The sequence below is a fragment of the Rathayibacter sp. VKM Ac-2927 genome, from assembly GCF_022815525.1.
Classification (GTDB): Bacteria; Actinomycetota; Actinomycetes; order Actinomycetales; family Microbacteriaceae; genus Rathayibacter; species Rathayibacter festucae.
In genome coordinates this window covers 112862-168459 of record NZ_JALGRT010000005.1, presented here as the reverse complement: position 1 = coordinate 168459, position 55598 = coordinate 112862, and the positions used below count along the sequence as shown (strand labels likewise).

Sequence of the window (55598 nt, the reverse complement as noted above, 5' to 3'; positions counted from 1 at the left end):
GATCGGTGACGCGACGGTGAACGATCCCCGCCGCAACCTCCTCGGCTTCCCCTACCCCGATCCGGTCACCGTCGGCCGCCTGTTCACCTCCTGGCACCTGGACTGGATCGGCCTCGCCGCCGCCGGCACCGTGGCCTTCTGGTATCTGCGCACCCTCACCCAGCTGCGCGGCATCGGACGCACCTGGCCTCTCCGGCGCACGATCGCCTGGTGCGCCGGCGCTCTCGTGCTGCTCTGGGCGACGAACGGTGGACCCGGCGTCTATGCGCAAGTGCACCTCAGCACCCTCCTCGGACAGCACCTGCTTCTCACCGCCGTCGTCCCCGCGCTGCTCGTCGCCGGGAGACCGATCGATCTTCACCGCGCGAACCGCGCTGCACACCTGCCGCCGTCCACCCCCGCCCGCGCTTCACGCCGGCCCGGGGTCCTGGGGCAGGTGCTGCGGCGGCCCAGCGTCGCCGTGGTCCTGTTCCTCGCGAACCTCGCCGCGTACTACGGCACCGACTGGCTGCAATGGTCACTGTTCTTCTACCAGGGGCGCGCCGCGATCATCGCCACAAGCATCACCACCGGACTGCTGCTCGCCACCGCCCTCTCCCATCGCCCCGGCCGCACCAGCGACGCCATCGAGCAGCTGCTCACCCTGCTCGCCACCGTGGCCGGATTCCTCATCCTCGGCTGGACGTTGCGCGACACCGGCAGCATCCTCGCTCCGTCGTGGTGGATCGCGATGCTCTACCCCGACGACGCCGTCCTCGCCGATCAGGGCCGCGCGGGTGCAGTCGCCCTCATCGCCGCCACCGTCACAGCCCTAACCACCAGCGCACTCCTCAACCTCGCTCGACGACCCCGACGCACGACGGAGGCCTCCGCATGACCCGCCACCACCACACCCCGCGCCGCAGGGTCCACCGCTTCGCGGTCTCCGCGGTCGCCCTCAGCGTCCTGCTGGCCGTCTTCACTCCCGCTCCGGCGATGGCGGCGGAGTATCCGAGCTGGGAGGACGTCGAAGCGGCCCGCTCCAGCGAGACCAGTAAGCAGGCGCAGATCGGGGAGATCACGGCGCTGCTCACCGAACTCCGCGACAACGCCGACACCGCGCGCAGCACTCAGGACGCGCGCGTCGCCGACTACGAGAAGGCGCAGGCGACTCTGGACGAAGCCACCTACCGAGCCGACGAGCTCCAGACCGCCGCGGATGAGGCGACCGCCCTCGCGGAGCAGTCCAGGAAGCAGGCTGGCCAGCTCGCGTCCACCCTCTCCCGCGCCGGCGGCACGAATCTCACTCTTGCGCTCCTGACCAGTCCCGACAGCGGCAGCCTGCTCGATCAGCTCGCATCGATGACCAAGCTGACGGAGAAGACCGACGCGATCTACACGACCGCGCGCACCGACTCCAACACCGCCACCGCCCTCACCGCTCAGGCCGACATTGCCCGCGACGCTCTCGCAGGCCTCGCGGCCGCCGCGGACGCCGCTCTCGCCGACGCGATCGCCGCGCGCGAGGATGCCGACACGCGAGTGCAGGAACAGCAGGACTACGAGAGCACCCTCCGCAGCCAACTCGCCGTTCTCACCGAGAACCGCGCCGCGACCGAAGCCGATTACCAGACAGGTGAGGACGCGCGCCGCGCCGCGGAAGCTGCCCGCGTAGCTGAGGAAGCCGTCCGCATCGCTGCCCAGGCCGAAGCCGCCCGGATCGCCGAAGCTGCCCGCGCCGCTGCGCCAGCCAGCAGCGCTCCGGCCGGAGGCACTGCGCCCGCAGGTGGCGGGGCGCCGGTCGCCGGCCCTTCTTCCCAGGGGTGGGTGAAGCCCGTTTCCGGCCGCATCAGCAGCCCCTTCGGACCCCGCCCGCAACAGCCCGTCGCCGGCGTGAACCCCTTCCACTACGCGACCGACATCGTCGCCAGCTGCGGGACCCCCGTCGCCGCCGCTTCCAGCGGCACCGTCTCTTACTCGGGCGCGTTCGGCAGCTACGGCAACTGGGTACTCCTGGATCACGGCAACGGGATCCAGACCGGCTACGCCCACAACTCCACCCTCCTCGTCGACGCGGGACAGACCGTCACCGCGGGCCAGATCATCGCCCTCGTCGGCACCACCGGAGCGTCCACCGGCTGCCACTCCCATTACGAAACCCGAACCGGCGGCGCACGCGTCGATCCTGAACCGTTCATGCGAGCCCGCGGCGTCACCCTCGGATGATCGACTCCTGCGCCAGCGCGGCCCACAGACGTTCACTGATGTCGCCCTTACCGCGACGTTAGTGATCGCGGCTGCAGTGCCTGGTCCGTATTCGGGTTACCGACCGGGCACTGCAGCCGTGTTCCCCTGACCATTGCTCATCTGAAAGAATCTGCGCATGGATGCAGACAGCGGGTGCGGGCGGCACGTCGAAAGCCCATACGTCGAGCTGGCGGTCGAGGTGTTCTCGATGCTGGCCCATGCCACCCGGGTACGGATCGTGCTCGCCCTCGCCGACGGCGAACTCGCGGTGAACGACCTTGCCGAGCGGGTCGGGAAATCGCCCGCGGCGGTCTCGCAGCATCTCGCGAAGCTGCGGCTGGCGCGGGTGGTCTCGACCCGTCAGGAGGGGACGCGCGTGTTCTACCGCATGACGAACGAGCACGCCAGCCAGCTCGTGGCGGACGCGATCTTCCAGGCCGAGCACCAGCTCGGCGGCACTCCCGCCCACCACCACGGGGAGGCGGCCGATGCGGACCGCACTGCGTAGCCGGGGAGTGCAGGCGGCGCTGCTCTCGGCAGTTTTGTTCGGCACGGGAACCCCCGCGGCGAAGCTCCTGCTCGACTCCGTCAGCCCCTGGCTGCTCGCCGGGCTGCTCTACTGCGGCTCGGGAATCGGGCTCGGCCTGCTGCGTCTGGTCCGCCGCTCCCCGCGCGTGCGCCTCGAGCGGGGCGAGTACGCACCGCTCGGCGGCGCGATCCTGTTCGGCGGGATCCTCGGCCCCGTCCTGCTGCTCGTCGGCCTCGTGAACACGCCCGCCTCGGGAGCGTCGCTGCTGCTGAACGCGAAAGGAGTCGCGACCGCGCTGCTGGCCTGGTTTGTGTTCCGCGAGAACGTCGACCGGCGCATCGCCGTCGGCATGCTCGCCATCGTCGCGGGCGCCGTCGTGCTCACCGTGCCCGCGGGGATCGCGTTCGGCAGCCCCTGGCCGGCGCTGGCGATCCTCGGCGCCTGCCTGTGCTGGGGCATCGACAACAACCTCACGCGGAAGGTCGCCCTCACCGACGCGACCTGGCTCGCCGCGGTCAAGGGCGGCGTCGCCGGTCCGGTGAACCTCGTCCTTGCCTTCGCCCTCGGGGCGCAGCTGCCCGCCCTCGGCAATCTCGCGGCCGCGATGACCGTCGGCTTCTTCGCCTACGGGGCGAGCCTCGTGCTCTTCATCGTCGCCCTCCGGCACGTGGGCACCGCCCGGGCGGGCGCCTACTACTCCGTCGCCCCATTCTTCGGCGCCGTCCTCGCCGTCGTCCTCGGCGAGCCGGTGACCGCACCGCTGCTCGTCGCCGCCGCGCTGATGGCGATCGGGATCGGGCTGCACCTCACCGAGCGCCACGAGCACTAGCACACCCACGAGCCGCTCACCCACGACCACTGGCACACCCACGACGACCGGGACGAGCACCACCGACACGAACACGACGAGCCCGTCCCCGCCGGCACCCGGCACCGGCACGTCCACACCCATGACGCGATCACGAACAGCCACGAGCACTACCCGGACAGCCACCACCGCCACGAGCACTGAGAGAATCGGCCGATCGCCACCTCGCGCCGACAACGTCCGACCCCTCCACGAGGCCGTCGCCGCCCGGATCCAAGCCGAACTCCTCACCTAGCCGCGTCAGGCCGCCGCGAGGGCGATGGCGGGCCTGCTCCTCGATGGCGACTCTGGACCGTTCTGGCGAAGCGGGGTGACGGGATCGTTTGGCCGGGTCGGGGTGGGGTTATAGGTGGTCTGGTCGCGGAAGATCGCCCAGATGACGTTGATGCGGCGCCGGGCGAGAGCGATCAGCGCCTGCTTGTGCGACTTCCCCTCCTGGCGTTTCCGTTCGTAGAACGAGCGCGAGACCGGGCAGTTCCTCGACGCGATGAACGCCGCCTGGAAGCAGGCGTTCAATAGCCGCCGGTCGTATCGCCGTGGCCGGTGATGGTTGCCGGAGATCTTCCCGGAGTCACGCGGCACCGGGGCGAGGCCGGCGAAGCTGGCCAGCCGGTCGGGCGTCTCGAACGCGGCGAGGTCGGTACCGGTTGCGGCAAGGAAATCCGCGGCGAGCCTGCGCCCGAACCCCGGAATCGACACCAGCAGATCCGCGGACCTGCTGTCCTGCAAAGCAGCTTCGATCTCCCCGTCGAGCTCGGCGACCTCGTCGCGTATGCGGAGCAGATCACGCGCGGACCGGCTCACCAGCCGAGCCGCTGCCCCCTCCCCCACGACGACCGATGTCTGCTCGCGCGCGGCTTCCACCGCCGTCTTCGCGACCGCCGCGGATTTCCAGCAGCCCTGCCCCTTCAACCACGCCGCCAGCCGGCTCTCCCCCATGCGCCGGATCGCACCGGGGGTCGCGTACCGGGTGAGCAGCACCAGAGGTACCCTGGTCGTCGCGTAGTTGAATGCCCCCTCGAGCGACGGAAAGTAGTGGACCAGGATGGCGCGCAGGCGGTTCACGGCGCGGGTGCGATCGTGCACCAGGTCCTCCCGTCGCGCCGAGAGCAGGCGCAGCTCCGCGGTGACCTCGTCGGGCTGGCGCATCAGCGTCACGTCTCGCCGGGTCCGCGCCTGGTCGGCGATGACGACCGCGTCCTTCGCGTCCGTCTTCGCCTCGCCGCGATAGGCGCCCGAGGCGTGGTGCACGACTCGGCCCGAGATGTAGAACAGCGGCTGCGCATGCGAGTGCAGGAGCATCTGCAGCAGCCCTGTCCCGCCGTGGTTGAGGTCCGTTGCCCAGGCGACGTCGATGCCGCCTGGCAGGGAGGCGACGTCGCCCATCAGGGTCAGGATCGCCGTTTCTCGGTTCTTGAACCGTTGGGAGAGCAGCTTGGTTCCGTTGGCGTCGATGACGACGCAGTGGTGTTCGGTCTTGCCGGCGTCGATACCGGCCCAGAGTTGGGGCACGCAGCGTCCTTCCGTTCAGGGGTGCGGTGCGCCGTGAACGACCTTGCCGGCATGTCCTTAGGAGGCGATCTGGTCGCGTTTCTCAATGAGCGGTCCTGCCGTTGCGAGGTCCCGGGCGGCTAATCCCGGCGTGCCATCAGACGGCTGAAGGCGGTCAGCCATACCCGAGACCCCTGGCGCGTTCCGGAGCCTACAACTGCACCGAATCCACGGAAATAACGGTAAGGAAGGCGGTTCTCCGCCTTGGCAACCGGAGGGCGCAGTGCAACCAGCTTGTTCAATGGGGGCAGGGATGACGGGTCTGCAGCCCGTGGTCCTCAGATCGTGGATGGTCTCGCTCTAGTGCAACCTGTCGGCTCTTGTGGCCTGGCTTCCTGCGGGCGCGCGGGCCATCCACGATCTCTTGGCGGCGTGGCTCGAGAGAGGCCTGGATGCGTTCTGGAAGCTGGTTTGCCCTCCGCCAAACCCATTGAATGGACTGAGCTGGAGGGCACGACATGTCGACGACGATCATTGGTATCGACCCGCACAAAGAGAGCTGGACAGCGGTAGCTGTCGGCCCTCGCGGTGAACGGATCGGCGCCGTGCGGGCGCCGGTGACGAGCGCCGGCTACCGGCAACTCCGGCGGTTCGCGGCCCGTTTCCCCGAGCCTGTCTGGGCGATTGAGGGCGCCTATGGTCTCGGAGCACCACTGGCGGCGATGCTGACCGAGGACGGAGTCACCGCATGGGACGTCCCCGCGAAACTCGCCGCACGAGTGCGGGTCCTCTCCACCGGCCACAGCCGGAAGAGTGACGAGGACGACGCCCTCTCGGTCGCGGTCGCCGCCACGACGTCCAGCAAGCTGCGAACCGTGCAGGTCGACGCGGCCTCCACGGAGCTGAAGCTGCTCACCGAGCATCGCGACGACCTCGTGCGCACCCGTACCCAGACCATCAACCGGCTCCACGCCATCATGACGCTGCTCGTCGTCGGAGGAGCGCCTCGCAGGCTGACCGCAGACATAGCGGCTGCCCTGCTGCGTCGGGTCCGCTCGACCGAGAGCATGACCACGACACGCCGGCTCATCGCGGTCGACCTCGTCGCGGAGATCCGCCGTCTCGACAAGCGGATCTCCACCGCGACTGGACACATCCTCGAGCGGGTCAATGCGACGGAGTCCACCCTCACCGTTGTTCCCGGGATCGGGCAGCTCACCGCGGGGAAAATCCTCGCCCGCACCGGCCCCATCACCCGATTCGCTACCGAGGCCCACTTCGCCGCCTACGCCGGCGCCGCACCTCGCGAGGTATCTTCAGGCGACGTCGTGCGACACCGCCTCTCCCGAAGCGGCGACCGGCAACTGAACTACGCCCTCCACGTGATCGCGCTCACCCAAGTCAGCATGAAAACCAGCCCCGGCCGAGTCTTCTACGAGCGCAAACGCGCCGAGGGCAAGGGCAGCAAGGAAGCGCTCCGCGCCCTGAAACGGCGCCTGGCAACGGTCGTGTTCCGCGTCCTCGTCGCCGACCACCTACGCGCAGCGGTGGGTCCGGCGGGACAACCAGGAACGACGCTTCAATCCAGCGCGGCCGGCTCACATCCCAACGCCGACTCTTCGGATAAGTCACTCACCGAACCCACCTCAACAGAGCCTATCCACGTCGCCGCTTGACCAGAGAGGCGCCCGCAGGGCGCTAGGGGAGAGAGTTTCGGCGCGAAATAAGGGAGCGCAGCGACCGCGTGTCGAAAGTCTCGGAAGAGCCGGTGGCGCAGCCACTTGAACGGAGCCCGGAGGTGGCTACGAGGGAGCGAAGCGGACGAGCCGCCGAAGGCTTCCCGGCAAAGAAACGTGAGCCCATCGGGTGAACATCAGCGGCCGGCACCGCCGGCTGGACGCTTAGGCGGCGCTCCGTCGCCGCTGCGCGAGTGCAGCTCGCGCCCCCGGAACGAGATGGCGGGGAGTGTGAGGGGGGTCACCCCTCACGGGCCGGCCCTCCCCCGTTCAGCTCGCCACCGCCTCCGCACTGGCTGCGACGTCGGCGGCAGCGTGCTGAACGACTGGGCGATCGGCTATTGGGACGGTGATCCGATTCGTAGTGTCGGACTCGTGAATCCGTCTCGACACCGTCCTGCCATCGGAGCTCCGGCTACCCGGGCGCTCGAGGAGGCAGCCGTGCATGACTGGCCGGACGCGCCCTCTCCTTCGGGAACTGTTCCTATCGCGTCGGAACCGTCGCCGATAATCGGCGCGCAGTCGGCCATGACAAGCTGTCCGCAAGGGGTGAGCTACATCGTGTCGACGGGGCTGTCTACCTGGATGGCCGCAGGGGCGGGCGTCTGGTCGGCCGGGGGTTCTCGATGAGGCTGCTCGCGATCGGAGGAGCACAGAAGCGAGTAGGCGTGCCCGCGAACAAGCGCCGCTAAACCAGGATGAATGGCTCCCACTTCTCGCAACGCCTCAAGAAGCTCCAGCAGAGCGTCCTGGGGGTCTGCGCGCTCCGTCGAGTAGGAGGAGACTTGAGGCTTGGCCGTTGCCGCACGATCGCGCATGTCCGCGCCCTTCGCTCATCCGTTTAGGAGGACAGCAGCAGGATCAGGGTCGCTAGTCTCACGGTAGAGGTTGCGACTTTGTGTCCGCCGCCCCCAGATCAGGGCGCACGGGAAACGACCCTCCGGATGCACCAACAAGGAGCATCGGCTCCAACCAATCTCGGCACCTGACTACGCGGGCGCTCAGAGTGCAAACCTGTCACACTGAGGCATTTCCCGCCCCTGACACCCGGCGAACCCTTCACCATAAGGAGCTCTCCAGGATGGGCGTTCTGCGCTACGACCACCGCACCTTCGAGTTCGAGGACCGTCTCCTCGTCCACCTCCAGATCGTCGTCGGCCTGAAGCTGCGCCGAGCGGAGTGCTTCTACCTCTCATGGCTGCCCGGTCACGGGTCCGGAATCGGCCGTCAGGCGATCTGGATCACAACAGGTGTAGCCCTGCACTTCGACTACTCCGGCACCCGGCTCCCTTCCGTGAACCGCGACTGGATCGAGCACCTTGTCGCGAGCTCCCACAGCGGTATGGGCTTGAACCTTTCGGACGAGGCAAACCGTGAACCCGCTGCCATGCGATGAGGACAGGTCGCACCTCGGCGGCATCTATATCTCCCACGTCCGAAACGCCGGCGTAGGGAAGCATCTGCGATCAGCTCCCGTCGCTGTCAGCAGCTGGGCTGTCGTCCTGACTGGATCACCTCTGAACTCCGGCGGGCGGGGGGCCCGCGGTGAGCGAACCCGATGACCTTTCGACCCTGCTCTCCTCGCTCCTGGAGCTGTTGCCGTTCGACGACGCGGCCGCCGCGTCGCTGGGCTCTCCGTTCGATATCGAAACGCTGGCCGCGACGAGTGACCTCGGCGCCTCCCTGGATGAGACGCAGCTCGATCTCGGCGAGGGCCCGAGCTGGCAGGCCTTCCACAGCCACCGCCCCATCGCCGTACCCTTCGTCGACGGCGACGCTGCTGCTGGCTGGCCGTTTTACGCCTCCGCGCTGGCCGGCGTCGGCATCCGCTCCGTGCTCGCCCTCCCCTTGTCATTCGGCCCCCTCCACATCGGGGCTATCACACTGTTCAGCGCCACCTCGGCGCAGGCGAGCACGGAGAGCCTGCAGCTCGCCAAGAGCATCGCGACTCTCTTGGGCAGAACAGTTATCGCCCGAGCCCTCGCCGACGCACACGCCGGCACGGCCTCGCGAGATCCCTCCCTCTCCCGCCGGGAAGTGCACCAGGCCACCGGCATGATCATCAGCCAGACCAAGACCACACCCGCCGACGCACTGCTCCTTCTCCGCGCCCACGCCTTCCGAACTTCACGCACAGTCAGAGCCGTCGCTGCCGACATCGTCGCCTGCCGCCTCGATCTCTCCCCCGGCCCCTCCCACTCCCCCGACCCCGATCATTGAAAGCAGGACCCCAATGCCCGCCTTTGCACGCACTGAACTGCTTCTCGAGACTCTGACCGTCGTCGCCGACACCCTCGTCGACGACTTCGATGTGGTCGAGTTCCTTCACGACCTCGTCGACCGATGCGCGGCGATCTTCGACGCCGTCGACGTAGGTCTCGTCCTCGCCGACTCCCACGGCGACCTCGTTGTCATGGCCTCCACCAGCGAACGCCTCCACCTGATCGAGGTCCTCCAGCTCTCCGCCGGCGACGGCCCCTGCGTCGACTCCTACGAATCCGGCAGCGTCGTCACCGCCGGCGACCTGGAAAACATCACGCTTCGATGGCCCGCGTTCGCTCTCGCCGCACAGGACTCCGGTTACCAGTCGGTGCATGCCGTGCCTCTTAGGTTGCGGCAGAAGACGATCGGGTCGCTGAACTTCTTCAGCGACAGCCCGGGCATATTCGAGGTGAAGGACGTCCTCGTCGCCCAGACAATCGCCGATGTCGCCACCATCGGTCTCGTTCAGGAGCAGGCGATCAGAGAGGCCTCCCTCGCCCGCGCACAGCTACAGCACGCCCTCGACGCCCGCATCGTCATCGAGCAAGCCAAGGGCATCATCGCGCACAGCCGCAACGTCGACATGGAGAGCGCCTGGCGGCTGCTGCGCCAGTACGCCCGCTCCCACGAATCCCGCGTTTCCGACATCGCCGAAGCCGTCGTTGAGGGCCTCGTCGTCCTCTGACCGCGATGAGTGGTTCCTCGACCAACTCAGAATCGAGTCAGGTGGTCCTGCACGGTACGAGCGGCGAGAGCAAGCCGTCCGCGACGACGCTCCGCTCATCTCTACCTGCCGGCGGATGCGACCTGTCTCGACGCGCCCCATCCGCACTACTCGCGGGAATACGGCGCGGAGGAAGCGGCGTCATGAACATCTGCCAGTCGGCAACGATCGGCCACCGCGTCGCGTTTGCGGATCGACGGCTACTCCGACAGCTCGCGGTCGAGGCGATCGAGGAGTGCTTCGAGGGACATCTCGAACTCCTCGTCGCTACGGTCTTCGCTGAGCAGAACACGTAGTCGACGTACTTCGGGAGCGATGTCCAGCGAGACGTTGCCGTCGCCCTGCGGGATGTCTGCGTCGCCTTCATCGAGGGGCTCCTCCGCCGGCCCGGCCTCGGCCCCGTGAACGACTGACTGCAGAAGCAGCTGGCCGAGCAGGAAACTACTGAACGCGCGGTACGCGCCAACAGCCTGCTCGTCGGTGAATCCGCCGATGGTCAGCGCCTCGAGGAAGGTGTTGACGACCTCGATGCTCCGCAACGGCGGCCTCAGCCACGGCGCGGCCGGATGCCGAGTCGCGACCAGCGGGAATGCTCGAGGGTGGTCGGTGGCGATACGCCGCACCTCGTGCGCGACCGTTTGAAGGAACTCCTGCCAGTGCTGGCCCTTCGCCTCGACGAGGCGCTCGGTGAGGTCTCGCATCAGCATCGCGATGACGCCCTCGAGCAGATCCTCCTTGCCGTGCACATACCGGTACAACGACATTGCCTCGACGCCCAGCTCTTGACCTAGCGACCGCATCGACAGACCTTGAGCGCCAAGGCGATCGATCTGATCGAGAGCAGTCGTCACGATCAGTTCCCGGCTCAGCTTCCCTCCACCCGGGCTCGCTTGGCCTTCTTTACTCGAGTCCGCCACGGAGAACACCTTCCTGAAGTACCCGATCGCCCCACTAGCAGGACGACCGTGTGAAACGCAAGCACCACACACATCTTCAGTTTAGCCCAGTTTACGCCGTAATATTTTTTGGTAGCTTACGTTGTAAGCAGGTTTTGCGGCTGTCGCGCCCTCGCGTGCTCATGCTTGATGAGAGGTAGTTTTGGCCAACCACAACACGAACTCCAGCACGACGGCTCGGGCCGTCACCACCGACAACGACATCGCGAAGGAGTCGCTGATCGGCACCGAGCGCGGCGGCCGCGACTCGAACATCTCCTGGGGCTCCGTGGTCGCAGGCGTCATCACCTTCCTTGCCGTCACGATCCTGCTCTCCCTCGTCACGGCCGGCATAGGCCTCGGCGGATCCGGTCTCGGCGCCGGCATCTGGAGCATCATCGCGCTCGCACTTGCCCTCATCGCCGGAGGCTTCGTCGCTGGCGCGCTGGCACTTCGCAGCGGCCTGCTGCACGGCTTCCTCACCTGGGCCACCTCCCTCGTTGTCGCTCTCGCCCTAGTCGTCGGGCTGGGCGCAGGGGTTCTCGGTGCCGCGGGCGGAATCGTCGGCGGCGTCGTGTCCTCCGCCTCGCAGGCTGCGTCGGGAACCGACCTCAACCAGGTCGCGGACGATGCCGAAGGCGCTGTCAGTGAGGAAGACGTGCAGGACGCCCAGGATCAGGCCGGCCAAGCCCTCGACAACGCGCAACAGGTCGCTGATGACGCCGCGGAAACCGCACAGACCGCGTCCTGGTACGCCTTCGTCGGACTCCTGCTGGGCGCGATCCTCGCCGCTTTCGGTGGAACCCTGGGCGTTCGCAGCGTTCTCTCGCGCCGTGACCGCACCACCGTCGCCGCGAAGAGCACCCGCTAACACCCCTCCTCCCGGGAGCAGTTCTCGAGGGATGCCCCCGTTGGCCGGTCACCAGGAAAGAGGCTCTGATGCACGACGCCGTCCACGCCGCAACCGTTGACGAACTCGTTCGAGCGGTCGAAGAACTGCGAGTGGCCGAAACTATCGCCTCCCGGCAGCAGGTTCGAGGAATCGGACTCCGGGGGATGGAACGGGCGGCCGTCGTCTACATCGAAGAGTTTGGCCAGGCTGAGCAGAGCGCGACACCCACCGGGCTCTCCCGCTACCTGGGGATCAGCACAGCAGCTGTCACGCACGTACTCGACAGACTCACCAATGCCGGGCTGATTCGGCGCGAACGCTCCGACACCGATCGACGCCAGGTCACCCTTCACCTAGCCGTCGAGCACGGAGACCCGCGCCTGAGCGATCCACTCAGCACGCCACTGCACAGCATCGCCACGTCTCTTGAAGCCGGTGAGCGGCGAATCATCCTCCGCTTTCTCATCGAACTTCGCGGGCTACTCCCCCGACCTCACTGACCTCATACCCGCAACTAATTGTCACTCTCCATCCCGAGCCGGCTAATTCCCGGATGAAAGCGAGCACATCATGATTGATAGCAGCAGCATCAACGACCTGATCGGCGCCGACGTGCGCGGCACCGACGACAGCAAGATCGGTACCGTCGGCCAAATCTACGTCGCCGACGACTCGCAGACCCCGACCTGGGTGACCATCCGCACCGGTCTGTTCGGCTCCGGCGAGTCGTTCGCCCCGCTCGAAGATGCGACCTTCGAGGGCGGCGTCCTGCGCGTCGGCTACGAGAAGGCCTTCGTCAAGGACGCGCCCCGCGTCGACGACGACGGCGCCCTGAGTGCCGACGAGGAGCAGACGCTCTACAGCTACTACGGCCGCGGCGACTCCTACGCCACTCCGACAGAGGCGCCCCTGTACGACCAGGACGCTGACCGCACCGCGGACACCGACCGCACTCAGAACACCGCCGGCACCGAGGGCTATGACACCTCCGGCCCGACGACCGATGACGCGATGACGCGCTCCGAGGAGCGCCTGCGCGTGGGCACCGAGAAGGTCGAAGCCGGGCGCGCGCGCCTGCGCAAGCACATCGTCACCGAGCAGGTCACCAAGACCGTCCCGGTCAGCCATGACGAGGTCCGCGTCACCCGCGAGGCGATCACCGACGCCAACGTCGGCGACGCCCTCTCCGGCCCGGAGCTCAGCGAAGAGGAGCACGAAGTGATCCTCACCGGTGAGCGCGTCGTCACCGCGAAGGAGACCGTGCCCGTCGAGCGCGTCAGCCTCGGCACCGAGACCGTCACCGAGCAGCAGCAGGTCACCGAGGACGTCTCCCACGAGGAGATCGAGCTCGTCGACCCCACCACGACGACGTCCGACGAGAGCATCGTCGACCGCGACACCCGCTCCTAGTCGCCACCGGCGGCGGCCCGGCACCCCACCGGGCCGCCGCCACCACCCGCACCGCCCCCAGACACCTTCCACACTCGTCCGCCCGCGGACTCGCGCCTGAAAGGCCCACCTATGGACTTCCCCGCCGCTCTGCAGAACGGACTGGCCGCGGTCATCGCGTTCGTCCCGCTCGCGCTGCTGTTCCTGCTCATCCTCATCGTCGGCCTGATCGTCGCCAAGCTCATCGAGAAGGGCCTCTCGCGCCTGCTCACCAAGGTCGGCTTCGACCGCGCCGTCGAGCGCGGCGGCATCAAGAAGGCGCTCGCGAACTCGACGCTGGACGCGTCCGACATCGTGTCGAAGATCATCTACTACACGCTCGTGCTCTTCGTGCTGCAGTTCGCGTTCGGGGTCTTCGGCCCCAACCCGGTCAGCGACCTGCTGCAGGGCATCATCGGCTTCCTGCCGAAGATCATCGTGGCGATCATCATCGTCGTCCTCGCCGCCGCGATCGCCGCGGGCGCCAAGGGCCTGATCCAGAACACCCTGGGCGGCCTCTCCTACGGCAAGGTGCTAGGGAACATCGTCGCGGTGTTCATCCTCTTCCTCGGGGTCACCGCGGCCCTGAACCAGATCGAGGTCGCGACGACGGTCACCACGCCGATCCTGATCGCGGTCCTCGCGATCATCGCGGGCGTGATCATCGTCGGCGCCGGCGGCGGCCTGATCAAGCCGATGCAGCAGCGCTGGGAGGCGATCCTCACGAAGGCCGAGGAGGAGGCGCCGAAGATCCAGCAGGAGGCGCAGAACGCCCCCTCCGTCACCGAGCAGGCGAAGCGCGCCGCCGACCAGGCGAAGCAGGCCGCCCCGGCGACCACCGCGCGCCGCCCCCGCTAACCCCCCTCGACACGGCTGGCCCCGCTCCTCGAGTGGGGCCAGTCGTGTTTAGACACCACCTCGCCTCACTGGCGGGAACACTCCTCCCATCGGAGAACCATGCACACACCTCCCAGCCCTGAGTGCTCCTCGTGAGCACGACGCCCCCCGAACCTTCCGCGGACGTGATCCTCCACGAGGAACGCCTCGACGTCTCCACCGAGCGGTACGCGACCGAACGCGTCACCATCGAGCGCATCATCGTGACCGAGCAACGCACCATCACCGTCGAGGTCCGACACGAGGAAATCCGCATCACCCGGGAAGCGGTCAACGACGAGCCCGTCTTCTCCGCTGACGCCTCGACGCCCCCGGATCCTCTCGTCGTGATTCTGCACGAAGAACAGATCAACCTGACCAAGGCAGTTGTTCCCGTCGAACGTGTCACCGTACAGATACACACCGTCGCCCAGCACCAGCACGTCACCGAGACCCTCGGCCACGAGGTCATCGACATCAACCGCACGCCGACGCATACCGACCGGTTCTCCTCGCCGGACGCCACCACACCAGAAGGGTTCCCCGCATGAACGACGAGCACTCCACCAGCGATACCCCCGCGGAGCACACCACGCAGGCGTCGGCGCCTGTCGAAGTCACCGCGACCAGCGAGACGAGTTGGATGATCCTCGCCGGCAACGGGAACATGCTCCTCGGGCACGCGACCCATGACGGCGACACGTACACCGCGTATGACGCGCAGGAACTCCGCATCGGCCAGTACCCCACGCGCGAAGACGCCGTCAACGCCGTCACCACCGGCACCCTCTAACCCTCCACGCAGAAGGACGACCCTCATGAGCACCACAGACGGCCTCGGCACCGACGGCACCATCCCCAACTCCCCCGACGGCCTCGCCGTCGGCTACGACCCCGACGGCTCCCACTTCAACCCCGAAGAAGACGCCACCACCACACCAGACAGCGACGCCGGCGACACCGATGTCGACGCTCTACCCGACGGGTCCGGCACGGACGCTGACAGCTCAGTCGAGGACGACGACGACACCGACACCGCGTCCGGCGGCGACGCCGACTAGCCCGCTCACGCGTAAGAAGAAGGGGACTCATCACCATCGAGAGGGAAACTGGGTCCCCTTCAAGCGACCAGACTCGTTCCCCTCATCCCATCGACCCGCAACGGCAGACCACCATCCACCTCCGAGCCTCGCGATCCGTGCCCACTGCGGCGGTCGACTCCAGGGTGTCGAGATGACGACACCGGGCCCGCGCGAGCTCCTGGGTGTCTGGGTCGAGTTCGAGGGCGCCGACGTGAACGTGATGTTCGAGCTGGGGGACCGTCTGCCGATGGAGCAGCCCGACGGTTGGTTTTCCTACGGCCTGCGCATCAGCAATGCGCGCGGCACGTTCGTGAAGTACTTTATCGCCCGGGTCACCCATGACCAAGCCACCGCGTACACCTTCGAGTTCGAGAGAGGCACGCACACCTACTACGACCCCAACCGGATCGAGTTTCGAGGCACCGTACTCCTCGCCCACTTCCCCAACTCAACCCTCGACCTCCCCCCGGGCGGATCGATCGCGGGGTTCGCGGTCATCGACGGCAACGACATCGCCGAAAACATCCGCACCTACGTCCTCGCATGACGGTGACCCGACCCTAGTAGCAGCGGCGTGCGACCACCCCGGGAACAGGCCTGCTCACTGCACGCGCGATCGTGGTGCTGAATCGTCCTACGGGAGGCCGTTTGTCAATGGCACTGCGGCGCTTCAGTGATCGGCGTACTCTCGCGGCAGCCTCGAATAGCGCCCTGCACCAGACCCGTGCCGCCCGCCCTGGAAGGTCGGGCTTACCCCCACCTCCACACCCACGGGTCTCGTCATCGGAGAAGCCTGTCATGGCCCTCGACCCCACCAGCCGCGCGCTCACCGACCTCATCGCGGCCCTCGCAGAACCCGGCGCCATCCATACCGGACTGGCTCAACACATCAGCGATCTCGCCGCCGACGTGCTCCACCATCACGAGCACCGCGTGAGGTTCCCCACGCTCGGATTCCCTTTCGCCGCCGTCAACGGTGTCAGCACTTCCCCGGACGAGTCACCAACAGCGAACCTCTGACAACGCACCAACCTGCGTGTAGTTGACGCTCAGCAGGAGCTCGTCCACTACACGGCGCAGAGCATCAGCACTGAGATCCGACTTCGCAGTCGTCTGAGGCCGTCTTGCGAGTCACTGCTCGCGGCACGGTGCGCGCAGATCCCTCGTGCGTAGCGTCGAGCGCCACCTCGTCGGCTGAGACCACCCGTGTTCGTGGGCCTTCTGCCGTGAGGGCAATGTGCCTATTGCCGCGTCCTGTCAGGCTCAGCGCACTCCGACGGCTTCGAGTCGTTCTGGGTTGTACCGAACGCTATACAGATCTCACTCAACCACGAAGGGGAGCTCATGTCCGACGTCAATTCGGGAGCGACGCGTCGACAGGTCGTGAAGGGCGCGGCCTGGGCCATGCCGGTCGTCGCTGTCGCGGTCGCGACGCCATCCGTCGCTGCGTCCACCGGTAGGACGATCACCTTCTCTCCGTCGGAGTATGTGAACCCGTCCGGCTTGGGCTACATCGCCTTGACCGGCTCCGTGTCCGCGAGCTCGACGGGCGCTTACCCGGCGCTGCTGTTGCTGACCTACAGCGATGGCTTCGCCGGACCCAACTCAGTCCCCGTTGCCGAAGACGGCACCTTTGTGGTGTCTGGTGTGACCTGCCCATCCGCGGTGCGCACCGGGACAGTCCTTGCGTCCGCCGACGGCTACACCAGTGGCGCCGCCAGCATCAGCGTCACCAACCCGCAGCCGCGCTCCGGCTCCATCAACTTCAATCCTGTGCAATACCGCGGAACCCGTAGCAGCGACCTCGTCCTCTTCCCGGCGATCACTGGAACCGTCGCCGTAACCGGCGGACCCCTGCCCGACACGGTCATCCTCAGCTTCTCCACCCCCTCACCGAACCGGGTCGATTTGCGCCGCGACGAAGGACCCACAGTCCCGATCGACCCCATCACCGGAAAGTTCACTGTCACCGGGGTCTACAACGCGATCGTCGGCGGCGACAACCCCTTCGGATTCATGTACGCCGGCGTCGACCACCCGGACATCACCTACGGCCTCGCCACTGCGGAACTCGACGGCTGACACGAAGACTCCGTGTTGGAGGGGGGCCATCACTAGGCCAGCCTTGACCGCACCCCTGAGGGAAGAAGCTAGTGGGGATCGTGCTCCGACTCATCGTGTTCCTCGATGACACCCCTTCGCCTGACGGATTGATCTGCGCCTTCCACGGCAACCGTCACAAACTCGCCACCGACATGGAGACCTGACAGTTCCTCCCCGTCGATCTCGACGCAGGGTCTTTCGCTCTGATAGCCGTCGCCCGCATCCGACAGCTGGAGTTCGAACGCATCGAAGACGAATCTGCGGAACAACTTCGCCGGCTCACCCTCGACCTCGACCAACCAGCCGACGCATCACTGATCCGGTAGCACCGCTACCGGTGCTGGCTTCACCTCAAAGAGACAGAGAAGAGCATGACTGCGGTAGAGCTTGCAAAGCAGCTGGTTGAACAGGCGGCCGGCCCGCTCTCCGATGCGGTCATGCGCAGTATCGGCCGCGACCTGGCGACGGTGAGCTTCGTCAGCGTACGCACTGATGTCGTCCGCCACATCGGCCGACGTCAACGAGAAGTGCGAGAGAGTATCCAGACCACCGGCGTGAACGTCTGGTTGCTTGATGAAAGCACCGCCATCGGACTCGCCCGCTCCGGCGTCCTGCTGTGCTCTACCAGCGGAATCTTCGTGCCCGCTACGGCCGCGGACCTCGCCTCCCACCGCACAGAAACCCAGCTGAAGGACTACCTCGCCCTCTCCCAACAGCTGATCACCGAGACGGCAGCACGCGAAAACTAGCGACTACTCAGACGGCGACGCACCTCAGCGCGGGCAGCCGCCGCGACCGCCGCATCAGGATCCCTCTGCAACAGGTTCAAGAGTACGGGTGACAGGCTCGGATCGCCGGCCAAATACCACCGAGCAAGATCACTCCCCTCCCGAGCCACCGACCCCGCATCCACGGACATCAGCCCCGTGGACGCAGGTGAAACGTCAGTTCGCTCGATCCGCAGATTCAGGTAGACGGGCAGTGGATGAGGATCAGAACGATCAACAGGCCGAACGTTGAACGACAACGCAGCATGTCGCCCGTTCCACAGGATCCAGTCGCTGTGGTAACCCGAGGTCGGCGACACCGGGCAACCGCGACCAGTCCACGTCATCCACGAAGCATCAACGCCCTGTCGACGCAGGCCCCTCGCCTTGAAACGAGCGACAAGATCCTGAGCCGCCGGATACACGTTCTCGGCCGACCCGAAGAAGAACAGGGACAGCGCCGGATCGACCCCGACAGATCGGGCATCCCAGGACGCATCAGACGCCCACCGCCACCGGCCGCCCTGCAACCCACGGACCCATGCCGCCGCTCCCAGCCCCTCTGCGAGCGACTCCACGTCACGCAGAAGCACACGATCAGTCGCCGCCATGGCTATGTCGACTACCCCGTCCAGAACCTCGCGCCACATCACACCCCAGTGAGCCACCACACCACGAAGCCGTCAACCCATGCACCCGAGATCGAAAATTGTCGTGACACAGCGGAATGCCGACGTCCGGAGGCATCACCTGCGTCTAGGCTCTCGTCGGTTCATCGGAGATGATGCGCCTCGACGAAGAAGGTGCCCGTGGACAACAGAACTGCGCAGGAACACGTTCACGATGCTTACGACCAGGCGGGTGAGTTCGGACGCGGTCGTCTGGTGTCGACGTTCACCATCCGCCACCGGCGAGGGCTCGACGCCGCCTTCATCCTCGACGGCGCCACCACCGACTTCCAGATCGGGATGGGCGCGGCATCCGAGGACTTCACCACCGTGCTAACCATCGGGCTGGACTCCACTAACGGGCGCCTCCGAGCCGTCTCCAACTGGACCGTCAACGGGTGCGACCTCCGCATCCCCACCCGAATCCTTCACCGCTCGCAGACGGTGATCGTCGTAGAAGCGGCCCCCCTCCCCCTCGATGGGCGGCCCGCGTCGCTCAAGTGCTGGTCTTTCCTGCGCCAGCAGTCCCTCGACCACTACTCCGACGTTATCGGACTCGTCTCCCCCGACCTCGCGGCGCTTCCGGCGGTCAGACTCACCACCCACCCACGACGATTCACGTCTCCACCAGCACCCTGATACCTCGACGCTCGCCGGTACGGCCCGGGCGTGAAAGCCAGGCCAGACAGAGCCTCGTGGTCCGGGCGTACCCCGGAACAGCGTCAAGCAACCCGGTCGAAGCGCACGCAGGAAGGTTCCTTTCGCCCCCTTCTGAGACTTGGCGCTGCGGCTCCTGTACTTCAACTGGACAGGTAGACGTCGGAGGCGGCAAATCAGGTCCGCGTGACGAGATGCGCGGCAAGTGGGACGCGGCATGGAAACCGTCGAAGTTCGACGAGCACCTCGCGCTCGCAGAGCTACACCCAAGCTCGGCCGCACCGCACCGGCTCACCATCGCAGAGACCCAGTCCAGTGGTCAGCCCGCGCCGACTTACGCCGCCGTTCGAGAGATCGTGCTTACCGTCGATCCCGTGCTCGTCATTCTCCCGTAGAGGTCACCAGTGTCATGCGGCGCGCAATCGCTCCTCTTCTTGAGATGAGGTCGGGATCGTCCGGTTCAGTGCGTGCGGTCTCGGAACCAGCGAGTCAACTCGCGTAGAGCCGGGAGCGTGAGGCTGGAGTCGGTATCGGTATCGAGGTCCTCAAAGGTGCGCCGGTATCCCGGGATGTCGTCTATCTCAGCCCGTCCTACGGTGGGATAGCCCATCGTCCAGGAGGGGAGCAGTCGACCGGTGAGCTGTTCGGACAGGAGGGTACGGACATCGTGGTGGCGGGGGTCAGCGGCGATGACGCTCATGCGCTCCTCGAGGACGCCGGTCGGGCCTTCAAGGAGCTGCAGGAAGCGGCCGTCGCGGTAGAGGAGCATTCCGGTCAATCCGAGGCGCTCGTTGTTGGTGCGGCTCTGCGCGAGAAGGCCGGCAAGGTCGACGTCCTGGAAGCCGGTCGCGCTGCGGCTGGAGTAGACAATCGAACGCAGAGCCTGGTCCCTGGAAGCGTCATCGGGGATCGAAGGAGGTGAAAGTTCCACCTTCTTACTCGATCATGATGTCGAAGAGCCCGCATCCCCCTTCCAGTGGTTCCATCTCCCTGGTAGCCGACGCGTCGATCACGACGTGGAGGGGTCGGCCGGCGGCTCCGGCAACAAGCGCAAGCCTCGGTTGCTGTTCGCTTCCTCCATCAGCGCACGCACCCAGGCCGCGTTGATGGTGACCTCGGCGGTGTTGCGGATGGTGAAGGTCAAAGGGGTGGAGGGGTGGGTCCAGAGCGTGAGCCGACCCCGCCCGAGGGTTGCGTCAGCGGGAATGTGGAATCCGAAGCCTTCTCCTCGGCGCAGCTTCGCGAGAATGACGACCTGTAGATGCGCCAGAGCACGGTCGCCGAAGGTGAAGGAAACGGGCGGGGATCCGTGGTGCAGCGTGCCCAAGAGGAGCGATGGTCCTTCCATGTCGGAGAAGCCACGATCCGGTGATCGAGCCTGCACAGCAGGCTAGGAACGACCACCGATATCCCCCGCGCAGACCGCTGACACACGCATGCTCGGACCCGTGCACGCGGAACCGGCTACGCGCCAGCCCCTGACGAAAGAGCGGGTTCCGGCGCACAGTGATCAGATGAAGCAGATCCACTACGCGAGCGCCTCCTTCCAAGTCGGAGACACGGTCGCTGACGCTCTTCTCTCATACGCGAAGGATCTCGCTGTCTGGGGCCGCACCGACAGCGTCGTCTTCCCCGTGCTTACCGAGAACGGCGACAGTACGACCGTCAGCTTGCTCCTGACACCATCCAGTCAACTGTTCATGACCGACACCACCGGCTCAGAAGAGGCTCCTGAGGAGGACGCGGTTGTCGCTGACATGCATCGGCGCCGCGACTGGTTGCATGCGACCCCTGTCGTCGGTGAGGACATCCGCGGCGGCGATGACCTCGTCTGGCTCGAGTTCCCCGACGCCGACACTCTTCCTTCCCTGGAGACCGCTCCGAGCGCCGCCTCCGCCGCCCGCACCGCACTCGCAGCAAACTCTCCCGCTGCCGGACCGCTCGACACTTCCGACGACCGTCCGCTCTCAATGGAGAACGGGATGGTCTTTACCGTCGTTTATGTCAGCACTCTCCTGGACACTCTCACCGACGCGGAGGTTCGAGAGCTTCTCGAGACCAGTCGCGCTCACAACACGGATTACGCCGTCTCCGGGATGCTCGTGTTCCGCGGCCGCAACGTCATGCAGCTACTCGAAGGCGACGAGACGACCGTCCGAGCGCTCTACGAACGCATCAGCGCAGACCCTCGCCACGAACACGTCGTCACCGTGTGGACAAGCATCCACGAGCAACGACGCTTCCCGGACTGGTCGATGGGCTTCGACGAACTCGACACCCCTTACGACGCGAGCACCACGACCAGCTCCTGGCCAGAACCGAACCTCACCGCTCTACCGGCAGCAACACCTGCAGAGCATCCAAGCAATGGACCAGACAACTACCTCGGCCGCCGCGCCCAAGCCCTCCGGCGTGCACTCGTCAGCGGGGACCGATTCGTCGCCAGCCTCGCGATCATCCTCCACGGCCACCGGCCGGAAAACGTCCTCAATACGGACACAGACACCATCATCCGACGCCGATGCGCTGAATGCCGGCCCTCTGCCGCGCCGGAGATCGACAGCTACCCTTGCTCAACCGCAAAGAATGCTATTTGGGCCCTCGAAGCAATCTAAGTTCATCAGCCCGACCGACGCCCCGACTGAATCCGGCCGGCAGCCGTTCCTCCGGAATCTTTGACCAGATTCTCGAAGAGAAGGTGTCCGGCGCCACCCGCACCGACCGACCCGCCCTCGCGGACTGCATCCGCTACGTCCGAGACGGCGACCGCGTCCGAGTCGCGTCGATGGACCGCCTCGCGCGCTCGTTGCGAGATCTCCGCGACGTCGTCGACGAGATCGTCGCGAAGGGCGCCTCCGTCGAGTTCATCAAGGAGCAGCAGACCTACGGACCCGGCGGAGACGACGCGCTCGGACAGCTGATGCTGCACCTGCTCGGCGCGTTCGCCGAGTTCGAGCGCTCCCTCATCCGAGAGCGGCAAGCCGAGGGTATCCGCATCGCGAAGGCCGCGGGGAAGTACACGGGCCGGCAACGCCGGCTCGACGCCGAACAGGTCGCTGTAGCTCGAGTGGACATCGCCGCCGGCGTCCCGAAGGCAGCCGTGGCACGCAAGCTCGGCGTCGACCGCGCCACCCTCTACCGAGCGCTGGCACTCCCCCAGCCTGACGAGCGCGCCGCGACCGAGATCTAGACCGGCGTCAGAACGCCTGCTTGTCAAACCCCTCCGGAGCCGTGTTCATCGGGTCTGCCCATTGGAGGCCGGCGGCGGCCGCGTGGGCCAAGCTCTCGAGGCCGGTGCCGAAGTAGCAGTACCCGTGGGTCGTCTCGATCTGCTGGTTCGGCGGCATCACCACGAGTCGCCAGTTGAAGAGCATCTTCCAGACCTCGACCGTGAAGGTTTCCGTCTCCTGCAGCCGGAAGCCGTTCTCCGTCCGCACGATCCTCTCCCCCGCGACGTCCACCTCTGAGCGCAGCTGCTGCTCGAGGTCGTTGAGAGCCTCGTCTCGGGTGCGCAGCATCGCCGTCTGATCCACCGTTCCAGTGTCCCGATAGCCGCCCCGGCACCGGGTATTTCATCGGGCGGGTCTTACGGGACACTGCCGCCCGCGCCGAAGCGCGGCGCATCCCGCTCGGTGAACTGATGCGGTGAGCGCCTCTCTACCGGACGCTCGAACTGAAAAGAAGGATGCCTGCATGACGCTGCGAACCGAGCTTGCGACCGAGCGAGAGTGGGCCGATGTGCGAACTGCGTTCGGACCTCGCGCCGAGAAGCCCGACTCCTGCTGGTGTCAGAGGTTCCGTCATCATGACCGCGCGACGAACGAGGACGCACTTCGCGCAGAGCTGCGCGATTCGTCTGTCCCGATCGGTGTGCTCGCTTATGCGGACGATCGGCCCGTCGGCTGGACCCGGGTCGTTCCCCGCCACACGCTCCCTGGCATCACCGGGAACACCGCGCTGACCCGCATTCTCGAGGAAGACCCTGCCGCCTGGTGGGTAACCTGCGTCAACCTCCGGAGAGAGGCCCGCGGCCGCGGTGTGGGTACCGCCCTCCTCCTCGCTGCCATCGAGCACGCTCGCGCCAACGGCGCATCTTTCCTTGACGGGCACCCCGTCGACGTCACCATGTCCACCACACGGCCCTCGCCCTCCGCGCTCTTCACCGGAACCGTGTCCACCTTCACCGCCGCTGGCTTCCACGAGATCGGACGCACCTCTCCCAGCCGACCGATCATGCGCACCAACCTCGGCTGACCAGTACCGCTGACCCGTCCCCCTCCGGGACGCCGCCTCACTGGCCCATCAGCTTGTGATCGGGTCCACCGCGGCTTCGGCAATACCGGTGGCGGCGAGGGCGGTCAGGAGCTCGACGACGGCCTGGGAGTCCTCATTGGCGTCGATAGCGGTGACTTTGCCCCAGCGCAGGGTGACGATGTGGACGCCGTGCTGGCGATAGGGGGTGCCGTCGGGAAAGGTCGCAGCGCCGGTCCAGCGGATGAACACGACCGTGCTCCACGGCCAGCCCTCCACCCACATGTCCGTCACGGTGAGGCGCAGTCCGGGGACGAGCCGGCCGAGGCGGTCGAGCCACAGCGCGAGGGCGGCCTTCGAGTGCCGCTGCCCACCAAGGGCGTGATCGCCGCCGAAGCGGTGGCTGATGTCGTCGGAGCAGGACGCCAGTAGCTCGGCGTGGCCGTGGGTGTTGATGAGGTCGAAGTTCCGGGCGGCGAGCCGCTTCACGAGCGCGTGGTACATGACGAGATGTCCTGTTCTGTCGAGGGTGACGGTCTGTCGAGAGGGGGCAGCGGGCTACGCGGCGAGGGCGGCGAGGAGTACGAGCAGGGCGGGCAGGACCGGGACGCCGAAGACGGCGCCGACTTGGCCGATGGACCCGATGGAGAGCACGGACCCGATGGAGCCGACGGAGAACAGCGACCCGATCGAGAGCGCGGAGGCGAAGGAGACGGCGCTAAAGAACGAGGCCGCGCTAAAAGCAGAGCCGAAGGACGCGGCGGAGGTAGCGCTGGCCGCGCTGGCTGCGGAGGCAATCGAGTCGCGGGAGGCGGCGGAGGCGAGCGAGCGGATGCTGCCGCGGGAGGCCTGCAAACGAGCAGAGGTGAGGTCGGTCATAGGGTGTCCTTCCATGGTTGACGGTGTCAAGCGGTCTTAGCATGATCTGTCGGGTTGACGGTGTCAAGCGCTGTGGCAGACTCGACTCGTGACCACTGAAACACCCTCCCCCGATACCCGCGCCCGCCTCGTCTCCGCCGCCCGGGTCGAATTGGTCGAGCAAGGCCTAGCCCGCGTGAGCCTGCGCGCTATCGCGCGGCGGGCGGAGGTGTCCCACGCTGCGCCGAAGTACTTCTTCGGCGATCGGGCAGGGCTGCTGACCGCCGTCGCCGTGGAGGGGTTCGCGGACCTGGCCGCTCGGCTCCGCGAAGCGGAGGAGGCCGGTGGTCTACTGCTCGGTCAACTGGGGCGCGTCTACGTGCGGTTCGGGCTGGAGAACCCGGCGCTGTTCGAGCTTATGTTCCGCCCGAGTGAACTCCATCCGGAGGACTCCGCCCTGCGTGACGCTCAGGCGGAAAGCATCGCCCTCCTCGCCTCGGCGACCGGCTCCGACGACGTAGGGGAACCGGCGCCAGAGGGGACACCGCCGCCGATGGCGCTGGTGAGCTGGGCGTTCGCACACGGCCTGGTCGCCCTGGTCCGCGAAGGCGCATTGCAGAGCGCGGCGGGCGGGCGGGATGCAGCCGCCCTCGCCGATGACCTCATCGACCTGTTCGACCGCGCCTTCCACTGAGAAAAGATCGGCACGGGCGGCCTGTGCGCGCCTGCACCGGCAATCAAGCGATCCCTCGACAGGCCATTCATGGGTCCCGGTAGACGATCCCTGAACGGGAGGCCCGCAGAGGCGTCGACGTGAGCGCCCTGCGAATTCCAGACGCCGGCGGCTCAGGGTGCGCTGTCGACGACGGTGGTCGTGACGGCGGTGTACTGCTCCGCGGTTCCGGCGGGGATCGCGCCTTGGTCGGAGGAGGTGAGGGTCCGCTCTCCGATGAAGAGTCCTGTCGTGGGGTCGATGACGATCTCGGGGACGTTCACGTCGGCGTCGAGGCTGAAGGCGATGCCGGTCCGGCCGTCGAGAACGGCGCTCCTGTCGGCGATGCGGATTCCGGGGATCATCGCCAGAGCGCGGTAGAGCGTGGAGCGCTCTGCTCCGGCCAGCATGCCGGACCGTAGAAGCTCCGCCGCGCCCGAGAGCACACCCGCATCGGTCCCGTCGCCCCACGGGAGTCGGCGCAGCGCGGCCAGCGCCTCCCTAGGATCGGTCGGCAGCGGCTCCTCGGTGACCTCGCCGCCGAGTTCGGCGGCGTGCGCGAAGTCACCCTCGGGATCCTTCGTGGTCTGCACGACTCCGCTCTGCGCGGTCGAAGCCCAGTCGCGCTCGGCCGCCGTTCGCGACGCCTCGCCGTAGAACGCGGTGGCCGGCTCAGCAGTGACCCGCTGCACCCAGTCGGTGTCGGCGTCGGCGGGGATGAATACCTCGGTGATGCTTGGGGCGAGGTAGGCGGTGTAGTCGCCGTCGGCGTCGACCTCGTACGCGAGGTAGGCGGCCTCCGTCGTGATCTTGAGATATTGACCAGCACCGACGATCGGATCCTCCACGGTGATGGTCGCATCGGCCGCAGTCCGCAACGCCTCAGACGCCTCCGCACTGCCCGCCCCCGGGTCGAGAACGACGACCCCGAGAACGAGGGCGGCGGCGAGAGGAACGGCGACGAGCCCAGTGATCAGCGCGCCTCGCGCCCGAGCCGGCCCGGGTGCGGTGCTCTGCTCGACCGTCTCGACGAGGAGGCGGCGGAGAGCCGTGGTCTGGTCCTGTCCGGGGGATGTCATCGTCGTCCACTCGTTCCTGTCGGGCTGGTCGTGCTAATCGCGCTCGTCGTGGTCGTGGGGAGGGAGGGCGCTCGGAGGCGAGCGGCGAGAGCCTTCTTCGCGCGGTGCAGGCGCGACTTGATGGTCCCCGGGGGCACGCCAAGCGCTTCTCCGGCCTCGACCTCGCTCAAGCCCTCGATGACGCAGAGGGTGATCACGTCGCGATGGTGCGACGCCAGGTCTCGAAGGGCGGCGACCGCGGGGCCCTCGTCGAGCAGCTCATCCGGGCTGGCGACCCCAGCCGACCGGGGAACCCGCTCGAGGAGGGCTCGGTACCGGCGAGCCGACCGGGAGACATTCCGCGAGGAGTGCGTCGCGGTCACCAGTAACCATGGCAGCAGCGACCCCTTCACGAAGCGCACGCTCGCGCGCTTCCGCCACGCCTCGAGAAACGTGATCCCCACCACATCCTGGGCGTCATCGACACTCGGCACCAGTGCGAGGCTGTGACGGAAGACGCGGGACTGATGCCGATCGAAGACACGCGCGAACGCTTCGCCGTCTCCCGATCGGGCAGCGCGCCACTCATCGGCGTCGCTTGCGGGGATGCTCATACCTGAAGTGTCCGGAACCGCCAGGAAGGTTCCACTCCATCGAAAGTGACCCACAAAATGATTCTCTACCGGTGTTCTAGCAGCTCAGCGGTGCTGCACCCAGATATTCGGCTTGACGTAGATCCCCTTGTCCGCGTCGCGGTCTACGCACAGCCTCGAGAGGCCGTCGGGGATCACGTTCTCCCCTGACGCCGGCAGGACCATCCCGGTCCACTCTTCCCACTGGGCGACGCTGCCGGTCATCACCTGCGACCAAGGAGCGACGTCGAGGACCGTCGCGCCCATACGGACGTGCGTGCGCAGCCAGGTCCACCGGCAGCCCGTCCTCCCTGGGCCACGCCGCGTAGATGTCGATCGGGGTCAGCGGGTAGTGCGGCTTCGTCGTCGGGCGCAGCGGCACGATCACGTGGTCGCAGCCGGCGGTGACACTGAGGTCGCAGAACGCGCCGAGTAGCGTCCCGGCGAGCGCGAGCGACCCGGAGCGGTTGAAACAAATTCGGAGTGGGCGGCGAGAACGGGCACAGCGTCTCGGACCGCGGCCGCATTCCTGCGGCGGTTCAGGAAGCGTACGACGACGCCCACTAGGGCGGCGTCACCGTTGACGCTTGGATGAGCGGCGCCACGGATAGCCCCCGGCGGGCCGCGAAACGGAGAGCGCGCCGGGGGCTACTGGCGGTCCCTCAGCCACCCGGGGCGAGTGGCGGGGGTCCGCCGCGGCGAAGCCGGGCACTCCCAGCCCCACGGTAGAGCGGTTCGCGCGTTGGGGGCAGTCCCAGTCCGGTGTCACAGTGGCGCCATGGCCACTCCCCGCCAGCGGCTCGTGCTGCCTTCCGTCGTGCGTTGCGGAGCAGGTAGGCGGTACAGCGGGTGATGTGTGAGTTGATCGACTAACAGGGCGCTCGGGATGCGGCGTGAGGCGAGAGCGCGGGGCAGGGTGTTTGTCACGGCCTGCACACGACGGGCTGGAGTAGCTGAATCGGAAGCATCGGCGAGAGGACAGGGACTATGAGTACCTACACCCGCAGCACGAACACGACGAAGACCGCGCGACGAGGACTCGGAGCACTCGCCGCGGCAGCAGCTCTCGCGCTCGGCGCGACTCTCGTGCCCGCAGCGGCAGCATCCGCGGACGACTTCTACACCGACGACGAACTGCAGAAGATCTGCAACAACGCACCAACCAGTCAGACCAAGGGCTCGGAGGGCGACTGCACGTTCGAGGTGCAGAGCGAGGGCGAGCAGCACGTCGAGTGGCTGCGGTACGGCGAGCCGGTCAGCAACTGCAACGCCGGCACGACCACGGGCATCAAGTCGACGATCGGTAATGTCCGCTCGTTCTCCGAAACGTGGAAGGCCGGAGGTGGTGTCGGACTGGAGCTGTGGGAGGTGTTGAAGATCGAGGGAGGCGGTGAGTACTCGCAGACCCGCACCGTCACCAACGAGCGCCGGGACGAGATCACCGCGAACCCTGGCCGCAAGGCCGCGGTCACCCTGGGTACCGGATTCGTTGACCAGACTGGTCGTATCCGCGTGGACATCAACGTATACGAGACCAACAACGACGGCAGCGTCCTGGTGGGTACCGAACCGCACTACATCGACAACGTCACCCGCACCGTCCCTAACGGTTACACCGAGAAGGGCCAGGACGAGGTCGGCTGCGACGAGGACTTCCGCGTCCCCGCCTGATCCAGTCGGCACCGACAACGGTGTGCTCGCCGAGCGATATCGGCGAGCACACCGTTCTCAGTCAAATGGTTCCGACGGCAGCGGTGGCGCCTCGAGCGCACGACGGCTTCGGGTCCGCGGAACGCGCGGGACGATGACTCCCTTAACGAACGCCATGGTCACCAGCGCGGTCCGGTTCGGGGCCTTCCACGCCTTCATCAATCGCGATAAATGCCACCCCACGGCCTGCTTGCTGTAGCTTGTGGCTTTCGCGATGCCCTCGTTCGAGAGCCCGTAGGCCGTGAGAGTCAGCATCCGCTCCTCGGCTTCCTCGAGCTCCGAATCCACGACGACGAGCTCCACCGGACCGGGCGGTCTCGATACGTCCCCCGCGTCATGCGCCGCCATCTGAAGGGACGGGCCTGCCGTTGGCGGGGACAGGTGCCCGGTCCACGCCTCGATCCAGCACGACCCCAGTTCGTGAGCGACATGCGTCGCCCGCGCCATCGCAAGCACCGCACACCGCGCATCGATCCTCGTCGAGGTCTGCAACACCAGCGAGAACACCCGCAGCGCAGGAACCGCGCCGCGCAACGCGACGCCCAGACGCACCTCCGGGTCGGCGGCGGAACGCGCCGCGACACCGCGAAGCTTCTCCAAACACTCGACGGAGAGCAGCTCCCCCAATTCCACCGCACGCAACGCAGCAGGCAGCACGAGAGGCACGATCTCCCGGTAGCGCCGCTGCAACCACGCCCAATGTTCGCCAGGAACATGATCGGCGACAGCAGACAGCAGCAGAGACGAGAACTCGTCCACCCGCTCATGCAGCCCCAACCCCAACGGCTCAAACGCGGCAACGGCGAACCCGCCACTCTCAGATGCCACGACGCCGATCTCCCCACCTCAAGCGCGCCAACGACGTCGCCACCCGCAGGCTAACGGCCCCCGCAGACCAAACCGTTCTCGAGTGGCGAATGTACTCGTCAGCACGCTTGCAAGCGCCGGCACGGCTCCTTGGACCTGAGCTGGTTCTTCGCGTAATGAACGGCATCCTCGTTGTTGTTCACTTCGACGGAGGTGCTGGCTTCCCGATCCGGTCGATTGCTTCGGTGGCAGTGGCTGTCGGAAGGGGAAGGGTGATGGTGGCGATGGTTCCCTGGGGGTGTCGATTGTGAAGGGCGAGGTGACCGCCGAGGTCGCGGATCCGGAGTGCGTGTGAGGCGAGCCCGATGTGGCCGGCTTCGATGTGGGTCTTGCTGTTGGTGGTCGTGAGGCCGCAGCCGTTGTCGCTGACGGTGAGAGTGACTTCGTGAGTGGTGCCGACGAGGTCGAGGATGATGTGGGTGGCTTGGGCGTGTTTGTCGGCGTTGGCGAGTAGTTCTCTGGCTGCTGCGTAGAGCACGTAGGCGAGGTCGTCCTCGAGGTGTGGAAGTGCGGTGATTGTCACTGTTGTGAGGGGGCGTCCGGGGCGTCGGGTGAGTTCGAGGATTGCCGTTTCGAGACCTAGTTGGGCGAGTACCTGGGGGTGCAGGGTCGCGACTGCTCCGCGCAGTTGCTGGGTGGTCGTGCTGAGGAGGCGGGCGGCGGCGGCGAGCTGCGCCTGGTCGGCTGCGTTCGGCTGGAGGCTTTCGAGTAGGCGGCGGGCGGCGATGACGTCCTGGAGGGGGCCGTCGTGGAGGTCGTCCGCGAGGCGCGCAGCGTGCTGTTGCTCGGCGGAGATCATCCGTGCGGTGAGGCTTTCTTGGAGGGACCTGGTCTCGGCGTCGGCGAGGGCTCGGCGGGCGAGGACGAGGGCGAGCCCGGTGGTGGTGAGGGTCATCCAGATCAGGAGGAGGAAGTGGAGCCAGACGATGCCTGTCACGGTGGGTCCGCCGTTGACGGCCAGGTTTTGGTGCCAGACGACCGCGTAGCTGCCAGCGATGAGGGTGCCGACTACTGCTGTCAGCGCGGGCCGGTAGTAGAAGACGGTGAAGATCGGGTACAGGTAGAAGACGGGGGTGATGTACGAGGTGACGCCATCGGAGCTGACCGCCATCACGGCGAGCAGCCCCAAGTCTGTGAGCACGCTCGCGGGCCCCGCCCACCGAGGGATGGGGCGACGGTACGACCACCACACGCTGAGAAGCGCCCAAGCTCCGAAACCCATGACGAGCAACGGGTATCGGGCGTCGGGGGCATCAGGATCATGAACGACCACGCCGAGCACGCTCAAGGGCACCACCAACAGCGCTCGAAGCATCGAAGTGACCCGGTGCACGGACGCGGTGGTCGCTATATCGGCGGTGAAGAGAGGTCGGATCCGGGCGGTCACTGCAGGATCCCTCGCCGCATGGCTTCGGCGACGGCTGCTCCGCGGTCGTTGACGCCGAGCTTCTCGTAAAGCCGCTGCAGGTACGTCTTCACGGTCGAAGGAGCCAAATGCATGGTCAGCGCGATCGAGGGGGCCGATTTCCCCGCAGCGATCGCCGTGAGGATCTGCTGCTCACGGGGGCTTAGATCGATTGTGGGGGCGCTGCTGCGGCGGTGCCGCACTTGCTCCATCAGCGCGGGAACGAACTCGTCAGGAAGAACATCAACGCCGTCTGCTGCTGTATGGATCGCTGCGACGATCGTCGCGCGATCGGCGTCCTTGGAGAGAAAGCCTGCCGCGCCTCTCTCGACACAGCGGAACATGATGGCCGGTTCGGTGTAGGCGGAGAGCACGAGGACGCGAGTCGGGATCCCCCGGCGTCGTACCGTCTCTGCGACGGCGGCTCCGTCCAAACCCGGCATCCGGAAGTCGGAGAGCGCCACGGCGGGCCGATGCACCGCGATCATCTCGACCAGCCCGGGCCCGTCGTCGGCCTCGGCGACAACATCGATTCCGCCCGAGGACGTCAGTAGGTGTACCAGTCCTGCGCGTACGACCGGATGGTCATCTCCCACCACCACTGTGATCACGCAGTCTCCCACCGCCACGGCAAAGATCCCGTTCCCGCCGGGACCACTCTGCTCATCACGGACCAGGACGGCAAGGCGCACACGGACCTGTCCTCCGATCGGTCGACCGTCCCTGTCGTCCCCGGGGTGACGTCGATCCGCGGACAGACACCGCGACGCATCGTTTCTAAGGTGAGCCGCGCACCCAGATACTCCGGGACGCTCACACCCGAGCTGATCCGTGCACTGATACCTCAGCGAGGAGACCCGATGAAACCGAATGTCAGCCGTCGATCAGTGGTCACAGCCGCCTGGACGACACCTGTCATCGTCGCGGCAATCAGTGCTCCCGCCGCATCAGCGTCCGCGACGCTCAAGCAGTTATCGGTGCGCTCTGCAGGCCCAGAGTTGTACTCCCAGGGGACCCGCATCTCCTTCTACATCTTCTGGGTCACGAACCTGGGCGACGCGACCATCCCCGCCGGAACACTGACGGTGTCACTGAAAGAAGGCCCCGATTTCTGGTTCTCCGGGTTCAGCGGCCTCGCCGGCACGTGGGACTACGGCCCCCTCACCGACGACACCCTCTCGTTCGTCTACTACTTGGACGTCCCACCGGGTACCGCCGGAAACGAGGACGACGAAACCTACCCGCTGCTGATGTATCTGGAGAGCAGCCTCCCGGAGGACACTCAGCCGCCCGCTTCTGCCACCTTCGTCGTCACGGCGCCCGGCTACGAACCGTCAGTCCTGACCTTGCTCGTCCCCTACTGACTTGTGCCGTCGGCATCGACCCCTCCAACACGCGCTGACTCCTCGACAACCACAACAGGAAGCTCCCGATGATCACCCTTCGCAAACCTGCTACACCCTCTTCGTCTGCCCCTTCTCGCCTCTCACTCATCGTCCTGACCGCAGCACTCACGCTGGGAGCGGTCGTCGCGCCAACAGCATCAGCGCAGGCCGCGCCTCGAATCGTCGTCGTCTCCGGCGACATCACCACCGATACGATCTGGAGCAGAGCCGACGCGGACGTCTACCTCGTGGACTCTCGCCCCACAGTCGCCGCCGATGCGCAGCTCACCATCACCGAGGGCGTCGTCGTGAAATTCATGCCCTACGCCGGCCTGGAAGTCGAGGGATCTCTCGTCTCGGCCGGTACCGCTGACGCGCCGGTGGTCCTCACGGCCGCGTCCGACGACACGGTCGGCCCTGCCATCGACACTGCCTCCGCCCCGCCTCGCTCGGACTACTGGAACGGTATCGGCACAGGTTTCGGCGGTATCTCCCTCGCCCTCGACCACACCGACATCCGCTACGCAGGCATCGACGCCGTCAGCGAACTCCGACTCACGAACTCCTCTGTCACCGGCACCACCGTCGGCGTCATCGCGCGCGGTCATGGCGACGCCACTGTCACCGACTCATCCATCGACGGCGACCTCCAAATTCACCGCTTCGGATGGCAGCAGCCGGCGGCCCCGACCTCAGCGACGATCACCGGGAACACCCTCACCGGCGGGCGCCTCGAAGTCTCAGCTGCCTACTCCGGACCCTTCACCGTCCGCAACAACACCGTCATCGGCGCCACCTTTGACCCCGAAGAGCCACTCGGCCTCCAACCCGCGATCGCTCTCTCCGCCCCCAACCTGCACCCGCGCGACTTCGCCACGAACACCGCGACCGATGGGGACCGTGACTACATCGCACTAGAAGGCAGCCTCGCGGAATCCTGGACGGTCCCCACCCGAGGTCTGCGATACGAGATCGGAGGACTCGGACTCACCGACACAGCAGGGCTCACTGTTCCTCGCGGCGTCACCCTCACCCTCCCTGCCAGCGCCGCCCTCACCGTCCGCCCGGATTGGCGAGGTCCCGCCTTCACCATCGACGGTCGACTCGTGGCAGCTGCAACACCCTCCCGACCAGCAACGATCACCTTCGCCGGAGACACCGGCCCCGCAAGCACCATCATCACCGTCCGCGGATCAGGCGCTGCCGCCGCCTACGGACTTTCCCTCGTCGGCATCCCGATCGCGAACACCGCAGGCACCTTTGGTACCGCCAAGCCCACCTGCGCCTACCTGGTCACCGCCAGCCAGGCCGCGCAGCGCTGCCGCTGAGAAGCTCCCCGCAGAAAAGAACTCCCTCCATTGACTTGCACTGCACGGATCGCACCTCGTCCGAACGACGACGTGTCGCGAACGTATGCGACGGCGGGTCTACTGTGGCGGTGCGGCCGAGAAGCGGGGGCTTCGATGACGCCGCGCAGCGCAATGCCGTGGGTACTCCGGGCGCGCTGCCGCTCTCGGCCCTGAATCACGGCAGAGCCGAGAGCACCCCACTCCACCTCGATCTACTGAGGAGTCACAAATTCGGAGTGGTGTATCGGTCGCGTCGCCTGCAGCCACCGATCACTTCGGGTGAATGTCGTCGTTGTCGGCCAGAAGCGTCGCCGTTGTCGGCCAGAAGCGTCGCCGTCCTCTGCAACAGGACGGCGAGGCGTACGTCGATGTCGTCGTACCCGTCGGCGAGATCCTGCAAGGAGTGCGACGTTGAGGGTGTCAGGCGTGGCCGGAGATAGTTGTCGGCCGGGAGCAGGGTCGCGTTCTGGCGGTGCGCGGTGATGGTCGACATCGCCCGAGTGCTGAGCGGACGTTGCGGATTGAGCCAACCGTGCTGATCGATGGCAGGCAGAAGAGTCGGCGCTGTCCGCCAGTCATCCGGAACGGCGGTGGCGCAGTCGTGGGCATCGCTGTGAAGAGTGGGGTCGAGTATCTCCCGGACGCTGTACCGGAACCCCAATGCGGCCGGCCCCAGAGCGCGTAGCCACCGGGTCATCACGCATCGCCAGCATGAAGCCGCATCGTCCACGCCTTCGATGATCGCGCCGGCGATGGTGAAGGGCTCCTCCACCGCGATATCCGTTCCAACGACCAATCGAGCCTGGGCTCGAGTGAGATGAAGTTGGTCGAGTAGGAGCAGCAGGAAAGCGTCCCGGCGGCCAATCAGACCCGCCGGATAGCGGGTGATTGGGATCGCCTGCAACGCGTGCGTGGCACTCGCCCAGCCAGCGCCGACCCGGACAGCTGGAGTAGGTTCCGTAGTCGCGACCGGGAATGGCGCATCGAGAAGAAGGTGGCCAAGACGCAGTGCCCGCACTCGCGTGATCGCCGTGCCGGGTGCCGCTGGAACAGCAGCAAAGAACCGCCCCAGTTGCGCCAACGTCGCCGGAACCGCGACCGCGTCGGTCGCCGCGCACCAATCCAGATACAACTGCCATGCCGCGCGGCTCGAAACAGGCAGCTGCTCGAGGATGTCGACGGGGGTCATAGACCCAGCGCCGTCACCGCGTTGCCGGTCAGAGGGTCGCGTTCACGGGCATAGATTTCCACGGTCGCGGCGGAGCGGTGTCCGGTCTGGCGCATCACTGCGTGTGTGGTCGCTCCTTGGCGCAGGGCCTCTGTGACAAATCCGGCCCGCAGTGAGTGCGCGCTGTAGCGGGCGGGGTCGAAGCCGACTGCGCTGACGCGGCGTTTGACGATCAGGTTCACCGACTGCGAGGCCAGCGCGTTCTCGGTGGGCAGGCCGCTCTTGTGCATCCGCCGCAACAGCGGTGTGCCTCCGTGAAGAGCCGGAACAATGCCGCGGCACAGGTGCACCGTCGGGTCATCGGTGAACAGCACTCGCATGACCGCGCTGCGCCCCTCCTCCGCTGCTGCCAGAATCCGTAGCCAGCGCATCCAGGCGCAGGGGCCGCAGGTGAGCGGTTCCCGCCCGCACGGGACCGCCTTAATCAGGCCCTTCCCGACCTGGTCGGTCTTCGAGCGCCGCACCCACACGTGCAGTCCGTCCTCGCGATGCCGGACGACGTCCTCCACTCGGAGGTCGGTGAGTTCGCTGCGCCGGAACGCCCCGGCCCAGCCGAGTAGGAGGAGCAGCCGGTCTCTGACGCCGGCGGCGCCGTTGGGCCAGGTGGTGACGTCGATGCGGTCCAGGACAGCTTGGATATCGCTGAGCACGAGCGGGTCCGCTTGCCGGATGGGGCGTTGACGGTCGCGGCGGATGCCCTGCAGCGTTCGGGTGACCAGAGCGCTGTGCCCGGGGAGAGGAAGGTTCTGCTCGGCGTGGGCAGCGTTAATCGCGGCCAGCGCGCGCGCGAGGGTCGACGGTGCGTACCGCCACTCCCCCGCCGCGTTCAGGAGCCCGGCGCGGTCGGCCAGATACTCGGCGACCGTCTGCGGTGACGCCGGCAGATGAGGCCGACCGGCCGCCGCGCACCAGGCCACAAACGAGCGCAGGTCCCCCTGGTAGGCGCGCCGGGTGTTCCCCGCGATAGACGCCTCCCCCAGCTGCAGGACGGCGGCAGACACCTCCCCTACAGCCGACGCCGGCGCAACGACGACCCGTGCTTGATCGTCCTCAAGCTCACGCATCAGGAGACTCGCGGTGCGCCGAGGATCTGGCAGGCGCGGCAGGCACTGTCGCGAGAGGCCGCGTCGGCAGCGCCCTGCGGGCAGGTCCCGTGATTGCGGTGGGGCACCCGCCCATCAGCGACCTGCTCGAGTAGCCGAACTCGATCGACGAGCTGTGGCATAGGGGTCCGCAGTAAGGCCGTGGACCGCAGGAGAACACTCCAGTCGGGCGCCTGTTCAGCGTCGAACCACTCCGCGGTGCGCACCTGGTGAACCTCGAGCGCGATCGCCTCGAGATCCAGTGGTGCAGCCAGAAGGCCCTCGAAGGGCCCGTCGAACTGATCCTCGAGCCTCACGGCCGCCTCCTCGCCCTCGAAACCGCCTCGAACGTCATCGAGCGCTCATCGGAGCCTAGTAGCGGTAATCGCAATTATCGTGATCCTAAATTTAGACCCATGATGTGACCATTTACCCACCCGAGGTCTGTGAAACGCACTAGGCAGGTCCGGCGTGCTCGTCTCGATTCTCACCAACCACTCCTCCGAGAACGCACGCTATGTCGACCCCGTTCACTGGCGGACGCATCGACCAGATCCGCGACCCTCGGTGAAGCTCACGTCGAAGGAAGGTGGCCGGATTTCCCTCGTCCGCGCGAGAGAGCCGTCGCGACGCTCGACACCAGCGCCCGGGTGCAAGGCAGTGCCACCGCCTGACCACCGGCGCGACACTTTCTTCAAAGTCTGTTACTTACAGACCAACGGACTTTCGGATTTCCGCCTCCGACGCGCCCGCGATCCGGTCGCTCTCCCTGAGAAGAAGGTCGATCGCCACCCGGATGAGGGTGTTCTCCGTGATTCGTTCCGTTCCGGCAGGCCTGGTTCGAGTTAGCCGACGTGCATGTGCGGTCAGTGCGGTGTACTGATCGTCTCGTACCCTCGTCTCCTTCCTGGCGAAGGACCGGTAGCCGGCTTCCCCCGCCGGCGCCTGACGAGATGCAGGAGCCTCTTCCACCCGTGCGGACCTCGACGGCTCGGCGGACTCCGCCGGCTCCGTTGCTGCCACAGGTGGAGTGGGCGACGATTCCCCCTGGCGGGGCGTGGAAAGCATCGCGCTGAGATCTTGGCGGGCCATCAGGAGCTCCTCGGGGTCGAGTGCGCCCAGATGGAGGTGAGCTCCAGGGCGACTGCGTTGTAGTCGTAGATCGCGTTGGCGGTCTGTCTGGTGTCGGGGTATTGCGTTACCACGTCCCCGGTGAGAGGTGAGTCACTGATTGATTTGTACTGCCGTATGTGCTGCTTGAAGCGAGGGAGCCCAAGACTGACATCCACCAGCTTGACCCAGTCTTCAAGGAGGTTCGGAACACGCATGTCCACCTTGCCGAGCAAGACCCGGTACGGAACGCCCCGTGGCTCGATGAGCTGGCTGATCGTGTTGCGCGTCGGATCGACAGCAAGCGCTTCTGGAACCATCGGCACGATCGCGAAGTCGGAGACGTCGAGAACGGCACCGAGGATCGCCGTGTCAGTCAGATTGCCTGGCGTATCGACGAAGACGACGTCGTACGGCAGTTCCCGCAGACGCGTGAGCGTGTTCGGGTCAGTGTTCTCCGCGAAATCGAAGGGCAGCTTCTCCCCCGCCCGAGCCGCCCACATGGTGGTCGACTGCTGAGGGTCGACATCGACCACCAGCACTCGTGCGTTCTTGGCAGCGACGGCCGCCAGGTTCATCAGGCTTGTTGTCTTCCCGACCCCGCCCTTCTGATTCGCCAGGGACACGATACGCATAAATGGTCCTCCCACTTCCGTAGTTACAGACTACCAAACTCCGGCGCGGCCGGCGACCCTGGAACTCTGTAACTTGCGAGTCAACAGCTCTTGCCCCTTCGTCGATGCGGCCGATCGCGATGCGAGCCAGCTTGGGCCGTTTAACCAACCTACAGACTTTGTGTCTTTGTACCTTCGGCGCCAAACCCGGTCGGCTCGGGTTCTCCGTCAAGTCGTCGAGAGCCATCTACGCCATACCGCGCACAAGTCCACCGCTGGGCGTGCTGCTCTGCACGATGCTCATCACAGGCCCTTCGACTTCCGTAGTTACAGACTACGGACCTTCGGATGACACGGATTCCGGAACTCTGTAACTTACGAGTGATTGATTCCTGTCCTTCGACGATGCGGCGGATCAAGACGCGTGCGAGCTCGTATTACATTGACAGACTTACAGACTCCGCATGTTTGTACCCTCCGCGCAAGGCTCGTGCCCGTCGAAGCCACCACGAGATCGCGCGCTCTTGCTCTGGCTGCAAACCACCAGCGAGATTCGGCCACTAACAGACTTACAGAGTCTGGACCTCTGTAGAAACCCCGACGCGTTCTGCAGAGAATGGAATCTTGCCGGGCCGGAAATGCGGATTGCAGAGTTCGTGACTTTGTTTCTTCCGTTCAACAGCCGAATCAGTGGTCTGCCCACGGCCGATATCTGCTCGACCAGCCATCCAACGCCCCACCGACGTGACATCAGTACAGACTTCGTAGATTCGGAGGTTGCAGAGTTCGGAACTTGAGCTAGGTCAATAGTCCGGAAGATCGCGTCTGCCGTAGTTACAGAGTTCGAGACTTCACAGCACGAAAGGGTTCGGACCAGCAGTCCGAGGCGTTGTAAGTCTGTGCATTTGGTAGTTACAGAGTTCGGAATTCACCACCAGGCGTTGCCTGCAACAAACGAGGCCAAGCTAGAGCTAGCGAACGTACGGCGTCGCCAGTGTGCCGCGCGGAGCGCGGTTCGCCCAGCGTGTTCTGGCATATAGAGAGAGCGAGCGGCGGCTCATCGCGCAAACGGGTCCTCTGTAGGTCCCAGCGAGCCCGAGACCATCTGCCCTCCGACCATGGCGTTTAGGAACCGAGTCGATGGCGGCCCAAAACCTTTGGTGTCGAAGGCTGTGTCGACCACGCCGAGAAACACGTGGGAGTTCTTGGGGGAGAGGTCGGTGAGGATGACGCCGACCCGACGATACGACCCCCTCGCGCAGACGAGCGCGCAGCGTCCTGGTCGCAACACGGGACGATCACCACCGGGTAGTCAGTGGGGACCGGGAAGCCGGCGAGCCCACCGCCGAAATCTTGCGGTGCGCCCGCGAACAACGACAACGAAGCGAACACGCTCCTTGTCACCGACCCGTGCGCCGGCCGCCGGTGGGAGGCGCGCTGCGCTCAGACGGACAGCACCTGCTCCCTCCTGATCAGCGCAGGGCCTGAGTCGCACAAGTCCGCCGGCTTACACGCGCCGCCCGACGTTCCTGGCGACCGCGGCGCGCACCGCTCAGCTGGTCCTCGCCGCTCGGCGACATCGCCGTCGACGCCGAACAAGGACCCGTCGACCAAGCGCACCTGCTGCCAGTCCGAGTAGCGGCCCAGCAGTTCGATCACCCGGCCGGTGAGTTCCGCGTACAGCTCGTCGATACTCGACCCTGCGCCCCCTTCGTGAGGCGGCCCGAGCGGATCAGCGGCTCGATCGTGGACCACGGCATGCCCGTTTTCCGTCCGGACATTTTTCACCTGATCCGCGCGCGCCAACACGCACTCGTCCTTGTTCGAGAGCACGACGATGGCCATCCGGCGAGCCTGGGGTCGAAGAACCGCCGCAGCTCACGGGGAAGCTGTTCACGTCGACCCCACCGATGCGCCGCTCACAGCACACGGTGCAACCGGTGCACGCCGACGGCGACGACGTCCAAGAACTGGAAGTCGGTCAACTCGGGAACGAGGACCGGCTGGTACTCCGAATTCTCGGCGCGCAGGATCACGCCGCCGGGGGAGAGGTATTCGGATACGACGGCGTCCGCGGATACGAGGAACCAGAGTCTCACGGCGTCCTTCGCCGAGATCGAGATCCGTTCAACGGTCGTCACCCATATTTGACCGTCTCAGCGCGCTCCGAACATTTGCTTAAGACGGCGTGGGTGCCGCTCGGAGGATCTGAAAGCTCGATCGAAAACCAAGGACAGTGGGGGAGTGGTTCCGCGCGTCGACACCGATCGAGGTGCACAGGTGTCGACGGTCGGACAGCAGCCGAAAGCTAAGCGGCAGTGGAGGACCACCAGAGGGAACCGGGGGCGAGCATGCCGGTGCGTCCCCATTGGAGGGCTTCTCGGTGATCGCCTCGGCCGGCGGCGTCACGAGGGTATAGCGGCCAAACCCGTTCTCCGGCGGAGGAGTCGTCGAACAGGGGGCGACTGGTGATGTGCGGTCGTCGAGGGCGTGCTCTTGGTGCGGACGAGCGATGCGCGAGCTCGGCCTGCCACCAGGCCCAGACTTCGCGTTCGATGCTGTAACGGTGGGCGCGGTCCTCGAGAAGCCCGTCGACGCCGAGAGCTCGTGCTGCAGTGACGCGTAAGTCGCGAAGGGATCGTCTCCATCCATCGGTGTGCTTGACGATGAGGCGGTGGCTGCGAAGTCGGGACAGGTTTGTGGCGGCAGTTCGGGCCGTCACTCCGAGCATCCGCGCAGTGCTGTCGACGGTCACGGACGCTTCGCGGCGCAGCAGCGCGTAGATCTTCCCAGCGAGATGTCCGAGGCCTGGGCGGGTGAAGAGATCGTGGCGAGCGTCGGTGAGTTCGTTCTCGACCCGGTCGAGGATCACCGCTCGCTCCGAAAAAACCTGGCCCGGGGGGCGGGGGTTATTGAGTGGATGTGTCCGAACCGTGCTGGGACCTGTGGAAAGTGGCCCGGTCAAGCGCCATTCGCTCGCGTTGCTGCCGTCGGCGCGGGCGATGAGCTGGACGTAGCCGTCCTCGCGGAGCGTCCGTAGTGCGCTGGCGGCGGTAGTGCGGCCAAGGCCAGAGAGCAGGGCGAGATCGCGGACGGAGGCGGCGACGGTGCGCTTGCCGGTGTGGAGAGAGAGGTATGCGAGGGCGGTGAGGACTGTCCGCTCGGAGGTGGCGCGCTCGGTGCGACCCCATCGGCCCGGGTTCACCCGGAACCGCTCGAGGAGATCGCCAACGGCCCCGATGATGCCCTCGAGCTCCGTCAGATCGCGAGGCTCCCGCTGGGAGGGAAGTACGGCGTGCAGGGACGCGAACTCGAGCGCCTTCTCCCACTGGCGACTGAGTCGCGAGGCGGCCTCGTCACGCGCTCGAGGGCGGCGGCCACCTCGACCGGTGTTCTTCGTGCGGTAGTGCTCCATTCCGGGCGCGGTCTGGGCTGCGTGCTGGACGTCGGTCAGTGTCCAGCCGGCGTGCGCGGCCGAGAGCAGGCACATGAACGCGGTCCACGACGGGTTCGCGCCACCACCGGCGGTAGCCATATGGGCCGCACCCGCAGCGCTCAGCGCACGATGAGTGCGGTGCTGCAAGACGACCGCGTCCTGAGTCGGCGCGAAGTAGCGGCGCCCCGAAGGCGTCGCTTCCAGGACGGCCGCAACCGCGAGCAGCGAAGCCGGCAGTACGACCGGCTCCAGCAGATCCTCGACGCGGCCTCGCAGCAGCGTCGACAGGCTGCCGTCGCGATGAGGAGACAGGGGAGGGCGGGCAGCACCCGTGCGCGGGTTGTGCAGCATGCCGTGATCCAGCGTGCGGAAGTTCGCCTTCGCAGCGGTCGCCAACCGGTCGACATCGGCTGCGGCAGCACCGCCACGGACGGCGATCCACAGGTGGCGGCCCCCGGTGCCGGAGGACTCGCACACGACGTGAGAAACCTGATGCTCATCGAGGACAGCCGAGAGTGCGTCGCAGTCATCGACGGCCTGTTCCATCAGGTCGGGGTCGACCCCGTGTGAGTCCTTGCCGTCGAAGTCGAAGCAGAGCAGTCGGAAGACGCCGGCGGAGTCCGCGAGGTAGATCGCCCAGGGGGTACTCGGGGCAACGGCGGAGACCAGGAACGCCGTGGGGTACGCGTTCTCGTCCAGGCGCCCGTAGGCGTCGCGACGCATCGTCCGGACGGTGTCGCGCGGGCTGAGTCGACGGGTCAGTGACCATGCGTCGCCGCCGAGCGTCGACGAGCCGTGACGGCTCGCTGAAAGATTCATCCTTGAATCTCTCAGCCCGTCGTGTAATCTTTCGGGCATAGAGAAGCCTCCCGCGAGGGTGGTGACTTGATTAGCTCTGAACCCGGGCTTTGGTCGGCAGTGGGTTCTGAGCTACGAAACTTGGTGAGGCCCGCTTCGGCGGGCCTCCTTCGTTTAAGCGGCTGGGATCGGCAGCTCCTCTGCTTGGGGTCGCGGTGCAGCGATGAGCGGGAGCGCACCGTTCGTCTGAACGAGCTCGCGCAGGAAGGTATCGAGGTAGTAGGCCAAGGAGACGCCGCTGGCCGCCGCGGCCGCCTTCACTTCCTCACGGACGTCCGGAGTGACGCGTGCCTGAAGCAGCACGGTGGGAGCATTGTCTGCTCGCTTTGCACGACCCTTGATTGCGCTCATACGAGCAGTCTTCTGAGCGAATGCATGCATTTTGGGGATGTCGCTCGGCGTGTCTACGAACGTCCCGTCGAACGCGGTAGCGACGAACGGCGACTCAACGATCGCTCGAGCAACGTCAGCCGATCGCGTTGCGACACGCCGACGAGTGAAGCTCGTCGTAGTTCGCTGCGAGGGCGTGGGTATGATGCCAGACATGGAGAAGCCTCCCGTGAGGGCTGGTGACTTTGGATGGGACGAACCTCTAGGTCGGCAAACTGTGAGGGTTCGAACTACGTAACTTAGATCGGCCCGCCGCGTCAGCGGCGGGCCGCTTTCTATTAAGCGGCGGAGATGTGCGCCTCCTGGTCGATGTCGAACGTCGGTGCCAGCACAGGCAGGTGCCCGGTGGAGTCGCGGAGCTGCTGAAGCAGGAGTTCGAAGTACAACGAGCGCGAGACGCCCGAGGCCTTCGCTGCGCCGTCGACGTCGTCCTTCAATACGGGCGGCATCTGAACCTCGACGGGCACGGTGACGGCGCCATTGCGCGCGCGTCGCTTCTGCTTGATCGGAGCCATGCATCCAGAGTGGTGACTTAACCCCGGCATTGCGTGCGCCACGCCGGTCGCTGGCGGGATCAATCCCGGGATTAAGCATGATCGCCGCAGTGACGCGGTCGCGACGGATCGACGAAGGCCGTGAAGGCCTCCAGCCCGCGGCCGGTACGGTCTTCGTCCAACAGCCATGCCGGAACTGTACCAAATACGGTCCGGCAGTGTTACCGAATTAGGTACACGCCGTCAGCTCAGCGCGCGCCGCCGTCCGATCCACTCGCAGATCGAGGCGTCGAACTCGTCTGGTGCGACGTTGTACTCCCAGGCATGCGCAGCCGGCGGGAGCAGGGCTAGCTCGCTCCGCTCAGCGTTCACGCTCACGAAGGCCCGTGACAACGAGGCAGGAATCTCCCGATCTCCGTCTGAGTGGATGAGGAGGGTCGGAACGGTGAGTCTCGGTCCTCGGGTCCAGTCCAGGGCACCGAAGTCGATGGGTCTCGGAAGTCCGACGAGGGCGCTGAGAGAGCGAGTGGAGAGCGCGAACGTCCCAAGCGCACCCACGACCGATGGCAGATGAGCTCGGCGCGCTCCAGCCTGAATGACCTGCCGCCAGTCGGTGGCGGGTGCGATGAGAACGAGGGCTGCGATGAGATGGCGGTGTGGAGACCGCTCAGAGAGCTGAAGAGCAATGCCGCCGCCGAGGGACCAGCCGAACAGAACGATGCTGTGCGCGCCGTGCTCCACGGCGTAGTTGATCGCAGCATCGACGTCATCCGATTCAGTTTGGCCGAGAGTCGACACCCCGTTCTTCGTTGATGGCCCATCTCCGTCACCTCGGAACGAAGGAACGAGCGACGTGTAGCCGAGCTTGCGTGCCGCCGGGACTGAACGCAGCGCGGTGATGCGGGTGGTGCGGATGCCGTGCACGTGGATCGCCCAGGTTGTTCCGCCCTCGCCGCCGGTTGACGGGAAGAGCCACGCTGGACATGGGCCTGTTGGCGAGTCGACGTGGATCTCGCGCACGCGCGGGTCGATGTCCTCAGGACGCGCGAAGACGTGTCCGGTCCATCGGCCTTCGTCAGCGGCGGCGAGATCGCCGCCGGTGACTCGAAGAACCTCGCGGCGAACGGTCCGCTCAATTGTGTCGTGATGAAGGATCCGGCCGACGAGCGCGTGGCCCCGATCGGAGTCGAACCAGAAGCCGTACTCGCCGTCGTGAAGGGTTTCGGGCGTGGCGGGGAGGGTGACGCTGTCCGGGGTCGCCGAGAGGACCTGCACGGTCCTCTTGCGCCCCGGCATCACGACCCGCCGCCCTAGGACGACACCGACGCCTGCCAGCAGGGAGAGGGCAGTCACAGCGGCTCCCGCTACTCCTAAGACAGCTCTCACGCTGACGTGCGGGGCACTCATCGAGTCCAAGCTCTTGTGGTCGCGGGAGAGGCGAGCTGTTCCATCACGATGGCCTCCGCCGCTGCGACGTGACGAGCATCGGCTGGCGTCAGACGGCCGCGGTCAGCGTTCTCGAAGTCGCGGAGCGCGATTACCAGGTCGTACACCACCGCGATCGATGATTCGTCTCGAGCGCTACTTACCCCGTTGGTAGCCGGCATCACCGCGAGTCTGCCGGCGAGGCGGCGAAGTCTCCGTGCATGCCGGCTGAGTCGTGCCTCACGCATGGCCTTCGACAGAGTGAATGAGGCGATTCCGGTGACGATGAGGATCACGCCGCAGTAAAACAGGAAGTCGAACGCGTTCCGCAGGAGGACGCGGAAACCGAGATCGGTGACCTCGATGTGGTCGAGGGACAGGACGATGATCTCGTCGATGCAGGCGAGGATGACGAGGCTGCTGCCTGCGACGAAGAAGCCGTAGGAGCGCGCTTTTCTGCGACGGAGACCGAGCAGGAGCATCGTCGAGATGGCGAGGATCGCCGTCATGTAGATGCTGGCGTAAAGCCAGGTACCTGTCTGGGAGATGTGCTCGGTGATGAAGGTTTTCGAGGTGGGTTCCTTGTCGGTGATGAACAGGAACGGCACGACGAAGGACATGAGCATGGCGGCGAGGATGAGCTTCCTCGTCCAGAATTGCGGGGTGCTGCGGGACTGAAGGAGGGCTGCTCTCATGACCAACCAGAACGCGGTGGTCGCCAGGACGTTCTGGGCGAGGTTGATGTAGTTCTCGCCTCCGAGGAACCGGTCCAATCCGGGGTGGACTCGGGTGAGGAGCGCGAGGGAGCCGACTCCGCTCGCGAGCCAGGACAACCGGCTCGAGGGCTGGGAGACAGCAGCGGGGATCCGGGCGACGAAGACGACGGCGAGGACCACGAGAGCGATTAGGGCTAGAGCCTGCATCTACCCGAAGACCTCCTCGTCCTCCCGGAAACGAGGACGCAGGAGTGAGCGGGAAAGAAGATGGGCGAGGTGCTCTGCTTCGCCTTCGAGGATGCGCCGGTCCCCATCAACGTTCTGGAGGTCCTCCGAGCGGCCTGCTTCTAGCAGTCGGCCGCGGACGACTCCGTTCGTCCCCCGATAAGAGGCGACGGAAGAGTCGTCCCCTAGGACGTTGCAGCCGGGGTGGCGGAGGGCGATATGAGCTAGTTCGTGCAGGATGCAGTGCATCTGGTAGAGCCGGGTATCGGTCGAGCGGTAGAGAATCTGGGCCTCGTCGGGAAAATCGACCCAGAGAGCTGTGAGCGTCTGCCAGTCATCGTCGTCGATGGCATCGACGTGGATCGGTTTGCCGTGCAGGTCAGAGACATGCGTGAGGAGGGCATCCAGGGTCTGATCGTCCTGGAACCGGTTCTCCTCGAACGTCTGCGTCGTGCGTGCGGCGACGTCGGCGTGTTCGAACCACAGGGCTTCGTTGCTCTGGGTGGTGCTCATTCGGTTGTGCCCTCCTTCGGAGTTCGCTCGATCGACAGAATCGCCTTGGTCACGGCGGCGAGCTGCTTCGCGTTCATGCCACCCAGCGCTCGAGCACTGATTGAGGTGGCTCCAGTAGCTAGTAGCGCCCGGTGGAAACGGATCTCCGCTTCGATGAGCTCGCTGGCTTCGTCTTCACGCCTTGCGGTCAGGTACTCGTAGCTGACGCCGAAGAACTCGCTGAGGCCGACGAGCAGATCGACCGGGAGCCGCGTGGAGCCCTGCATCTCAAGCAGCTCATCCCAGTCCTTCGGCTCGAAGCTGATGTCACGACCGCGGATGGACTGAACGAGGGTGTCGAGGGTGAAAGTCTGAGTATCCGCACTCGTCGGCCCTTCGGCGAGGAATCGGAGTCTTCGAGCGAACTCCCTGCCGTCGATGCGCTCAGCAGCGAGCTCTCCGCCACCGTCGTCCGGGTTCGGAGTAGACGCGAGCTGCAGCACTTCGTACGGTTCAACCCCGAAGGCTCCAGCGAGCTTCTCGATGTCGTTGGTGGTGAACGGCGCTTCGCCGCGCAGACGGATGTAGAAGTAGTTCGCCGAGATGCCTGCAGCACGGATGAGTTCGGTGTTGGTCAGCCGCGCACGATCGCGGAGCGTCTCGACTGCGCGGACCACGCGTCGCGAAAAGTCCGTCGGTCCCGGCGCCGGTCGTCTAGCCACCCATGGAATGTACCAAAGATGATATAAGCCCATTTCGGTAACCGAGCCGGGTTGCAATCGCTACCTAAATCGGTAGCTTTGTCGTGTGCCCGCTTCTTCGTCTCGGTACTCAACCGTCTTGCTCGCCCTCATCGCCTCCCTCCTCGTGAGCGGCTGCTCATCGGCTTCGACGAGTGAGGCGTTTCATGAGAATGAGTCCCCGAAGACCGCCTCACCTTCCCCCAGCACCCAGCTCTCATCGCAGACGCCGACTCCCGAGGGCGTACAGCCGGTCGATGCGGAGCCGTCCCCAGAGCCCTCTCCGGTGAGCAGAACCGTCGCGATCGCGACGGAAGCGGTGGTGGCGTTCTGCCGTCCAACACTCGGTTACGACACCTGGATCAGCGAGCTCTACCCGTTCTTGAGCCAGTGGGCAGCAGTGGCCTACCGGACGGTCGACCCGGCAAACGTGCCCTGCACGAGCCTCACGGGCGCTGCGACCGTCCGCGACGGTGACGGCGCGTTCACGATGCGCGTCCTCGTCCCCACCGACGCGGGGGAGTACTCCGTGTACGTCCACCGCACCACGGAGAGCACTCCCTGGGCCGTGGAGCAGATCACCCCTCTGGCCTTGGAGTAGCCGAGTGGAGAAGGGGGGACTGGGGGTGCTGGCGGCGGTCATGGTGCCCGTCGTGGCGGTCGCGATGCTGTTGTGGGTGCTGTTCTTCGGCGGTTCCGCTGCCGCGGCATGCCTGCCGGGCGGGGGACCGGTCAACGTGTCCGCTATCCCTGCGGACGCGAAGGTTGGGGCCTACGGGCACGACCAGCTCGTGAATGCGGCACTGATCGTGAACGCGGGAGCGGCGAAGGGGCTCGGCGCGGACGGGCAGACGCTCGGCGTGCAGACAGCGATCGGGGAGTCATCCCTGGTGAACATCACCTACGGGGACGGTGCGATCAACCCGGACGGGTCAGTTACCGACTCGATCGGACTGTTCCAGCAGCAGTCGAGCTGGGGCACCGTTGAGCAGCGAATGGACCCGACGACCTCGGCGGGCTTCTTCTACGACCGCCTCATCGCGGTCGAGGGTTGGCAGTCGATGGAGCCCTCGATCGCGATCAACAAGGTCCAGCGCAACGCCGACCCGAACCACTACACGAAGTACCGCGCCGACGCCGTGGAGATCATGACCTACCTCAACGGCCTCGGCAGTAGCACGACCGCACCTACGACGACCGCTGCACCGGTCGATGTTCCGTCTACGCCGGCCAGCACCGCACCTGCGACGGCTGCGCCGATCGGTGGATGCGTCGCCGTATCTGGCGACGCGCAGGCCCTCGCAGCCGGCCTCGTGACGGCGATGGAAGAGGGGCGCCTGCGATTGCTCGAGGAAAGGTACGCGCAGCAGATCCGCGACATGGCCGCCGGCACCGCGAAGGAGAACTGCGGCATCGACGTGCGGATCCTCCAGATCATCACGATCGCTCTGAACACGTTCGGAAAGGTGGGCGTCTCCGACCTCAACCGCCAGTGCACCGGATCCCTCCTGGGCGCCGGCACCGGCTCTTCTCACTGGATGAACGGCGGCGGGAACGCGGTCGATTTCTTCTCCTTCGACGGCACGGCCACGACCGGCTGCGACGCGAACGCGCTCACGCTCCTCACCGTCCTGGACCCACAGGTTCCGGCGGGCTCGCGTGCCGGGCAGATCCAGTGCCGCTCGACCAGCTACCAGCACATCACCCAGTTCACAGACACCCCGAACCACCTGCACTTCGACGTCGCCTACGCCGACGGCCCCCTCACCACCGGATAGCCGGACCTTCTCGGCGCCCCAACCGGCGGCGCCGAACACCCCGCACCACCACCACACGAAACGGAGAACACCATGTCTGTACTCGCCCTCACCTCCGACCTGATCACAGCCGCCGGCAGCTTCGGAACCGTCGTCCCCGACCCGGGCCCAGGGGGCATGCCGCCCGGATTCGAGGCCTTCACCACCGTCATGGGCTGGGCGAAGTGGGTCGGCCTCGGCGTCGCCGTCGTCGGCCTGATCATCCTCGGCGTCACCATGACCGTCTCCGCCCGCCGCGGCGAAGGCGGAGAGATCGGCGGCTGGCTCGGCCGACTCCTCGTCGGCGTCATCATCGTCTCCGCCGCGTTCACGATCGTCGGCTTCCTCATGGGCAGCTAGCGCACGAGGACACCGACCGGCATCACCAACGAGAGGCACGACGTCATGAGCGACACGCAGTCCCGCAACCCGTTCACCAGTCGAGGATTCATCTTCGGAGCAATCGTCTTCGGAATCCTCGTCCTGGCCGCGATCCTGCTCGCCGTCACGTCCCTGGACAGTGGTGGCGGGCAGGGCACCGCCATGCCCGCCACCACTGCAACGCCCACCTCCCAGGCCTCAGAGCTCGACGCCGATGCTGCAAGCATCTGCGGCCTCCCTGGACTCGACGAGAGCGGCAGCCTCGCTGCCGCACCCGACGCGGAGTGGACCATCGTCGGGACCATGGCAGCGCCCTCCTCGGACGATGCAGGGCCTGGCGTCGTCGACGCCGACGGAGTCCGCAGCTGCTACGCGCACACCGTGGAAGGCGCAGCCTTCGCCGTCGCGAATCTCTGGGCGATGGGAACGGACGGCCGTCTGAGCGATCTCGTCACCGAACGCCTCACCGTCCCCGGCCCCGGTCGAGACGCCGCGCTGGCCCGCGAGACCACTCAGAGCAACACCGGCCTGAGCTCCCAGATCGCCGGCGTGAAAGTCCTCGCCTACGACGGTCAGAACGCCACCATCGACATCGCCTTCCAGATCTCCGACGGACGTCTCATCAGCTTCCCCTACGCCCTCAGCTGGTCCGAGGGCGACTGGAAGTTCGTGCTCACCGACGACGGACTCCCCACCTTCCGCCCGGTCGCTCTGCAGAGCCTCGGCGGCTACCTCCCTTGGAGCGGCACCACATGACCCCAGTCCCCGACAAAGAGCCGTGCTCCGTCGTCGACGTTCTCTGCTGGACCGGAGAAGGCATCGGCAACGTCGTCTCGCAGGCGTCGAACGACGCTCTGCAGCAGTTCGTCAACAACATCCTGGAGGGCTTCGGCAAAGCGGTCGTCTCGCTCGGCACCCTCTGGGTGAACGTTCCCTCCCCGGTAACCGTCGTCGACCGGGGAGGCGGCGTTAACGGCGGCGGCACGCCGCCCCTGCCGGAGGCGTTCGAGACGATCCTCGGCTACATGACGTGAGTCGCGGCGGGCCTCGCGGTCATGTCGCTGATCATCGCCGGTGTAATGATGAGCACCCGTCGTCGCCACGGCGACGGCGAGGCGCACATGGGACGCATCGGCGTCATCATCTTCGCCGTCTTCCTGCTCTCCTCCGCCTCCGCACTCGTGACAGGGTTCCTGCCCTTGGCGCTGCACCTCAACGAGTCCTCGAGCACCGTCGGCTGGGTGCAGGGGCAGCTCGAGTGGTACGCCGGCGGGCTCGCGATCCTCTCGATCCTCGTCGCCGCCGGCCGCATGGTCTGGACGCAGCGCGCAGGCGAGCTGCGCACCCTCGCCCGATCGGTGCTGACGCTGATCGCCGTCGCCGGAGCGGGACTCGTCGTGATCCGCCTCGCCACGCAGGCCGGGGACGCGTTCTCGGTCTGGATCCTCAACAACTCCACCGACTGCGACGTCACCAACGGTGAGAGCAACTGCTTCGGCACCAACGTCTTCGCGATGATCTCTCTCACCGCGACCGCTCCCATCGGCCTGATCGGCCTCTTCCTCCTCGGGATCCTCGCCGTGCTGATGACGTACGTCCAGGTCGCGCTCATGGTGTTCCGCGGCGCAATGCTCGTCGTCCTCGCCGGCATCTTCCCGATCGCCGCGGCCGCGACCAACACCGAGATCGGGCAGCAGTGGTTCAAGAAGACCCTCGCCTGGACCCTCGCCTTCATCCTCTACAAGCCCGCCGCGGCGATCGTCTACGCGATCGCCTTCCGGATGACCGGCACTGACCTGTTCAAATCGGACGGCACCGGGCTGTTCCAGATCGTCACCGGCCTCGCGCTGATGCTCATCGCGCTCGTCGCACTGCCCGCCCTGATGCGCTTCCTCGTCCCCGCTATCGCCTCGGTGGGCGGCGGCGGTGGCGGTGCAGGCCTCCTGCTCGGTGCGGCCGCGGCCGGTGGAGCGGCGGAGATCGCCAGCGGAGCGATCCGCTCGCGCAGCGGAGGCGACAGCGGCGGGGGCGGAGGAACGCCCGGCGGCGGCGGCTTCGGCTCCGCACCGTCCGGCAGCAGCGCCTCCGCAGGCAGCAAGGGGTCACCCGCTGCAACTCCGGCCGCCTCCGGCGCAGGCGGCGGCGCAGCTGGTGGAGCTGCGGCCGGCGGCGGCGCAGCAGGCGGCGCGGCAGCAGGCGGTGGTGCCGCAGCCGCGGCAGGCGGCCCGATCGGTGTCGGTCTTGCGGTGGCTGGGAAGGCCGCCGAAGGCGCAAAGCACGCAGCAGGAGCGGTCAAGGCCGCCACGGACGACGCCACTGGCGGCAACGAGAGCGGGAACTGATGAGCACCACGACTCCCACGCGCAGCGCTGAGGCACCGCGCACGTACGGCAACTGGCGTCGCCCGCAGACCGCGGGACTCGGCGGCCTCGGACAGCTCGCCACAGGCGTGCTGTTCGTCGGCATCCTCTCCTCGATCATCGCGTCGATGTTCTCCGGCCTCGGGGCCGCGCTGATCGTCGCCGCGATCTTCGGCGGGATCTTGCTGACGGTTTCGGTGAAGGACAAGCACGGGCAGAGCGCCCTCGGAAGGACGGTGAATCGCGTGAACTGGATGCGGACGAAGGCCAAGGGAGCGAACGTCTACCGTTCCGGCCCCACGGGCAGAGCGAAGTGGGGCACGTTCCAGCTCCCCGGACTCGCTGCGGCGTCGCAGCTCTCCGAGCACGAGGACTCGCACGGGCGCCGGTTCGCTCTCGTGCACGTCCCCTCGACCAAGCACTACACCGTCGTGATCGCCACCGAGCCGGACGGCGCCGCGCTGGTGGATCAGGAGCAGGTCAACAACCAGGTCGCGGAGTACGGCATCTGGCTCTCCAACCTCGGAGACGAGCCCGGCATAGAGGCCGCCTCCGTCACCGTCGAGACGGCCCCCGACACCGGTACGCGCCTGCGCTCGGAGGTCGAGGGGTCGATGGACCCGGACGCGCCGGAGTTCGCTCGAGCGATGCTCTCGGAGGTCGTGAGCAGCTACCCGGTCGGGTCGGCCACGATCCGCGCCTACGTCGCGATCACCTTCTCCTCTCTCTCCCGCATCGGCGGGAAGCGCCGCAACGCGAAGGAAGTCGCCACCGACCTCGCCGCCCGCCTGCCTGGCCTGACGACGAGCCTTGCCGCGACCGGTGCCGGCGCTGCACGGCCGCTCGGTGCTCAGGAGCTGTGCGAGGTGATCCGGATCGCCTACGACCCCGCCGCCGCCGTCCTGATCGATGAGGCCCGCGCTTCCGGGGACGTGCCCGAGCTGTCCTGGACGGACGTCGGCCCCGCGGCCGCGGAGTCCCGGTGGGAGTCGTACCGGCACGACGGCGCCGTGTCGACGTCGTGGACGATGACCTCCCCGCCGCGCGGAGTCGTGCAGTCCGGGATCCTCGCGCGCCTGCTGGCTCCGCACCGCGACGTCGCCCGCAAGCGCGTCACCCTGCTCTACCGCCCCATCGACCCGGCCCGCGCCGCGGCGATCGTGGAGGCGGACCTGAACGCGGCGCAGTTCAACAGCTCCGCGTCCACCAAGCCCACCGCCCGCTCGACCCTCTCCACCCGCTCCGCCCAGGCGACCGCGGCGGAAGAGGCCTCCGGCGCCGGCCTGCTCAACTTCGGCCTGATCGTCACCGCGACGACCACTGACGCCGTGCACGAGGCGGACGCGCGCGCGGCGATCGACTCGCTGACCGCCGCGGCGCGTCTTCGGGTGCGGCCGGCGTTCGGGTCGCAGGACACCGTTTTCGCTGCGGGTCTGCCGCTGGGCCTCGTGCTCCCGCGTCACCTGCGCCTGCCCACCGAAGTGAGGGAGTCCCTGTGAGCCTGATCACCCGCCTGTTCTCCTCGAACAGCGACAACGAGCTCGAACCCGGCGAGGACGTCCTGCCGGACGGAGCCGTCACCGCCGCCCACGGCGACACGGCGGGGGAGGAGCTGACCGGCGACGGCCTACCCACCGGTGCCGTGTCGTCCTCGGCAGAGCCCGGCACCGACACGACGGCACCCTCGCGGCGGGCTGCGTGCGGGCAGGGCGAAGCTCCGGCCCCGGTAGCGACGGTCGCCCAGCGCGCGACGCTCACCAGAGAGCGCACCACCCCGCGCACCCGGCGCCGGGAAGGGAAGAAGATCGAGATCCCGCACGGCGGGAAGAAGAAGAGCCAGGGGACGGCGCTGCGCCGTCCCCTGCGCCCGAGCATCCGCGGATGGCTCGGCCGCGGCGGCGGTGAAGCCGTCAACGTCACGGCCGCAGACGAGTTCCGCGGGACGACCGTCCAGGTGTGCGGGCTCTACCCGTTCTCGGTCGGGACGGGTACGCCGATGATCGGGGTGCCGCTGGGGAAGAACCTCTCCACCGGAGCCTCCGTCTGCTGCGACCCGATCAGCTGGTTCCAGCGCGCGAACCTCATCAGCAACCCGTCGATGTTCGTGCTCGGCAAGCCCGGCCTGGGGAAGTCCTCGCTGACTCGCCGCATGGCCGCCGGCCTCGCCGGATACGGCACGATCCCCCTCGTGCTGGGCGACCTCAAGCCCGACTACGTGGATCTGATCGAAGCCCTCGACGGGCAGGTCATCCCTCTCGGCCGTGGCCGCGGGTACCTGAACATCCTCGACCCCGGCGAGGCATCCGAAGCGGCGCAGCGCCTGCGGGATGAGGCCGACCGCTCGCTCGAGCGGGCCGACGAGCTCGCGCACCAGGTCGACGCGCTCGGCGTCTCCGACGACACCGCGGCGATGATCGCGGAGGTCGGCCGGCTGCGCAAGCACGCCGCGAAGGTGCAGCGCCTCGCTCACCAGGTCCTCGCGGACGCCCACGGCCGCCGGCACACGATGGTCGCCGCGCTCCTGACGATCCTCCGCTCCCAGCCGCCGAGCGACCGCGAAGAGACGATCATCGACCGGGCACTGAAGTACCTGGACGAACACCACCAGGGCGTGCCGGTCCTCGCGGACCTGCTGCGCGTGATCCAGGAAGCGCCGGACGAGGTTCGTCAGGTCGCGTTGGACCGCGGCGACATCGAGAAGTACAAGGACGTCACCGAGAACCTCGAAGCCTCCCTCATCGGCCTCACCACCGGTGGACGCCTAGGCGAGGTGTTCTCGAAGCAGACCACCACGCCGATGCGCCGGGACCGCCCCGTCGTCTACGACGTGTCCTCGATCGACGACTCCGAAGGCGACCTCCAGGCCGCGATCCTCCTCGCCTGCTGGTCCGCCGGCTTCGGGACCGTCAACGTCGCGGCCGCCCTCGCGGACGCGGAGCTCGAACCGCAACGGCACTACTTCGTGATCCTGGACGAGCTGTGGCGGGCGCTGCGCGCGGGCAAGGGCATGGTCGATCGCGTCGACGCGCTCACCCGCCTGAACCGCGCGCGCGACGTGGGCCTGGCGATGATCAGCCACACCATGTCCGACCTCCTCGCACTGGCCTCCCAGGAGGATCAGATGAAGGCGAAGGGCTTCGTGGAACGCTCCGGCATGGTCATCTGCGGCGGCCTCCCCGGCGCGGAAATGCCGCTGCTGACCTCGGCCGTGCCGATGTCGATCGCGGAACAGGGGATGCTCACCTCCTGGCAGGACCCGCCCGCCTGGGACCCCGTGTCCGGGCACGAATCCGAGCCTCCCGGCCGCGGCCGCTTCCTGATCAAGGTCGGCGGACGTCCCGGGATACCGGTGCGCGTCGAACTGACCGCAGCAGAGAAGGAGGTCAACGACACCAACAAGCTCTGGCACGCGACCTCCCGCGCCGGCCGCGCAGCAGAGCCACTGCCCACCGACCCCGTGAACGTCGAGATCCTGCCGTGAGCGTCCTCGTCGCACTTGGCGCCAGCTGCGTCGCGGCCGGCGCCGACGGTGCCGCGATCATCAGCGCGATCCGCGCCCGCCAGCGGACCGCGGACCGCGATCGGTTCCTGCTCACCGTTTGCTGGGCAGGGGTCGGGCTCCTGGCGGGCTTCGTCGCTTGGGACCAGTGGGACCGGGTGATCGCGTGAGCTGTGTGTCGACGGTCGCGTTCGAGGGCTACCGCTGGACCTGCCAACGAGCGGCTCCGGGGGAGCACGGCTTCCACACGACGGATCTTCCCGTCTCCTTCGTGGAGCGGGGCCTCGCGGTCCTCTCCTGGGGGACCTCGCATCAAGCACCCGCCGACGACTGTACCCCGCGGTGGGCCGGCCCTATCTACACGGAGGAGTCCGCATGAGCGACACCGCCAACAACCGCCGCCGCGAGCCCGGCAAGTCGGGCAACGACGCCCTGATGCTCGGCGCCGCCCTCACCGCGATTGCTGCTATCGGCATCGTGTGGGTGGCTGTCGCGGTCGGGTCGCAGCTCGACGGAGTGAACGAGGGCTTGCCCTCGGACCCGTTCGAAATCATCTCGGGCCTGTTCCGCGGCCGAGTGGTGTGGTCGACGTCCGCAACAATGATCGCCGCAGCCGCAGCCGCCGTCGCCGTCATCGTCCTCGTAGGCCTCTGGCTCGTGTGGATGCGCTCGCTCGGACGCAAGAACCGCTCGAGCGTGGACCACGCCGCCCGATACATGGCGACGCCGCGCGACCTCGCGTCGATGATGCGCAAGGAAGCGTTGAAGAAGTCCGCCCGCCTCGGCGTCGCTGAGAACCCCGGCGTCCCGGTGGGCCGGCTCCACCTGGGGAAGCAGATGCTCTACGCCTCGTTCGAGGACATGATGCTGCTGATCGCCGGCCCCCGAGTGGGCAAGTCGACCTCCCTCGTCATCCCCGCGATCATGGCCGCGCCCGGCGCCGTGGTCACGACGTCGAACAAGCGCGACGTGCTCGACGCAACCCGCGAAGTCCGCGCCGCCAAAGGCCACGTGTGGGTGTTCGACCCCCAGCGCGTCGCGTTCGAGGACGCGACCTGGTGGTGGAACCCCCTCTCCTACGTCACAGACGACACCAAGGCCGCGAAGCTCGCGACTCACTTCGCCTCCGGCACCCGGGCGATGAACGCGAAGACCGACGCCTACTTCGACGGCAAGGGCCAAGAGCTGCTGTCCGACCTGCTGCTCGCGGCCGCGGCCGGGAACCGGCCGATCAGCGACGTGCTGCTCTGGCTGACCTCCGTCGAGGACGAGACACCCGTC

The 55598-nt window shown here is 66.8% G+C and carries 64 protein-coding genes (2 of these 64 running past the window's edge); 38 read left to right on the top strand and 26 right to left on the bottom strand.

The features are described 5' to 3' along the window. The 4 genes from MT353_RS15670 to MT353_RS15655 form a co-directional block, all read left to right on the top strand. A protein-coding gene (locus MT353_RS15670) for a cytochrome c oxidase assembly protein (protein ID WP_243625184.1) crosses the window boundary here: on the top strand, positions 1 to 877 show its final stretch. 1076 nt of this gene lie to the left of the window's left edge; the window shows 877 of its 1953 coding nt (coding positions 1077-1953); the start codon falls outside the window, past its left edge; the stop codon is at positions 875 to 877. Next, entirely contained in the window at positions 874 to 2205 is a 1332-nt protein-coding gene (locus MT353_RS15665; protein WP_243625183.1) for a M23 family metallopeptidase, read from the top strand. The genes MT353_RS15670 and MT353_RS15665 overlap by 4 nt, the downstream gene beginning before the upstream one ends. A gap of 157 nt (positions 2206 to 2362) precedes the next feature. Next, positions 2363 to 2734: a metalloregulator ArsR/SmtB family transcription factor gene (locus MT353_RS15660; RefSeq protein WP_243625182.1), complete on the top strand. Its 372-nt coding sequence runs from the start codon at positions 2363 to 2365 to the stop codon at positions 2732 to 2734. Next, positions 2715 to 3584: a DMT family transporter gene (locus MT353_RS15655; protein WP_243625181.1), complete on the top strand. Its 870-nt coding sequence runs from the start codon at positions 2715 to 2717 to the stop codon at positions 3582 to 3584. Before MT353_RS15660 ends, MT353_RS15655 begins: the two co-directional genes overlap by 20 nt. 279 nt (positions 3585 to 3863) lie before the next feature. Here the strand turns inward: MT353_RS15655 and MT353_RS15650 are convergent, their stop codons facing one another. After that, on the bottom strand, positions 3864 to 5135 hold the full coding sequence (locus MT353_RS15650) for an IS110 family transposase (RefSeq protein ID WP_243625180.1): 1272 nt from the start codon (positions 5133 to 5135) through the stop codon (positions 3864 to 3866). Positions 5136 to 5632: 497 nt separating this feature from the next. Between MT353_RS15650 and MT353_RS15645 the strand changes: the two genes are divergently transcribed. From MT353_RS15645 to MT353_RS15630, 4 genes are all read left to right on the top strand, one after another. After that, a complete protein-coding gene (locus MT353_RS15645) occupies positions 5633 to 6790 on the top strand; it encodes an IS110 family transposase (RefSeq protein ID WP_243625179.1) in 1158 nt (385 codons plus the stop codon). A 1141-nt stretch (positions 6791 to 7931) separates the two neighbouring features. Further along, positions 7932 to 8246, top strand: a complete 315-nt coding sequence (locus tag MT353_RS15640; RefSeq protein WP_243625178.1) for a hypothetical protein — start codon at positions 7932 to 7934, stop codon at positions 8244 to 8246. Positions 8247 to 8395: 149 nt separating this feature from the next. After that, on the top strand, positions 8396 to 9070 hold the full coding sequence (locus MT353_RS15635; RefSeq protein WP_243625177.1) for a GAF and ANTAR domain-containing protein: 675 nt from the start codon (positions 8396 to 8398) through the stop codon (positions 9068 to 9070). Between the two features lie 13 nt (positions 9071 to 9083). Beyond that, on the top strand, positions 9084 to 9797 hold the full coding sequence (locus tag MT353_RS15630) for a GAF and ANTAR domain-containing protein (protein WP_243625176.1): 714 nt from the start codon (positions 9084 to 9086) through the stop codon (positions 9795 to 9797). A gap of 239 nt (positions 9798 to 10036) precedes the next feature. On the opposite strand, the gene MT353_RS15625 is transcribed toward MT353_RS15630, so the two are convergent. Then, positions 10037 to 10753: a TetR/AcrR family transcriptional regulator C-terminal domain-containing protein gene (locus MT353_RS15625; protein WP_243625175.1), complete on the bottom strand. Its 717-nt coding sequence runs from the start codon at positions 10751 to 10753 to the stop codon at positions 10037 to 10039. A gap of 181 nt (positions 10754 to 10934) precedes the next feature. On the opposite strand from MT353_RS15625, the gene MT353_RS15620 reads away from it, so the two are divergent. The 10 genes from MT353_RS15620 (at position 10935) to MT353_RS15575 (ending at position 17131) form a co-directional block, all read left to right on the top strand. Further along, complete coding sequence (locus MT353_RS15620) at positions 10935 to 11642, top strand: hypothetical protein (RefSeq protein ID WP_243625174.1); 708 nt, start codon at positions 10935 to 10937, stop codon at positions 11640 to 11642. Between the two features lie 68 nt (positions 11643 to 11710). Next, positions 11711 to 12163, top strand: coding sequence for a MarR family transcriptional regulator (locus tag MT353_RS15615; protein ID WP_243625173.1), 453 nt, complete (start codon positions 11711 to 11713; stop codon positions 12161 to 12163). Positions 12164 to 12233: 70 nt separating this feature from the next. Further along, positions 12234 to 13073 carry a DUF2382 domain-containing protein gene (locus MT353_RS15610; protein ID WP_243625172.1) on the top strand — a complete coding sequence of 280 codons (840 nt, stop codon included), beginning with the start codon at positions 12234 to 12236 and terminating at the stop codon, positions 13071 to 13073. Positions 13074 to 13184: 111 nt separating this feature from the next. Next, a complete protein-coding gene (locus tag MT353_RS15605; protein WP_243625171.1) occupies positions 13185 to 13949 on the top strand; it encodes a hypothetical protein in 765 nt (254 codons plus the stop codon). 131 nt (positions 13950 to 14080) lie between these two features. Next, on the top strand, positions 14081 to 14518 hold the full coding sequence (locus MT353_RS15600) for a YsnF/AvaK domain-containing protein (RefSeq protein ID WP_243625170.1): 438 nt from the start codon (positions 14081 to 14083) through the stop codon (positions 14516 to 14518). Then, on the top strand, positions 14515 to 14760 hold the full coding sequence (locus MT353_RS15595; RefSeq protein ID WP_243625169.1) for a hypothetical protein: 246 nt from the start codon (positions 14515 to 14517) through the stop codon (positions 14758 to 14760). Before MT353_RS15600 ends, MT353_RS15595 begins: the two co-directional genes overlap by 4 nt. Positions 14761 to 14785: 25 nt before the next feature. After that, positions 14786 to 15028, top strand: a complete 243-nt coding sequence (locus MT353_RS15590) for a hypothetical protein (protein ID WP_243625168.1) — start codon at positions 14786 to 14788, stop codon at positions 15026 to 15028. 172 nt (positions 15029 to 15200) lie between these two features. Beyond that, entirely contained in the window at positions 15201 to 15596 is a 396-nt protein-coding gene (locus MT353_RS15585; protein WP_243625167.1) for a hypothetical protein, read from the top strand. 251 nt (positions 15597 to 15847) lie between these two features. Then, the gene (locus tag MT353_RS15580) at positions 15848 to 16069 is read left to right on the top strand and encodes a hypothetical protein (RefSeq protein WP_243625166.1); all 222 of its coding nucleotides are present in this window, start codon (positions 15848 to 15850) and stop codon (positions 16067 to 16069) included. Positions 16070 to 16393: 324 nt separating this feature from the next. Continuing rightward, on the top strand, positions 16394 to 17131 hold the full coding sequence (locus tag MT353_RS15575; RefSeq protein ID WP_243625165.1) for a hypothetical protein: 738 nt from the start codon (positions 16394 to 16396) through the stop codon (positions 17129 to 17131). Positions 17132 to 17199: 68 nt separating this feature from the next. Here the strand turns inward: MT353_RS15575 and MT353_RS15570 are convergent, their stop codons facing one another. Next, positions 17200 to 17451, bottom strand: a complete 252-nt coding sequence (locus MT353_RS15570; protein ID WP_243625164.1) for a hypothetical protein — start codon at positions 17449 to 17451, stop codon at positions 17200 to 17202. A gap of 72 nt (positions 17452 to 17523) precedes the next feature. Here MT353_RS15570 and MT353_RS15565 point away from each other — a divergent pair, with 72 nt between their 5' ends. Together MT353_RS15565 and MT353_RS15560 are read left to right on the top strand one after the other, a co-directional pair. After that, complete coding sequence (locus MT353_RS15565) at positions 17524 to 17901, top strand: hypothetical protein (protein ID WP_243625163.1); 378 nt, start codon at positions 17524 to 17526, stop codon at positions 17899 to 17901. 827 nt (positions 17902 to 18728) lie between these two features. After that, a complete protein-coding gene (locus tag MT353_RS15560; protein ID WP_243625162.1) occupies positions 18729 to 19226 on the top strand; it encodes a hypothetical protein in 498 nt (165 codons plus the stop codon). Positions 19227 to 19704: 478 nt separating this feature from the next. Here the strand turns inward: MT353_RS15560 and MT353_RS15555 are convergent, their stop codons facing one another. Then, positions 19705 to 20175 carry a BLUF domain-containing protein gene (locus MT353_RS15555; RefSeq protein WP_243625161.1) on the bottom strand — a complete coding sequence of 157 codons (471 nt, stop codon included), beginning with the start codon at positions 20173 to 20175 and terminating at the stop codon, positions 19705 to 19707. Between the two features lie 78 nt (positions 20176 to 20253). Further along, positions 20254 to 20571: a hypothetical protein gene (locus tag MT353_RS15550; protein ID WP_243625160.1), complete on the bottom strand. Its 318-nt coding sequence runs from the start codon at positions 20569 to 20571 to the stop codon at positions 20254 to 20256. Between the two features lie 187 nt (positions 20572 to 20758). Here MT353_RS15550 and MT353_RS15545 point away from each other — a divergent pair, with 187 nt between their 5' ends. Beyond that, entirely contained in the window at positions 20759 to 21859 is a 1101-nt protein-coding gene (locus MT353_RS15545) for a BLUF domain-containing protein (RefSeq protein ID WP_243625159.1), read from the top strand. Positions 21860 to 21885: 26 nt separating this feature from the next. Then, complete coding sequence (locus tag MT353_RS15540) at positions 21886 to 22434, top strand: recombinase family protein (protein WP_279400834.1); 549 nt, start codon at positions 21886 to 21888, stop codon at positions 22432 to 22434. Positions 22435 to 22441: 7 nt separating this feature from the next. On the opposite strand, the gene MT353_RS15535 is transcribed toward MT353_RS15540, so the two are convergent. Beyond that, entirely contained in the window at positions 22442 to 22777 is a 336-nt protein-coding gene (locus MT353_RS15535) for a hypothetical protein (RefSeq protein WP_243625157.1), read from the bottom strand. A 160-nt stretch (positions 22778 to 22937) separates the two neighbouring features. On the opposite strand from MT353_RS15535, the gene MT353_RS15530 reads away from it, so the two are divergent. Next, positions 22938 to 23498, top strand: coding sequence for a GNAT family N-acetyltransferase (locus MT353_RS15530; protein ID WP_243625156.1), 561 nt, complete (start codon positions 22938 to 22940; stop codon positions 23496 to 23498). A 48-nt stretch (positions 23499 to 23546) separates the two neighbouring features. Here MT353_RS15530 and MT353_RS15525 read toward each other — a convergent pair whose 3' ends face one another. After that, the gene (locus MT353_RS15525) at positions 23547 to 23999 is read right to left on the bottom strand and encodes a nuclear transport factor 2 family protein (RefSeq protein ID WP_243625155.1); all 453 of its coding nucleotides are present in this window, start codon (positions 23997 to 23999) and stop codon (positions 23547 to 23549) included. A 139-nt stretch (positions 24000 to 24138) separates the two neighbouring features. Between MT353_RS15525 and MT353_RS15520 the strand changes: the two genes are divergently transcribed. Then, complete coding sequence (locus MT353_RS15520; RefSeq protein ID WP_243625154.1) at positions 24139 to 24414, top strand: hypothetical protein; 276 nt, start codon at positions 24139 to 24141, stop codon at positions 24412 to 24414. Between the two features lie 48 nt (positions 24415 to 24462). Continuing rightward, the gene (locus tag MT353_RS15515; protein ID WP_243625153.1) at positions 24463 to 25047 is read left to right on the top strand and encodes a TetR/AcrR family transcriptional regulator; all 585 of its coding nucleotides are present in this window, start codon (positions 24463 to 24465) and stop codon (positions 25045 to 25047) included. Positions 25048 to 25199: 152 nt separating this feature from the next. Here the strand turns inward: MT353_RS15515 and MT353_RS15510 are convergent, their stop codons facing one another. From MT353_RS15510 to MT353_RS15500, 3 genes are all read right to left on the bottom strand, one after another. Further along, positions 25200 to 26144: a hypothetical protein gene (locus MT353_RS15510; RefSeq protein WP_243625152.1), complete on the bottom strand. Its 945-nt coding sequence runs from the start codon at positions 26142 to 26144 to the stop codon at positions 25200 to 25202. Further along, complete coding sequence (locus MT353_RS15505) at positions 26141 to 26737, bottom strand: RNA polymerase sigma factor (protein ID WP_243625151.1); 597 nt, start codon at positions 26735 to 26737, stop codon at positions 26141 to 26143. Before MT353_RS15505 ends, MT353_RS15510 begins: the two co-directional genes overlap by 4 nt. 84 nt (positions 26738 to 26821) lie before the next feature. Continuing rightward, positions 26822 to 27022 carry a hypothetical protein gene (locus MT353_RS15500; protein WP_243625150.1) on the bottom strand — a complete coding sequence of 67 codons (201 nt, stop codon included), beginning with the start codon at positions 27020 to 27022 and terminating at the stop codon, positions 26822 to 26824. A 720-nt stretch (positions 27023 to 27742) separates the two neighbouring features. On the opposite strand from MT353_RS15500, the gene MT353_RS15495 reads away from it, so the two are divergent. Then, positions 27743 to 28426, top strand: coding sequence for a hypothetical protein (locus MT353_RS15495; RefSeq protein WP_243625149.1), 684 nt, complete (start codon positions 27743 to 27745; stop codon positions 28424 to 28426). A 57-nt stretch (positions 28427 to 28483) separates the two neighbouring features. Here the strand turns inward: MT353_RS15495 and MT353_RS22025 are convergent, their stop codons facing one another. From MT353_RS22025 to MT353_RS15480, 3 genes are all read right to left on the bottom strand, one after another. Next, the gene (locus tag MT353_RS22025) at positions 28484 to 29293 is read right to left on the bottom strand and encodes a LuxR C-terminal-related transcriptional regulator (RefSeq protein WP_243625148.1); all 810 of its coding nucleotides are present in this window, start codon (positions 29291 to 29293) and stop codon (positions 28484 to 28486) included. Between the two features lie 178 nt (positions 29294 to 29471). Then, positions 29472 to 30719, bottom strand: coding sequence for a sensor histidine kinase (locus tag MT353_RS22020; RefSeq protein ID WP_243625147.1), 1248 nt, complete (start codon positions 30717 to 30719; stop codon positions 29472 to 29474). Continuing rightward, positions 30716 to 31429 (bottom strand): response regulator transcription factor, encoded by a 714-nt coding sequence (locus MT353_RS15480; RefSeq protein WP_243625146.1) that lies wholly within the window; start codon positions 31427 to 31429, stop codon positions 30716 to 30718. The genes MT353_RS22020 and MT353_RS15480 overlap by 4 nt, the downstream gene beginning before the upstream one ends. A gap of 168 nt (positions 31430 to 31597) precedes the next feature. On the opposite strand from MT353_RS15480, the gene MT353_RS15475 reads away from it, so the two are divergent. Next, positions 31598 to 32101 (top strand): hypothetical protein, encoded by a 504-nt coding sequence (locus MT353_RS15475; RefSeq protein WP_243625145.1) that lies wholly within the window; start codon positions 31598 to 31600, stop codon positions 32099 to 32101. A 68-nt stretch (positions 32102 to 32169) separates the two neighbouring features. Continuing rightward, on the top strand, positions 32170 to 33450 hold the full coding sequence (locus MT353_RS15470; protein WP_243625144.1) for a hypothetical protein: 1281 nt from the start codon (positions 32170 to 32172) through the stop codon (positions 33448 to 33450). A gap of 244 nt (positions 33451 to 33694) precedes the next feature. On the opposite strand, the gene MT353_RS15465 is transcribed toward MT353_RS15470, so the two are convergent. The 13 genes from MT353_RS15465 to MT353_RS15405 all read right to left on the bottom strand — a co-directional run bounded on the left by MT353_RS15465 (position 33695) and on the right by MT353_RS15405 (position 46218). Continuing rightward, complete coding sequence (locus MT353_RS15465) at positions 33695 to 34660, bottom strand: hypothetical protein (RefSeq protein WP_243625143.1); 966 nt, start codon at positions 34658 to 34660, stop codon at positions 33695 to 33697. Then, positions 34657 to 35763 carry a site-specific integrase gene (locus MT353_RS15460; RefSeq protein WP_243625142.1) on the bottom strand — a complete coding sequence of 369 codons (1107 nt, stop codon included), beginning with the start codon at positions 35761 to 35763 and terminating at the stop codon, positions 34657 to 34659. Before MT353_RS15460 ends, MT353_RS15465 begins: the two co-directional genes overlap by 4 nt. Next, positions 35763 to 36098, bottom strand: coding sequence for a hypothetical protein (locus tag MT353_RS15455; RefSeq protein ID WP_243625141.1), 336 nt, complete (start codon positions 36096 to 36098; stop codon positions 35763 to 35765). Before MT353_RS15455 ends, MT353_RS15460 begins: the two co-directional genes overlap by 1 nt. 774 nt (positions 36099 to 36872) lie before the next feature. Beyond that, entirely contained in the window at positions 36873 to 37526 is a 654-nt protein-coding gene (locus MT353_RS15450) for a ParA family protein (RefSeq protein ID WP_243625140.1), read from the bottom strand. A 1422-nt stretch (positions 37527 to 38948) separates the two neighbouring features. Beyond that, the gene (locus tag MT353_RS15445; protein ID WP_243625139.1) at positions 38949 to 39350 is read right to left on the bottom strand and encodes a hypothetical protein; all 402 of its coding nucleotides are present in this window, start codon (positions 39348 to 39350) and stop codon (positions 38949 to 38951) included. Positions 39351 to 39424: 74 nt separating this feature from the next. Then, positions 39425 to 39646, bottom strand: coding sequence for a hypothetical protein (locus MT353_RS15440; RefSeq protein WP_243625138.1), 222 nt, complete (start codon positions 39644 to 39646; stop codon positions 39425 to 39427). Between the two features lie 167 nt (positions 39647 to 39813). Then, positions 39814 to 41760, bottom strand: coding sequence for a hypothetical protein (locus MT353_RS15435; RefSeq protein WP_243625137.1), 1947 nt, complete (start codon positions 41758 to 41760; stop codon positions 39814 to 39816). 153 nt (positions 41761 to 41913) lie between these two features. Continuing rightward, complete coding sequence (locus MT353_RS15430; RefSeq protein WP_243625136.1) at positions 41914 to 42150, bottom strand: hypothetical protein; 237 nt, start codon at positions 42148 to 42150, stop codon at positions 41914 to 41916. 317 nt (positions 42151 to 42467) lie between these two features. After that, positions 42468 to 42704: a hypothetical protein gene (locus MT353_RS15425; protein WP_159987119.1), complete on the bottom strand. Its 237-nt coding sequence runs from the start codon at positions 42702 to 42704 to the stop codon at positions 42468 to 42470. Positions 42705 to 42926: 222 nt separating this feature from the next. Beyond that, positions 42927 to 44036 carry a S9 family peptidase gene (locus tag MT353_RS15420; protein WP_243625135.1) on the bottom strand — a complete coding sequence of 370 codons (1110 nt, stop codon included), beginning with the start codon at positions 44034 to 44036 and terminating at the stop codon, positions 42927 to 42929. A gap of 50 nt (positions 44037 to 44086) precedes the next feature. Continuing rightward, positions 44087 to 45004 (bottom strand): hypothetical protein, encoded by a 918-nt coding sequence (locus tag MT353_RS15415; RefSeq protein ID WP_243625134.1) that lies wholly within the window; start codon positions 45002 to 45004, stop codon positions 44087 to 44089. A gap of 27 nt (positions 45005 to 45031) precedes the next feature. Beyond that, positions 45032 to 45562 carry a hypothetical protein gene (locus MT353_RS15410; protein WP_159987116.1) on the bottom strand — a complete coding sequence of 177 codons (531 nt, stop codon included), beginning with the start codon at positions 45560 to 45562 and terminating at the stop codon, positions 45032 to 45034. Next, complete coding sequence (locus tag MT353_RS15405) at positions 45559 to 46218, bottom strand: helix-turn-helix transcriptional regulator (RefSeq protein WP_243625133.1); 660 nt, start codon at positions 46216 to 46218, stop codon at positions 45559 to 45561. Before MT353_RS15405 ends, MT353_RS15410 begins: the two co-directional genes overlap by 4 nt. A gap of 349 nt (positions 46219 to 46567) precedes the next feature. Between MT353_RS15405 and MT353_RS15400 the strand changes: the two genes are divergently transcribed. The 10 genes from MT353_RS15400 to MT353_RS15355 form a co-directional block, all read left to right on the top strand. Then, positions 46568 to 46882: a hypothetical protein gene (locus MT353_RS15400; protein ID WP_243625132.1), complete on the top strand. Its 315-nt coding sequence runs from the start codon at positions 46568 to 46570 to the stop codon at positions 46880 to 46882. A gap of 4 nt (positions 46883 to 46886) precedes the next feature. Then, positions 46887 to 48059 carry a hypothetical protein gene (locus MT353_RS15395; protein WP_243625131.1) on the top strand — a complete coding sequence of 391 codons (1173 nt, stop codon included), beginning with the start codon at positions 46887 to 46889 and terminating at the stop codon, positions 48057 to 48059. 72 nt (positions 48060 to 48131) lie between these two features. Then, positions 48132 to 48437: a hypothetical protein gene (locus MT353_RS15390; protein WP_243625130.1), complete on the top strand. Its 306-nt coding sequence runs from the start codon at positions 48132 to 48134 to the stop codon at positions 48435 to 48437. 45 nt (positions 48438 to 48482) lie between these two features. Next, entirely contained in the window at positions 48483 to 49214 is a 732-nt protein-coding gene (locus MT353_RS15385; protein WP_243625129.1) for a hypothetical protein, read from the top strand. Next, positions 49211 to 49492: a hypothetical protein gene (locus MT353_RS15380; protein WP_243625128.1), complete on the top strand. Its 282-nt coding sequence runs from the start codon at positions 49211 to 49213 to the stop codon at positions 49490 to 49492. Before MT353_RS15385 ends, MT353_RS15380 begins: the two co-directional genes overlap by 4 nt. A 21-nt stretch (positions 49493 to 49513) precedes the next feature. Continuing rightward, a complete protein-coding gene (locus MT353_RS15375) occupies positions 49514 to 50800 on the top strand; it encodes a hypothetical protein (RefSeq protein ID WP_243625127.1) in 1287 nt (428 codons plus the stop codon). Further along, a complete protein-coding gene (locus MT353_RS15370) occupies positions 50800 to 52317 on the top strand; it encodes an SCO6880 family protein (RefSeq protein WP_243625126.1) in 1518 nt (505 codons plus the stop codon). The genes MT353_RS15375 and MT353_RS15370 overlap by 1 nt, the downstream gene beginning before the upstream one ends. A 374-nt stretch (positions 52318 to 52691) precedes the next feature. Beyond that, positions 52692 to 54299 carry an ATP/GTP-binding protein gene (locus MT353_RS15365; protein ID WP_243625347.1) on the top strand — a complete coding sequence of 536 codons (1608 nt, stop codon included), beginning with the start codon at positions 52692 to 52694 and terminating at the stop codon, positions 54297 to 54299. Further along, positions 54296 to 54487, top strand: coding sequence for a hypothetical protein (locus MT353_RS15360; RefSeq protein ID WP_243625125.1), 192 nt, complete (start codon positions 54296 to 54298; stop codon positions 54485 to 54487). Before MT353_RS15365 ends, MT353_RS15360 begins: the two co-directional genes overlap by 4 nt. Before the next feature lie 205 nt (positions 54488 to 54692). Next, positions 54693 to 55598, top strand: partial view of a type IV secretory system conjugative DNA transfer family protein gene (locus MT353_RS15355; protein WP_243625124.1) — the beginning only. 921 nt of this gene lie beyond the right edge of the window; the window shows 906 of its 1827 coding nt (coding positions 1-906); it begins with the start codon at positions 54693 to 54695; the stop codon falls past the right edge of the window.

What these genes read in the sequence shown, in the direction of transcription:
- MT353_RS15665 (WP_243625183.1), top strand. Translation starts at nt 874, where the DNA reads ATGACCCGCCACCACCACACCCCGCGCCGCAGGGTCCACCGCTTCGCG.
- MT353_RS15660 (WP_243625182.1), top strand. Translation starts at nt 2,363, where the DNA reads ATGGATGCAGACAGCGGGTGCGGGCGGCACGTCGAAAGCCCATACGTC.
- MT353_RS15655 (WP_243625181.1), top strand. Translation starts at nt 2,715, where the DNA reads ATGCGGACCGCACTGCGTAGCCGGGGAGTGCAGGCGGCGCTGCTCTCG.
- MT353_RS15645 (WP_243625179.1), top strand. Translation starts at nt 5,633, where the DNA reads ATGTCGACGACGATCATTGGTATCGACCCGCACAAAGAGAGCTGGACA.
- MT353_RS15640 (WP_243625178.1), top strand. Translation starts at nt 7,932, where the DNA reads ATGGGCGTTCTGCGCTACGACCACCGCACCTTCGAGTTCGAGGACCGT.
- MT353_RS15630 (WP_243625176.1), top strand. Translation starts at nt 9,084, where the DNA reads ATGCCCGCCTTTGCACGCACTGAACTGCTTCTCGAGACTCTGACCGTC.
- MT353_RS15615 (WP_243625173.1), top strand. Translation starts at nt 11,711, where the DNA reads ATGCACGACGCCGTCCACGCCGCAACCGTTGACGAACTCGTTCGAGCG.
- MT353_RS15610 (WP_243625172.1), top strand. Translation starts at nt 12,234, where the DNA reads ATGATTGATAGCAGCAGCATCAACGACCTGATCGGCGCCGACGTGCGC.
- MT353_RS15605 (WP_243625171.1), top strand. Translation starts at nt 13,185, where the DNA reads ATGGACTTCCCCGCCGCTCTGCAGAACGGACTGGCCGCGGTCATCGCG.
- MT353_RS15595 (WP_243625169.1), top strand. Translation starts at nt 14,515, where the DNA reads ATGAACGACGAGCACTCCACCAGCGATACCCCCGCGGAGCACACCACG.
- MT353_RS15590 (WP_243625168.1), top strand. Translation starts at nt 14,786, where the DNA reads ATGAGCACCACAGACGGCCTCGGCACCGACGGCACCATCCCCAACTCC.
- MT353_RS15585 (WP_243625167.1), top strand. Translation starts at nt 15,201, where the DNA reads ATGACGACACCGGGCCCGCGCGAGCTCCTGGGTGTCTGGGTCGAGTTC.
- MT353_RS15580 (WP_243625166.1), top strand. Translation starts at nt 15,848, where the DNA reads ATGGCCCTCGACCCCACCAGCCGCGCGCTCACCGACCTCATCGCGGCC.
- MT353_RS15575 (WP_243625165.1), top strand. Translation starts at nt 16,394, where the DNA reads ATGTCCGACGTCAATTCGGGAGCGACGCGTCGACAGGTCGTGAAGGGC.
- MT353_RS15565 (WP_243625163.1), top strand. Translation starts at nt 17,524, where the DNA reads ATGACTGCGGTAGAGCTTGCAAAGCAGCTGGTTGAACAGGCGGCCGGC.
- MT353_RS15545 (WP_243625159.1), top strand. Translation starts at nt 20,759, where the DNA reads ATGAAGCAGATCCACTACGCGAGCGCCTCCTTCCAAGTCGGAGACACG.
- MT353_RS15530 (WP_243625156.1), top strand. Translation starts at nt 22,938, where the DNA reads ATGACGCTGCGAACCGAGCTTGCGACCGAGCGAGAGTGGGCCGATGTG.
- MT353_RS15525 (WP_243625155.1), bottom strand. Translation starts at nt 23,999, where the DNA reads ATGTACCACGCGCTCGTGAAGCGGCTCGCCGCCCGGAACTTCGACCTC.
- MT353_RS15520 (WP_243625154.1), top strand. Translation starts at nt 24,139, where the DNA reads ATGGAGAGCACGGACCCGATGGAGCCGACGGAGAACAGCGACCCGATC.
- MT353_RS15510 (WP_243625152.1), bottom strand. Translation starts at nt 26,144, where the DNA reads ATGACATCCCCCGGACAGGACCAGACCACGGCTCTCCGCCGCCTCCTC.
- MT353_RS15505 (WP_243625151.1), bottom strand. Translation starts at nt 26,737, where the DNA reads ATGAGCATCCCCGCAAGCGACGCCGATGAGTGGCGCGCTGCCCGATCG.
- MT353_RS15500 (WP_243625150.1), bottom strand. Translation starts at nt 27,022, where the DNA reads ATGGGCGCGACGGTCCTCGACGTCGCTCCTTGGTCGCAGGTGATGACC.
- MT353_RS15495 (WP_243625149.1), top strand. Translation starts at nt 27,743, where the DNA reads ATGAGTACCTACACCCGCAGCACGAACACGACGAAGACCGCGCGACGA.
- MT353_RS15475 (WP_243625145.1), top strand. Translation starts at nt 31,598, where the DNA reads ATGAAACCGAATGTCAGCCGTCGATCAGTGGTCACAGCCGCCTGGACG.
- MT353_RS15470 (WP_243625144.1), top strand. Translation starts at nt 32,170, where the DNA reads ATGATCACCCTTCGCAAACCTGCTACACCCTCTTCGTCTGCCCCTTCT.
- MT353_RS15465 (WP_243625143.1), bottom strand. Translation starts at nt 34,660, where the DNA reads ATGACCCCCGTCGACATCCTCGAGCAGCTGCCTGTTTCGAGCCGCGCG.
- MT353_RS15460 (WP_243625142.1), bottom strand. Translation starts at nt 35,763, where the DNA reads ATGCGTGAGCTTGAGGACGATCAAGCACGGGTCGTCGTTGCGCCGGCG.
- MT353_RS15450 (WP_243625140.1), bottom strand. Translation starts at nt 37,526, where the DNA reads ATGCGTATCGTGTCCCTGGCGAATCAGAAGGGCGGGGTCGGGAAGACA.
- MT353_RS15445 (WP_243625139.1), bottom strand. Translation starts at nt 39,350, where the DNA reads ATGGCCATCGTCGTGCTCTCGAACAAGGACGAGTGCGTGTTGGCGCGC.
- MT353_RS15435 (WP_243625137.1), bottom strand. Translation starts at nt 41,760, where the DNA reads ATGAATCTTTCAGCGAGCCGTCACGGCTCGTCGACGCTCGGCGGCGAC.
- MT353_RS15430 (WP_243625136.1), bottom strand. Translation starts at nt 42,150, where the DNA reads ATGAGCGCAATCAAGGGTCGTGCAAAGCGAGCAGACAATGCTCCCACC.
- MT353_RS15425 (WP_159987119.1), bottom strand. Translation starts at nt 42,704, where the DNA reads ATGGCTCCGATCAAGCAGAAGCGACGCGCGCGCAATGGCGCCGTCACC.
- MT353_RS15410 (WP_159987116.1), bottom strand. Translation starts at nt 45,562, where the DNA reads ATGAGCACCACCCAGAGCAACGAAGCCCTGTGGTTCGAACACGCCGAC.
- MT353_RS15390 (WP_243625130.1), top strand. Translation starts at nt 48,132, where the DNA reads ATGTCTGTACTCGCCCTCACCTCCGACCTGATCACAGCCGCCGGCAGC.
- MT353_RS15385 (WP_243625129.1), top strand. Translation starts at nt 48,483, where the DNA reads ATGAGCGACACGCAGTCCCGCAACCCGTTCACCAGTCGAGGATTCATC.
- MT353_RS15380 (WP_243625128.1), top strand. Translation starts at nt 49,211, where the DNA reads ATGACCCCAGTCCCCGACAAAGAGCCGTGCTCCGTCGTCGACGTTCTC.
- MT353_RS15375 (WP_243625127.1), top strand. Translation starts at nt 49,514, where the DNA reads ATGTCGCTGATCATCGCCGGTGTAATGATGAGCACCCGTCGTCGCCAC.
- MT353_RS15370 (WP_243625126.1), top strand. Translation starts at nt 50,800, where the DNA reads ATGAGCACCACGACTCCCACGCGCAGCGCTGAGGCACCGCGCACGTAC.